Annotated in this window: 38 protein-coding genes and 1 pseudogene; 16 read left to right on the top strand and 23 right to left on the bottom strand. The window is 38.8% G+C overall.

Going from position 1 to position 41,365, the window contains the following annotated elements:
* The 6 genes and pseudogenes from U736_RS0101365 to virB11 form a co-directional block, all read left to right on the top strand.
* Nucleotides 1-214: pseudogene (locus tag U736_RS0101365) on the top strand (trwi protein); the annotation flags it as partial.
* 242 nt (nt 215-456) lie between these two features.
* On the top strand, nt 457-600 hold the full coding sequence (locus tag U736_RS10740) for a hypothetical protein (RefSeq protein WP_015857026.1): 144 nt from the start codon (nt 457-459) through the stop codon (nt 598-600).
* Nucleotides 597-1,298 carry a VirB8 family type IV secretion system protein gene (locus U736_RS0101355; protein ID WP_015857030.1) on the top strand — a complete coding sequence of 234 codons (702 nt, stop codon included), beginning with the start codon at nt 597-599 and terminating at the stop codon, nt 1,296-1,298. The genes U736_RS10740 and U736_RS0101355 overlap by 4 nt, the downstream gene beginning before the upstream one ends.
* Before the next feature lie 13 nt (nt 1,299-1,311).
* The gene (gene virB9, locus U736_RS0101350; RefSeq protein WP_026500187.1) at nt 1,312-2,118 is read left to right on the top strand and encodes a P-type conjugative transfer protein VirB9; all 807 of its coding nucleotides are present in this window, start codon (nt 1,312-1,314) and stop codon (nt 2,116-2,118) included.
* Entirely contained in the window at nt 2,118-3,275 is a 1,158-nt protein-coding gene (gene virB10 / locus U736_RS0101345) for a type IV secretion system protein VirB10 (RefSeq protein ID WP_015857032.1), read from the top strand. Before virB9 ends, virB10 begins: the two co-directional genes overlap by 1 nt.
* On the top strand, nt 3,250-4,311 hold the full coding sequence (gene virB11 / locus U736_RS0101340; protein ID WP_015857033.1) for a P-type DNA transfer ATPase VirB11: 1,062 nt from the start codon (nt 3,250-3,252) through the stop codon (nt 4,309-4,311). The genes virB10 and virB11 overlap by 26 nt, the downstream gene beginning before the upstream one ends.
* Before the next feature lie 1,267 nt (nt 4,312-5,578).
* Here the strand turns inward: virB11 and U736_RS12105 are convergent.
* The 8 genes from U736_RS12105 to rimM all read right to left on the bottom strand — a co-directional run bounded on the left by U736_RS12105 (nt 5,579) and on the right by rimM (nt 13,567).
* A complete protein-coding gene (locus U736_RS12105) occupies nt 5,579-5,806 on the bottom strand; it encodes a hypothetical protein (protein ID WP_155914954.1) in 228 nt (75 codons plus the stop codon).
* Nucleotides 5,807-7,449: 1,643 nt separating this feature from the next.
* Nucleotides 7,450-8,229 (bottom strand): succinate dehydrogenase iron-sulfur subunit, encoded by a 780-nt coding sequence (locus U736_RS0101330; protein WP_026500185.1) that lies wholly within the window; start codon nt 8,227-8,229, stop codon nt 7,450-7,452.
* A 15-nt stretch (nt 8,230-8,244) separates the two neighbouring features.
* Entirely contained in the window at nt 8,245-10,089 is a 1,845-nt protein-coding gene (gene sdhA, locus U736_RS0101325; RefSeq protein WP_026500184.1) for a succinate dehydrogenase flavoprotein subunit, read from the bottom strand.
* Nucleotides 10,090-10,095: 6 nt separating this feature from the next.
* A complete protein-coding gene (gene sdhD, locus U736_RS0101320; RefSeq protein ID WP_026500183.1) occupies nt 10,096-10,482 on the bottom strand; it encodes a succinate dehydrogenase, hydrophobic membrane anchor protein in 387 nt (128 codons plus the stop codon).
* 18 nt (nt 10,483-10,500) lie between these two features.
* Nucleotides 10,501-10,902, bottom strand: a complete 402-nt coding sequence (gene sdhC / locus U736_RS0101315; protein ID WP_026500182.1) for a succinate dehydrogenase, cytochrome b556 subunit — start codon at nt 10,900-10,902, stop codon at nt 10,501-10,503.
* Nucleotides 10,903-11,376: 474 nt separating this feature from the next.
* On the bottom strand, nt 11,377-11,817 hold the full coding sequence (gene rplS / locus U736_RS0101310) for a 50S ribosomal protein L19 (RefSeq protein ID WP_015857038.1): 441 nt from the start codon (nt 11,815-11,817) through the stop codon (nt 11,377-11,379).
* Between the two features lie 210 nt (nt 11,818-12,027).
* A complete protein-coding gene (gene trmD / locus U736_RS0101305; protein WP_026500181.1) occupies nt 12,028-12,726 on the bottom strand; it encodes a tRNA (guanosine(37)-N1)-methyltransferase TrmD in 699 nt (232 codons plus the stop codon).
* A 283-nt stretch (nt 12,727-13,009) separates the two neighbouring features.
* Complete coding sequence (rimM, locus tag U736_RS0101300) at nt 13,010-13,567, bottom strand: ribosome maturation factor RimM (RefSeq protein ID WP_015857040.1); 558 nt, start codon at nt 13,565-13,567, stop codon at nt 13,010-13,012.
* Nucleotides 13,568-13,699: 132 nt separating this feature from the next.
* Here rimM and U736_RS0101295 point away from each other — a divergent pair, with 132 nt between their 5' ends.
* Nucleotides 13,700-14,521, top strand: coding sequence for a SapC family protein (locus tag U736_RS0101295; protein WP_015857041.1), 822 nt, complete (start codon nt 13,700-13,702; stop codon nt 14,519-14,521).
* A gap of 3 nt (nt 14,522-14,524) precedes the next feature.
* A complete protein-coding gene (locus tag U736_RS0101290; protein WP_015857042.1) occupies nt 14,525-15,493 on the top strand; it encodes a tyrosine recombinase XerC in 969 nt (322 codons plus the stop codon).
* Between the two features lie 20 nt (nt 15,494-15,513).
* On the opposite strand, the gene U736_RS0101285 is transcribed toward U736_RS0101290, so the two are convergent.
* Nucleotides 15,514-15,786, bottom strand: coding sequence for a BolA family protein (locus U736_RS0101285; RefSeq protein ID WP_015857043.1), 273 nt, complete (start codon nt 15,784-15,786; stop codon nt 15,514-15,516).
* Nucleotides 15,787-15,910: 124 nt separating this feature from the next.
* Here U736_RS0101285 and U736_RS0101280 point away from each other — a divergent pair, with 124 nt between their 5' ends.
* From U736_RS0101280 to cobT, 3 genes are all read left to right on the top strand, one after another.
* Nucleotides 15,911-16,531 (top strand): J domain-containing protein, encoded by a 621-nt coding sequence (locus U736_RS0101280; RefSeq protein WP_015857044.1) that lies wholly within the window; start codon nt 15,911-15,913, stop codon nt 16,529-16,531.
* A 201-nt stretch (nt 16,532-16,732) separates the two neighbouring features.
* Complete coding sequence (gene cobS, locus U736_RS0101275; protein ID WP_026500180.1) at nt 16,733-17,713, top strand: cobaltochelatase subunit CobS; 981 nt, start codon at nt 16,733-16,735, stop codon at nt 17,711-17,713.
* Nucleotides 17,714-17,727: 14 nt separating this feature from the next.
* Nucleotides 17,728-19,623: a cobaltochelatase subunit CobT gene (cobT, locus tag U736_RS0101270; protein WP_026500179.1), complete on the top strand. Its 1,896-nt coding sequence runs from the start codon at nt 17,728-17,730 to the stop codon at nt 19,621-19,623.
* Nucleotides 19,624-19,673: 50 nt separating this feature from the next.
* Here the strand turns inward: cobT and U736_RS0101265 are convergent, their stop codons facing one another.
* From U736_RS0101265 to rpmB, 7 genes are all read right to left on the bottom strand, one after another.
* Nucleotides 19,674-20,210, bottom strand: coding sequence for a HaeIII family restriction endonuclease (locus U736_RS0101265; RefSeq protein ID WP_162147209.1), 537 nt, complete (start codon nt 20,208-20,210; stop codon nt 19,674-19,676).
* Nucleotides 20,179-20,526: a HaeIII family restriction endonuclease gene (locus tag U736_RS0101260; RefSeq protein ID WP_026500177.1), complete on the bottom strand. Its 348-nt coding sequence runs from the start codon at nt 20,524-20,526 to the stop codon at nt 20,179-20,181. Before U736_RS0101260 ends, U736_RS0101265 begins: the two co-directional genes overlap by 32 nt.
* A gap of 52 nt (nt 20,527-20,578) precedes the next feature.
* Entirely contained in the window at nt 20,579-20,956 is a 378-nt protein-coding gene (locus tag U736_RS13010) for a DNA adenine methylase (protein ID WP_026500176.1), read from the bottom strand.
* Nucleotides 20,957-20,991: 35 nt separating this feature from the next.
* Nucleotides 20,992-21,429: a DNA adenine methylase gene (locus tag U736_RS13005; RefSeq protein ID WP_049757454.1), complete on the bottom strand. Its 438-nt coding sequence runs from the start codon at nt 21,427-21,429 to the stop codon at nt 20,992-20,994.
* A gap of 41 nt (nt 21,430-21,470) precedes the next feature.
* On the bottom strand, nt 21,471-21,638 hold the full coding sequence (locus tag U736_RS13115; protein ID WP_372440006.1) for a transposase: 168 nt from the start codon (nt 21,636-21,638) through the stop codon (nt 21,471-21,473).
* Between the two features lie 349 nt (nt 21,639-21,987).
* On the bottom strand, nt 21,988-22,671 hold the full coding sequence (locus U736_RS0101240) for a VUT family protein (RefSeq protein ID WP_015857047.1): 684 nt from the start codon (nt 22,669-22,671) through the stop codon (nt 21,988-21,990).
* 118 nt (nt 22,672-22,789) lie between these two features.
* Nucleotides 22,790-23,107, bottom strand: a complete 318-nt coding sequence (gene rpmB, locus U736_RS0101235) for a 50S ribosomal protein L28 (RefSeq protein WP_015857048.1) — start codon at nt 23,105-23,107, stop codon at nt 22,790-22,792.
* A 296-nt stretch (nt 23,108-23,403) separates the two neighbouring features.
* On the opposite strand from rpmB, the gene U736_RS0101225 reads away from it, so the two are divergent.
* The 3 genes from U736_RS0101225 (at nt 23,404) to U736_RS11640 (ending at nt 27,028) form a co-directional block, all read left to right on the top strand.
* Nucleotides 23,404-24,186: an SURF1 family protein gene (locus tag U736_RS0101225; RefSeq protein WP_015857049.1), complete on the top strand. Its 783-nt coding sequence runs from the start codon at nt 23,404-23,406 to the stop codon at nt 24,184-24,186.
* A 720-nt stretch (nt 24,187-24,906) separates the two neighbouring features.
* Nucleotides 24,907-26,526 carry a bifunctional phosphoribosylaminoimidazolecarboxamide formyltransferase/IMP cyclohydrolase gene (gene purH, locus U736_RS0101220; protein WP_015857050.1) on the top strand — a complete coding sequence of 540 codons (1,620 nt, stop codon included), beginning with the start codon at nt 24,907-24,909 and terminating at the stop codon, nt 26,524-26,526.
* A gap of 349 nt (nt 26,527-26,875) precedes the next feature.
* Complete coding sequence (locus U736_RS11640; RefSeq protein WP_015857051.1) at nt 26,876-27,028, top strand: DUF1127 domain-containing protein; 153 nt, start codon at nt 26,876-26,878, stop codon at nt 27,026-27,028.
* Between the two features lie 915 nt (nt 27,029-27,943).
* On the opposite strand, the gene U736_RS0101210 is transcribed toward U736_RS11640, so the two are convergent.
* The 3 genes from U736_RS0101210 to htpX all read right to left on the bottom strand — a co-directional run bounded on the left by U736_RS0101210 (nt 27,944) and on the right by htpX (nt 32,212).
* Nucleotides 27,944-29,689 (bottom strand): heparinase II/III family protein, encoded by a 1,746-nt coding sequence (locus U736_RS0101210; protein ID WP_026500174.1) that lies wholly within the window; start codon nt 29,687-29,689, stop codon nt 27,944-27,946.
* 64 nt (nt 29,690-29,753) lie between these two features.
* Nucleotides 29,754-31,118 carry an RsmB/NOP family class I SAM-dependent RNA methyltransferase gene (locus U736_RS0101205; RefSeq protein WP_015857053.1) on the bottom strand — a complete coding sequence of 455 codons (1,365 nt, stop codon included), beginning with the start codon at nt 31,116-31,118 and terminating at the stop codon, nt 29,754-29,756.
* 47 nt (nt 31,119-31,165) lie between these two features.
* Nucleotides 31,166-32,212, bottom strand: coding sequence for a zinc metalloprotease HtpX (gene htpX / locus U736_RS0101200; RefSeq protein WP_026500173.1), 1,047 nt, complete (start codon nt 32,210-32,212; stop codon nt 31,166-31,168).
* Nucleotides 32,213-32,295: 83 nt separating this feature from the next.
* Between htpX and U736_RS0101195 the strand changes: the two genes are divergently transcribed.
* Nucleotides 32,296-32,511, top strand: a complete 216-nt coding sequence (locus U736_RS0101195) for a DUF1674 domain-containing protein (RefSeq protein ID WP_015857055.1) — start codon at nt 32,296-32,298, stop codon at nt 32,509-32,511.
* A 136-nt stretch (nt 32,512-32,647) separates the two neighbouring features.
* Here the strand turns inward: U736_RS0101195 and rpsP are convergent, their stop codons facing one another.
* The 4 genes from rpsP to U736_RS0101175 form a co-directional block, all read right to left on the bottom strand.
* Entirely contained in the window at nt 32,648-33,022 is a 375-nt protein-coding gene (rpsP, locus tag U736_RS0101190) for a 30S ribosomal protein S16 (protein WP_015857056.1), read from the bottom strand.
* Nucleotides 33,023-33,038: 16 nt separating this feature from the next.
* Nucleotides 33,039-33,368, bottom strand: a complete 330-nt coding sequence (locus tag U736_RS0101185; protein ID WP_026500172.1) for a chorismate mutase — start codon at nt 33,366-33,368, stop codon at nt 33,039-33,041.
* 24 nt (nt 33,369-33,392) lie between these two features.
* Complete coding sequence (gene ffh / locus U736_RS0101180; protein WP_015857058.1) at nt 33,393-34,961, bottom strand: signal recognition particle protein; 1,569 nt, start codon at nt 34,959-34,961, stop codon at nt 33,393-33,395.
* A 230-nt stretch (nt 34,962-35,191) separates the two neighbouring features.
* Entirely contained in the window at nt 35,192-35,848 is a 657-nt protein-coding gene (locus U736_RS0101175; protein WP_015857059.1) for a carbonic anhydrase, read from the bottom strand.
* 273 nt (nt 35,849-36,121) lie between these two features.
* Between U736_RS0101175 and U736_RS0101170 the strand changes: the two genes are divergently transcribed.
* On the top strand, nt 36,122-40,831 hold the full coding sequence (locus U736_RS0101170) for an NAD-glutamate dehydrogenase (RefSeq protein ID WP_015857060.1): 4,710 nt from the start codon (nt 36,122-36,124) through the stop codon (nt 40,829-40,831).
* The last annotated feature ends 534 nt before the right edge of the window (nt 40,832-41,365 follow it).

The raw sequence follows: 41,365 nt of genomic DNA, 5'->3' as shown, positions 1-41,365 counted from the left end.
ACTCTTAGCGACTGTATTTAATCTGATGATGAATATCTTTGCAAACTATTTGAGCGATATGAAACTCGACTACGACCAGAATATAAGCGCCATGTTTGGGGGAGCTATCGTCTTGTCCATTATATCCATTATGCTGTTACTCAAACTATCAAGCATTGCCAATTCTCTCGCAAAAGGAATTACATTTGGACATCTATGGAGACATAGAAATTAGATGAGATAAAAAGCAATGCTTCCCGTAACAGCCCCCCCTAATATCCATATGACAAAATAACGAGGATATCCACTCCTAAAGTAAAAAATATTCGCACTGAAATTGAGCTATTTTCATAAATTAAAAAATGAAATTAAGAAAAGATCAATTATCGCAAACTATACACTTTACTTTAGTATCAAAATTATAATAATGACAATAAATATCAAGATGCATATAACAGTAAAAAGAGTCATATTAAAATGAAAAATATCATTCTTGTAATTTTGATTGCAAACCTTTTATCGGCTTGTGCATTAGCACCAAAGCTAAAACAGCCCAATGATAGGAACCGTGTGCCTATTAATAAAACAATCCCTGCCGAAATTAAGCGAGGAGACAGATGAAAACAAAACAAGTAAAACCAGTGAAAGCCGAACAACTTAGCAGTTATTATGAAGAAAGCCGTGGCTTAGAACGTGATCTTATTAATGAATTTATAAGATCGCGCAGAACGGCATGGCGTGTAGCGAGTACTGTTGGTCTTTTTGGCTTATTCGGTATGATATGTGGAGTCGTTGGGTTTTCTCAACCAGCTCCAACTCCCTTAGTATTGCGCGTTGATAATACGACGGGTGCAGTTGATGTTATCTCAGTCATGCGTGAACACGAGACCAGCTATGGTGAAGTTGTAGATAGATATTGGCTAAACCAATATGTGCTTAACCGCGAAAATTACGACTACGATACCATTCAACTGAACTATGACACAACAGCACTTTTAAGTGCGGCATCTGTTCAACAAGAATATTATAAAATCTATGATGGAGAAAATGCACGGGACAAAGTGCTTTCCAATAAAGCACGTATCACAGTCAAAGTACGATCAATCCAGCTTAATGGACTCGGTCAAGCAACTGTACGTTTTACGACTCAGCAACTTGACAGCAGCGGTGCTACTACCGGACCAAAACAGCACCAGATTGCAACAATTGGTTACACCTATGTCGGTGCACCCATGAAATCATCTGATCGATTGCTTAACCCCCTTGGTTTTCAAATAACAAGTTACCGTTCTGACCCAGAAATACTGTTAAATGATTAAGGAATTGATTGTTATGAAAAAACTTGCGTTCGTTGTTCTATTGTCTTCGTTTTCTTCTCTTTATACGGTACCTGTGCAGGCGCTCAAAAGTCCATCAAATTCACAATATGATCACCGCATTCGCTATATAACATATAACGAAGCCGATGTGGTTCAAATTGAAACAGTTCTTGGTGTAGCAACACATATTATTCTTGAAGAAGGTGAACAGTATATCACTCATGCCTTTGGCGATTCAGAAGCCTATGCCTTTGCTCATAAAGGGCGGCATATTTTTATTAAACCAAAAGCAGAACTTGCCAATACCAATCTCATCGTTGTAACTGACAAACGGAGTTACAAATTCCGACTACAATTTCGAAATGACCGTGCAGGATCAACATATGAATTAGCTTTCCATTATCCCGATTCAAATGATGAAAAGTCAGAAGAAAACAACCGACGCCTTGCGATTGAACATGGTTTTCACCAAAGCGTCAAAGGCTATAATCTGAGTTATACTATGAGCGGTCACCAAGATATTGCTCCGATAAATGCTTGGGACAATGGGCGTATTACTTACTTCAAATTTCCCGCTAACATGGATATGCCATCGATTTATGTCGTAGATGCTGAAGGCAATGAAAGCTTAATACCACGCACCGTTATCGGCAGTTCTAATGATATTATCGCCGTTCATAAGGTCAATCCTAAATGGCTCATACGGCTTGGTAAACGCGCTCTAGCTGTTTTTAATGAAGCCTATGACCCCAATGGCGTACCAAACACAACAGGGACAGTATCTTCGGTGGTTTATCGTATCAATAAAGGAGGAAAATGATGTTTGACAATAAGGAAGGAGAGGGAAAAGGTACAAAACTGGACAACGTCGAGCAAAAACATATTGAAGGTACTTATGGAGGGTCGGAATTAGGTTCTGAACGTCGTCCGACAATTCCAGGTACCCGTGCATTGTTAGTGGTAGGACTTATTGTCATAGTAACGATACCGATTGCCTTGACTTGGAAAGCTTTTAAAATGCGTAATACCGTGGAAGTTGAGGAAGAAAACCCACAACAAATAGTACAGCAAATTATACCAAACTACGTCCCTCGGATTATAGAAGAGCCAAAGACTGTAGAAGAAGCAGAAAAACCAGCACAAATAGAAGATTCAAACCTAGATATTCCACCGGCCTTGAGTAAGCTTCTTCAAACAGCCATTCCTCCACACATGCTCCAAGATTCTGAAGAATTAGCACGCAAACGTATGCTCAGTTCTAGCCTTAACAACGGTGGTAGCGAAGGATCTACAGATACAAATAATAAAGCATCGAATAAAGATAGAGGTAGTGGCGTATTATTTGATAACCTTCAGCCCGTGCGTTTAGGTCAATCACATGCGGTGCAACTTCGTAACCGTGACTTTTTGATTACGCAAGGAACGCAAATAGATTGCACGCTAGAAACAAAGATCATTACATCACAACCCGGAATGACGACATGTCATTTAACACGCGATATTTATTCCACAAGTGGTCGTGTTGTTTTGCTTGACCGTGGTTCTAAAGTCGTTGGTTTTTACCAAAGTGGCATACAACAAGGACAAACGCGTGTGTTTGTGCAATGGTCACGCATCGAAACGCCTTCTGGTGTTGTTGTCAATCTTGACTCACCTGGCACAGGTCCTTTGGGTGAAGCGGGTATTGGTGGCTGGGTTGACAGACGCTTTTGGGAGAGATTTGGTAGTGCAATTATGGTAAGCATTATCGGTGATTTAGGAGAATGGGTAAAAGGAAAAGTTAGTAAAATCAGTAAAGAAAATAAAGAGAACTCACAAAATAAAGGTGCTCAGAATGCTGAATCTATAGCGATCGATGTTCTTCAAAACTCCATCAATATCACACCAACACTTTACAAAAACCAAGGCGAACGAGTAAATATTTTTGTTGCTCGTGATCTGGATTTCAGCGATGTCTACAGTCTTGTCACACGTTAACCCGATACAGAAAGATCAAGCAGTTTTTCAGCTTCTACAACCGCTTGATTGTTTCTTAGAAGATCCCTCGATCACTGAATTATCGATTTGCCGCCCCTGTGAAGTATGGACGAAAAGCTTTAAGGGTTGGCAAGTACATGACGTACCAGAGTTAACAACCACTTTTTTGCAAACGCTCATTACAGCTATTATCGTTTATAACGGTATGGCTCCCAAAAGTATTAATTATGTGCTATTGCCTGGTGGACAACGTGGTACAATTATACAAACGCCAGCTGTCGTTGATGGTGCTCTTTCTTTTGTAATTCGTAAACATTCTCTTATAGTTAAGACGTTAGAAGAACTCAAAGAAGAAGGTGCATTTGATGATTTCTCCGACGTAAGTTTTAACAAACCTTCGCAAAAAGAAGCAAATAACTTGTTATCGAAGCAGGACTTCACACGGTTGGAGCCATTTGAAGTTCAACTTTTGCAACATAAACGTGATGGGAAAATTCTTGAATTTTTACAAGAATGTGTCTTTCACAAACGCAACATTATTATTGCAGGCAAGACAGGATCTGGTAAAACAACATTTGCTCGCTCTTTAATTGAAAAGGTCCCTGTAGAGGAGCGTATCATCACAATTGAAGATGTTCATGAGCTTTTTCTACCCAATCATCCCAATCATGTACATATGATTTATGGTAACAATGTAGGCCGTGTTTCAGCTGAAGAATGCCTAGATGCGTGTATGCGTCAGTCGCCCGACCGAATTTTTCTCGCTGAATTGCGAGGTAATGAAGCATGGGAATATCTCAATTCACTCAACACTGGTCATCCCGGATCGATTACAACAACGCATGCCAACAGCGCTTTGCAGACATTTGAACGATGTGCCACCTTGATTAAAAGATCAGAAGTTGGCCGGCAACTCGAGTTAGAAATGATAAAAATCGTTCTCTATACAACAGTTGACGTAGTGTTGTTCTTTAGAGATAGAAAACTCTCTGAAGTCTTTTACGACCCGATTTTTGCTAAATCAAAAATTGCTTAAGGGGAGCTTCCTCTCTCGGTAATATGATGCAAACAAAAAATAGCCGTAACTAATTGTTACGGCTATCTTTTAACTTTTCCTATTCTCTTTGCTTCTCCAATGCATTTTCTACACTCTTCATGAATAAAAGAAGAAAAAAGTTAATAGACAAAAACTTTACGAGAAAACCAAATTATACATAAGGCTCTCTCTATTTTCTTACCTTTAATCATTTTTTCCATTTATCTTTTGATAAAGGTATGTTTGATGCAAAAAAAAATAGCTATAAAATAAATATTTCAACAAAAGAAAAGAATAAATTTTGAATCGCCTATCAATGAAAGCTTCGTAAAATGGGTACTTTCGATCATCACAAATAATTATCGTCATCAAGACCAAAACTTATCGTTTAAAATTCTAAGTACTATTTTCAAGTGATTAATAAATGTGTTTTTTAACCAAACAATCTCCAGATACGGAAAACCTCATACGAAATAAACTATCATTTCGATTTAGCATCTATAAACCACATTCTATTTAGTAATAAAAAGTATAGTGGCATATCAACGTCTTCTTCGGACGAAGAAAGATTCTTAACCTCCGACTGTTCGTAAACAACCAAATTTCTCTTAAGCAAGCTTTGCTAACCATATCACGTGTCTTATGTCCCCATCCTAAAGACGATATCCATAGATTATACAAGGTAAGCTCTACTCTGAATATTCCTGCTCTCTTCTCTGCGCCTCAAAAAACGAAAATTCCTAAAAGCGCAGATTTAAAATCCCACTTCTTAAGATGCATCACATTGATTTATAAAGAGTGTTCATTATTTTGCATGTTGGATAAAAGATCTTAGTACCGTAGGATTCTCTCATTTCATGTCTCTTGCACATTACAAGCGAATAAAGCCGTGTAGAATGAAACTGTATAAAAAAGCACTAAAAATGCCTCTTATAAACCGTCCCAAATGCCAAAAACTGTCGCAACATTGGGAGTTGGAAAAGTGTCTAATGGCACCCAGCTTGCTCTTTTATGAAGTGTAAAGATGGAGATGCTCTATAAATTTTATATTATTCATCGGGACTTTACCATTATACCATCCACGAGCACTGTCGCGAAATGAGCTTGGGAAGCTTAAAGAAAGGTTTCTTTAAAACAAGCGCGTAAATTGACAAGCCAAGTGTATTTGGTTTGAGGCGTTCTGTTTTGCATAAAGGTTGTGATCTTATTAAAGAACGAGAGAAACAAAAGCGTGAGGCAATGCGTAATCTCTATTATTTAAAAGACATTACTCTAGACGCTTTTGAAAGTCATAAAACTGAACTAAAAAATGATAGCAAAAATGGAAACTGGTTTGCACCTTTACAGCTTCACATTTCCCCCCCAAATTAGCAGGCTGTATACCGGTTTCAGAGATTACGCCAACAGAGAGATACGTAATACTCTTAACTCCCATCTGATAGGTAAAAGCTGCAACAGCAAAAGCTCTTTTAGAAAAACAACGCCATAAAGTCATTAATAAACCGGCAATGAATTGGAAAAATATTCTAGATTTTTATCAAACACTCTGCAAAGCAACAATAATGATACAACTGACTTTGTGTCTGCTTATTCTTACAGATGCTCGTACCCATCTCTTACATCAATTCGTGAAGATCAGATTGAAGGGGATATATGGACAATTCTTGGCTCAAGAATATGAACGGTCTGCGTGATACTACAGGAAATTTCGCGTGCCCTTATGATCAGACGCATTAAAAATTTTAAAACAAGCACGCTTGTTTTTCGCAATGATTTCTTTTTTCTGTAACCGATCGTAGTCCTTATTAATGTGAATTTCCTATCACAATATATAAGAGAGATTAGGTTAAAAACCTGTCCACGTAGATTTCACTCTCGTTTACGTAATTAGCTAACAGACTCCACCTACCACACCTCAAAGGACGAAGTTTCTCACCGCAACTAACCTGCAAACAATCCGCCCCCCTCGCCTAGCAGATTTCACCTTCTAACCACTTTAATTACCACATCCTAAATACGATAGTGTTTTATGGCACAACAGAATAAATACCAAAACAATGACTGATTATACCGTTAATTCTTGGAAACCTCTCTTTCATGTTAAGAAATATCTTTTATTATGCTGAAAAATAAAATAAAAAACACTTTTACTGCTTAAACAACTTTCTTAAGCATACATACAAGAAAAAATGAAATATAAATAAGACCTAAACCTAGAAATCTCTATTTTTATAGATAAAAACATATAAATTTGCTATTTTTTCAAACGTCTTATCTGCTCTTTAATGAATTTAAATCTATGACGTTACAATAGTTTTAAATTACTTCCCCCTTAACTGTATGATCTATCTCTACAATAGATAGGGATTTTACGTTCTCGATTTTTTGAGAACTATAAATTTTTTTTTAATGCGATTAACAATCCAATCTTTAAAATAAAAAATATGACCTTTAAATATATGTAAATGATGTTATCAAAAATTCCAAATCCATGAATATTAGCAATGTTTTCGATACTATAATAAACGTATCGTAAAATGACGAACTATCATAATGATCACTCCTTTGTATTTCATATGAATAATTTACATGCGTTATAATATCTGTATCAGCATTTATTTTTTGTGCTATGTTTATACAGAGTTATCTTTTTTATAAAAAATGATTAATTGAATCTGTATTAAAGTTCAAATTCTGATATGAATTTAATAAAAATAAAAACACATGGCATATTGATTTTATTGTTTTTACATAGAACGCTATTTAAAATATAGTTTACCCGAAAGACTAATGACTTTTTAAAGGCAATAATAACTGTGGTAACCGCCTCATAAAAGCCAATAAATTTTTAGAGATTAAACCTCAATAGGCGCAAAAAACACGTACAATTTTCTGTTTTTCTTTTTACTGTTCGTTAATCTGTCAATTTTCAAAGTAATATTCAACTATGAGTTTTCTGTTCAGCCATTGCAAGGATTGCTTCTACAAGGATTGCTTAATTTTTAGAGAGTACTTCGCTTTTAGAATGATTATAGCTACTGCACCCTCATAAGCAGCCGATCTTCTTTTAGAGATTTAATTGCTAAAAGGAGATACAATTTTCTACCTTGCGCTTTATTTTCATCAATCAGTAAATTTTCAAAGGCGGCGTTCAACCATAAGTTTTTTAATTTCAGCAATCGCTTTCGCTGGATTTAATCCCTTTGGACAAGTTTGCGCACAATTCATAATCGTATGGCAACGATAAAGGCGGAAAGGATCTTCTAAATTATCAAGACGTTCACCACACATCTCATCACGTGAATCCGCAATCCAGCGATAAGCTTGAAGCAAAACAGCGGGGCCCAAATAACGATCACCGTTCCACCAATAACTTGGACATGAAGTCTGACAACACGCACACAAAATACACTCATAAAGGCCATCGATTTTTTGGCGATCAGAGTGACTTTGTAACCATTCTTTTGCCGGTTCAGGAGAAACTGTCTGCAACCAAGGCTCAATGACTCGGTGTTGCGCATAAAAGCGCTTCAAGTCAGGAACCAAATCTTTAACAACCGGCATGGAAGGCAAAGGATAGACTTTAATGGGGTGTTTTACATCGTCCATCCCTTTGGTACAAGCCAATGTATTGGTTCCATCAATATTCATCGCACATGAACCACAGATGCCCTCACGGCAAGATCGACGAAGTGTCAAAGTTGGATCAATATGGTTTTTAATAAACAAAAGCCCATCAAGAATCATTGGACCACAAGCAGAACGATCTACGTAATAAGTATCCAGACGAGGATTATTCTCATCATCAGGCGACCAACGGTAAACATGAAATTCTGTCAGCTCTGTCGCACCTTCAGGTTTAGACCAAACCTTCCCCGATTTGACTTGAGAGTTTTTGGGAAGCTTAATTTGTACCATAATTCGTGTCTCCCCTTAATAAACCCGTTTTTTAGGTGCAATGCGCTTTAAATCGATCCCACCATCAGCTTCAGATGTTAACGGGTCCACATGGACAGGTCGATATGATAATGTCACCTTACCCTCTTTTGACAAATGTGAAAGCGTATGTTTACGCCAGTTTTTATCATCACGCTCTGGATAATCTTCACGAGCATGAGCGCCACGGCTTTCTAAACGGGCTTGTGCAGAATGAACAGTCATGATTGCATTCGCCATGAGATTTTCAAGCTCTAATGTTTCAACCAAATCAGAATTCCATATCAGAGAACGATCTGTGACTTTGAGGTCAGACAATTCCCCCCAGATTTTATTCATCCGTTGACATCCTTGTTGCAAAGAATCTTCTGTACGAAATACAGCCGCATCTTCTTGCATCGTACGTTGCATTTTTTCACGCAATAGAGCTGTTGGTATCGCCCCTTGCGCAAAACGTAAACGATCAAAACGCGCTATAATTTCATCAACAGCTTCTTCATTGATGGGTGGAATTTCTGCATTCCGATCAATAACTTCACCCGCGCGAATGGCAGCAGCACGACCAAACACCACAAGATCAATTAATGAATTTGACCCTAAGCGATTAGCTCCATGAACAGAAGCACATCCTGCTTCTCCTACCGCCATCAGCCCTGGTTGAATACGATCAGGCGAATCAGCCGTTGGATTGAGAACTTCCCCATAGTAATTGGTAGGAATCCCACCCATATTATAATGAACCGTTGGCAAGATGGGGATAGGCTCTTTTGTTACATCCACACCTGCAAAAATCCGTGCTGATTCCGAAATTCCCGGTAAACGTTCGTGCAAGATTGCAGGATCAATATGATTGAGAACCAAATGAATATGGTCCTTCTTAGGTCCAACGCCACGTCCTTCACGAATTTCAAGTGTGATACAACGCGAAACCAAATCACGTGAAGCCAAATCCTTAAAGGAAGGTGCATAGCGCTCCATAAAGCGTTCACCTTCAGAATTGATTAAATAGCCTCCTTCACCACGAGCTCCTTCTGTAATTAAGCAGCCAGAACCGTAAATCCCTGTAGGATGGAATTGCACAAATTCCATATCCTGAAGTGGCAATCCAGCGCGTGCGACCATTCCACCACCATCACCCGTACAGGTATGCGCCGATGTCGCGGAAAAATAAGCCCGTCCATAACCACCGGTTGCAAGAACAACCATTTTGGCAGAAAAACGATGTATTGTACCATCATCGAGATCCCATGCCACAACCCCCGTACAAACCCCATCCGTCATGATAAGATCGAGTGCAAAATATTCAATAAAAAATTGCGCATTATGCTTTAAGCTTTGTCCATAAAGCGTATGCAAAATGGCATGGCCTGTACGGTCAGCTGCTGCACAAGTACGCTGAACAGGTGGGCCTTCACCAAATTGTGTCGTATGTCCACCAAAAGGACGTTGATAAATTTTACCTTCTTGCGTCCGCGAAAAAGGAACGCCATAATGTTCTAATTCGTAAACAGCAGCAGGTGCATTACGCACCAAATACTCCATTGCATCGGTATCGCCCAACCAATCAGAACCTTTCACGGTATCATATAAATGCCACTGCCAATTGTCAGGTCCCATATTTGAAAGCGATGCAGCAATCCCCCCTTGTGCTGCAACCGTGTGTGAGCGAGTTGGAAAAACCTTCGTAATACAAGCTGTCTTTAATCCTTGTTCCGCCATACCAAGTGTTGCACGTAATCCTGCACCACCTGCCCCAACAACAACAACATCAAATTTATGATCTACAGTGCGATAAGGGGCGTTACCTGCTTTAGCGCCCAGAGATGATCCTGTACCCGCCATACTTGTTTAACCCCCTAATGCAATTTTCAAAAGAGAAAAAATAATGACACCACCTATGAAAAAACAAAATGAAATATTTAACGTCAAAAAGAATATCCGGAAACCTTCACGTGGAATATAATCTTCAATTACCACTTGCATACCAAGCTTCATATGATAAAGGACTGAAAAAGTCATTAATCCCATCAAAATAGCAACAATAGGATGTGCAAGTCTTGCACGCACAATGCTATAATCCTTGCCTACAAGCGAAAGAATAAGAACAATAAAAAATATCAAAAGCGGCAGATTAACAAACCCTGTCAAACGTTCTAGCCAAAAATGCTCTGTTCCTTCATGTGCACTGCCACGCCCCCGTACTTTTCCAAGTTCCGTTCGAAAATCTTTTTTCATATCTCTTTTCACCCCCAGCTAAACAACGGTATATCCAATAATCCAAATCGCAAAAGTAACAATAAGAGAAATAAACACTGTCGCCCAAGCAGTGACTGTTGCCTTTTCTTTTGCCAAAAGGCAAGGCTTCAGATCCCAAACAATGTGGCGAACACCACCAACCATGTGATGAACCCCTGCCAAAGTATAAAGAAACAAGATACACAATCCAAACCAAGAACTATAAATCTCGTGAACCGTTCTGAACGCCTCTTCCCCACACGCAATAGCAATTAACCAAACAGCAAGAAAGACCATTCCAACATAAAGTGCCATACCCGTAATGCGATGCGCAATGGACATAGCCATAGTAATTGTCCAACGATAAATACTTATATGAGGGGAACGAGGGCGCTCTTTTATCCTAGTTGTCTCTGTCATAAAATATCCTGACCTGGTTTTTTACTGCAACCGCAATGAACGAGAAAATCCGCATAAAACGACTAAATATATTATCTCGTTTTTACTTGTTTGGCATCTCAAGATACCAATATTACAGGTCGGTTGTCTCAAATAACGGATTAAAGGTCACGCATAAAAAAACCGATTACTCCACGGATATAATCCGCAAAACTCGCCTTAATCTAATACAATTTTATCTTCACGTCAAAGGTCTAACATCTTTTCTCAGATATAAATAGGAATTTTTTCAGATTAAACTTATCTTTTTGAGTATCCACGATACATGCAATGATATCTAAATTCACCCGTTATTAAGAATAAAAAGAGGCAAAAATTGATAGATTAAACATTTTTATGTCCCCTCCAAACCTTTTAAAAGACAAAACGAATCACAAAAGACACAAAAAAGCGGCATAAAAGCCGCTTTTGCATAAAGTTTAGCCGATATAATCTCTACTCAGCAACTTGCTTTTCAACATCTGTGCTTACAGCTGCTGCTTCTACTTTCGCAACAACCTTTTCAGCTTTTTTCCGATAATCTCTCTTTTCAGCGATACGTGCAGCTTTACCTCTCAAACCACGAAGATAATAGAGTTTTGCACGGCGCACTTTACCACGGCGCACCAGCTCAACACCTTCAACCAACGGAGAATAAACAGGAAACACCCGTTCCACCCCTTCACCATAAGAAATCTTGCGTACTGTAAAGGTCTCATTCAACCCACCGCCTGAACGCGCAATACAAACACCTTCGTAAGCCTGAACACGCGTTCGCGTACCTTCCGTCACACGCACCATGACACGGACTGTATCTCCTGGCTGAAAGGCTGGAAATTGGCGCTTTTCTTCAATTTTTGCACATTGTTCAGCTTCAAGTTGTGCGATAATATTCATTTCTTTTATCCTTCATGTTCTTTATCGAACAGTCAGAGCGCTCAACTCTTACCAAAAAAGCCTTTATTAAGAATAAGGAGCTCTTTAGGCTATGCCTTACACAGGAGCGAATACACCATTCCTTCATTTTAATTTTGGAACTACAGAAAACCTTTTATAAAAAAACTCTCTAAAAAGAGAGCCATGCAATACACCACCTTATCATATGAATCAAGTTTTCTGATGATTTTTATCATAACGCGCATAAAGATCAGGACGACGTTGACGTGTTAACAATTCGGCTTGACTTTGACGCCAATCTGCGATCGCTTTGTGATGACCTGAGAGCAACACAGGCGGAATACCCCGCCCTTCGAAAAGGGAAGGGCGTGTATATTGCGGATGTTCCAGTAAGCCATTTTCAAAACTTTCACTCTTCGCAGAAGCTGCATTCCCCATCACTCCAGGCAGAAGACGTATAATAGCATCTAAGATAACCAATGCGGCTGTTTCACCCCCTGAAAGAATATAATCACCTATAGAGACTTCTTCTAATTCTCGTGCTTCTATGACTCGCTCATCAACCCCTTCAAAACGTCCACAAACTAACGTTACACCCGTATCACAAGCCAAGCTATGCGCATAAGCTTGGTCAAAAGGGCGCCCACGTGGACTCATCAACAATCTTGGCGAATCCTGTGGACAAAAATCAAGAGCAGCCGCCAATACATCCGCCCGCATTACCATACCAGCCCCCCCACCAGCAGGTGTATCATCAACGCTATGGTGTTTGTCCAAAGCAAAATCCCTAATCTGTACCGTTTCCAGTGACCAAATTCCGCGCTCTAAAGCTTGCCCTGCTAAAGAATATCCTAAAAAACCAGGAAACATTTCAGGATAAAGGGTTAAAACGCGCGCCTGAAATTTCATTTTATTTCTCATCCTTATTTTCTTAAACAGACTCTTAATAGCAAAAATAGCACAAACAAGATTTTTAACGTTATAGCGTTAGTCTAAATCTCCTTGATCTGCGCCATATTTAATACGATCCTTCTAAATACTTGCACTAAAAAAGACTCTAAAAATTCAAGACTATCTCGAGATAAAGTGCTTACAATATCTGCTCAAAGGTGCATTTTTAATATTTCCACACTCTCCACTTTTTATTAACGAAATTCATCAGTTATTTTTACCTTCATCTTTATTTTTAGATTCAAGCTATTTCCTTTTTATCATTGTCTCCCCCATCACTTAAACCAGCTGCCATGGGATCAACAACAAGAAAACCAGAATCCATACAAATTTCTGGTACCGCCACCTTACTAAAGGGAATAAGAACTCTTTTACTCGTATTCAAACGTATTTCAAGCAAATCACCAGCCCCGAAATTAAAGAAACCACACACTTCCCCTACGACTTTTCCCCCACAGTCTTGAACACGCAAGCCTATTAAATCAACTTGATAAAACTCATCCTCATCCAGATCATCAATTAATTGATCACGCATCACATAAAGGCGAATACCTTTTAAAGACTCAGCAACATTACGATTTTCTACCCCTTTAAAACGTACAATCGCCTTATTTTTTTGTATGCGAAGAGTTACAATTTCATAAGAACGCCCCATATCATCATAAAGAGTGCTGTAGGACTTGAAACGCTGTGGCTCAGCACTTAGAATTTTAACAAAAACATCTCCTTTTATACCATGAGGCATACCAATAATGGCAAGATAGACTTTATTTTTAAGCTTTTCTTTATTATACTTCATGCGAAAATATTATCTCTCAAAAATGAACCCTTCAATCTTATAGTTTTCTATTCAATCTTGTTGCCATATGAGACAATCTTCTAAAAGACCTTTCTTGGTAACAAAAAACAAATTAATAAAGGAGAAAGTCTTATGGCAAATATTATGCTATTTTACAAAGATATCACACCAATCAACAAAGTTTCCCATAAAAATCTAAAATTTGCTCCTCCAAGTGATATGTCTTTTGCCAAGGATACTCACTGGGTTCCTTTAGCAAGTACTGAATATTTTCAAGCAGCACTAGACTATCCTATTTTATTTATGTGCGCCGAAGATGAACAAAAAAAACGGCACTACACATCCGCGGCTCTTGTCGGTCTTTCTAATGACGAAAATGACTATATCGCTTCTGATAAAAGTTGGAAAACCAATACTTATGTCCCTGCTTTTGTCCGTCGCTATCCTTTTGTTCTGGCACAAATTAGCAATGAAAAAGAACTTTCTGTTTGCTTTGATCAACAGTCAGGTATGTTTAATGAAGTTGCAGGAACAGAACTTTTTAATTCCGACGGCTCTATTTCTCCTTTTATGGAAGAACGTATTCGTTTTCTTGAAAGTTTTAAAATCGCTATGGAGAAAACCTCTGAGTTTATTGATGCTCTTGTGGAAATGGATCTTCTAAGCCAAAAATCCATCAATGTGAAAAACGATAAAGGACTCTCAGCGCAATTGGAACATTTTTGGGTTGTTGATGAAGAAAAATTAAATAAATTATCAGCAAGCCAACTTGCCAAACTGCATAAAAATGGCTTTTTAGGATTAATTTTTGCGCATTTGATGTCAACGCACAATCTCTTAAAAATACTCTCTCTCAAAGGTGAAAAGCAACTTATCAATCGTGAAGAGCAACCCCAAAACAAGAATGGTCATTCTAACGATGAAAAATCTAAAAAGAAAGAAACTCTCAACTAGATAATGCCTATCAAAAACGACAAGAGAAAAGATGAAAATATTCCTCTCATTCCAGCAGACCATGCAATTTTAAACGCAAGGAAAAATTGGTTAGAGTGTCTCGTCCAAACACGTCGTATGTCAGCACAAACAATGCAAGCCTATGAACGTGATACGCGGCAATTTTTGTCTTTTCTCTGTCAACACTTAAGCCATACACCAACCCTTACAGATCTTGCTCATTTACGCATCAGTGACTTGCGTGCTTATCTTGCTTATCGGCGTACAAACAATGTAAGTGCTCGCTCTTTAAGCCGCGGAGTGGCAGGCATACGTTCTTTTTTCAAGTACCTATCACGTGAAGGAATCGTCAATGTTCCCGCGGCTCAACTTATCCGAAGCCCCAAACACCCAAAATCACTCCCAAAACCTTTAGCGATCAAATCAGCACTTCACATAGTCAAACAAGAAAACCAGCTAGAAAATGAACCTTGGATTAGCGCTCGTAATGCGGCTGTCCTCATGCTTCTCTATGGCTGTGGAATGCGAATATCAGAAGCCTTAAGCCTCACACCAGAACAATTTTCTGATCCTGAAAAAACAAGTCTATTTATAACAGGAAAAGGCGGAAAAACACGCCTTGTTCCTCTCATCAAAGTTGTTTACGAAGCTGTACAAAATTATCTCAAATGTTGCCCATATCCTTTAGTGAATAACCAACCCATATTTCGCGGGGCACGAGGCGGTCCCCTACAACCCGCCATTATTCAGAAAACTGTACGCAACTTACGAGCAAGCCTTGGTTTACCAGAAACTGCAACGCCTCACACACTACGTCATTCTTTTGCCACCCATCTTTTATCACGGGGGGGAGATTTACGCACAATTCAAGAACTTCTTGGGCACGCTAGTCTTTCCACCACACAAATCTATACCCATGTCGATACAGACCATTTGTTAAAAATTTATCAAAAGGCCCATCCCCGTTCCTAAAAAACGTCTCATTAAAAAAATTAAAGAGTTTCAACCTCAAGTGCCAAAGCATGGACACAAGTAGCTAACTCTTCTTGTAAAACTTTATAAATCGCGCGATGTATTTCTACGCGTGTCATATTAGAAAAAGAAGAAGATAAAATTTTCACTCGAAAATGTGTTTCTCCTTTACCATCAAAAGCATGTTCATTATGAGGATGCCCCTCATGAAGATGACTTTCGTTAATCACTTCAAGCTTTTGCGGATGAAAAGCATCCTGAAGCTTTCTCTTGATTATTGTTTCTATAAACATTTTTCATTCCTCAAACAAAATGAACGTGCAAAAATACACCTTTTTCATAATAAAATAAGTGTGAAAACAAATTTTTCAAAAGTCAATTCTTGTAAAATTAATCAATTTTGCATAAACCAATAGTATGACAATAACATCTAAATTATTCGATTCAATTCGCATAAGCTCAAATAAAAAACAAAAAGCTGAGCCAGAAGCGCAGCAGTGTCAGTGGGAAGGTTGTGAAAAAACAGGGTCCCATAAAGCACCAGCAGGTCGAAATCACGAAGGACAATATTTATATTTTTGTATTGAACACGTACGCGCCTATAATAAAAATTTTAATTACTTCTCTGGTCTTAGCAATAAAGATATCGCAAAATTTCAAAAGGATGCTCTCACAGGACATCGTCCGACATGGCCTACAGATCTGAGCAATGGTACATCGAAAAAAACAGCCGCTAATTATGCAAAGATTCGCTCTGGAACAGCTGCCTATCAAAATCGCATACGCGATCCCTTCACGCTTTTTACTGAGCGGCATTCAAGCAATAATTTCTCACGAAAATTAAAGCCCTTAGAAGCAAAAGCTTTTGATACACTGGGACTACAGGCAAACGCTTCAGCAGAAGACATCAAAATGAAATATAAAGAGTTGGTAAAAAAGCACCATCCTGATTCCAATGGTGGTAATCGTGCTTCGGAAGAGCGCTTTCGTGATGTTTTACATGCTTATAATTTGCTAAAAAAGTCTGGTTTGTGCTAAAAACATGTACTTGTATGAGCCCATTTTCATTTAGACTATCATTATTTGCGCAAGATATTATCTTTTTTTTGCAAAACATTATAGAATACGTAAAAATCTTCCTTCAGATCTAAGGCTCTCATTATAGAGCATTGCATAAATGCTCTAACTCTTGTATCGTTTTCTAATGAATAAATAGCGTCCCTCCCTTCCAAAAACACAATGACAAATTTTACCGTTGAAAATTTACCCGATATTACACTTTGTGCTCGCGATCTATTTCATATTGAAACAGATATGGAAATCCCTGCTTTTAGCACAAAAAGTTCCCATGTTCCTGATATCGATCCTGATTATCTTTTTGATCAGCAAACAACTTTAGCGATTCTCGCAGGTTTTACCTTTAACCGTCGTGTGATGGTTTCTGGCTATCACGGTACAGGGAAATCAACGCATATTGAACAAGTTGCTGCACGTCTCAACTGGCCTTGTCTTCGCATTAATCTCGATAGTCATGTAAGTCGTATCGATCTTGTAGGAAAAGATGCTATCGTTTTAAAAGATGGCTTACAAATCACTGAATTTAAAGAAGGCATTTTGCCATGGGCTTATCAAAATAATATTGCTCTTGTTTTCGACGAATATGACGCGGGGCGTCCCGATGTTATGTTTGTCATCCAACGCGTTCTTGAAACTTCTGGAAAACTAAGCTTACTTGATCAAAGCCGTGTCATCTCTCCACATCCAGCCTTTCGTCTTTTTGCAACAGCAAACACCATTGGTCTTGGTGATACAACCGGTCTCTATCATGGTACCCAACAGATCAATCAAGCTCAAATGGACCGCTGGTCTATTGTTACGATACTCAATTACTTACCCCATGATAAAGAGGTTAATATCATTTGTTCAAAGGTCAAATCTTTTCAAACGGCTGAGGGAAAAAAGACAATTTCACAAATGGTTCATGTTGCTGATATGGTACGCCAATCTTTTATCAATGGAGATCTTTCAACTGTCATGAGTCCACGTACCGTCATTACTTGGGCAGAAAATACAACAATTTTTCAAGATGTCGGCTTTGCCTTCCGATTAACCTTTCTCAATAAATGTGATGAACTCGAACGTGCCACTGTTGCAGAATTTTATCAACGCGCCTTTGGACAAGAGCTTCCCGAATCACTCATTCATGGTGTTTCGCCTTAAGGAATTTGTCACTCATGGCTACCAATATTGGCGACAACAAAAATCCGGTAAAGGACTCTTCCAACAACACTCTTAATGCTGAAGCTTTTAAAAAAGCACTTTCCACCTGTATGCGTGCAATTGCAGGCACAAGCGACCTTGAAGTTTCCTTTAGTCATAACCGACCATCTTTAAGCGAAAGTTGTGCGCGTTTACCAGAATTACCTCAATACGCAACGAATAAAGACATCACCATTACTCGCGGATTAGGTGATTCCATGGCTCTACGCAAAGCATGGCATGATAACCGTATTCACATGCAATTTGCTCCACTAGAATCAGAAGCACGTGCTGTCTTTGATGCCCTCGAACAAACACGTGTTGAAGCAATTGGCACTTTAGCCATGGAGGGACTTGCAAAAAATCTTGATATCATGCTCGCCGATAAATACAAAAGAGCCCATTATCATAAAATTAGCAACCAAAGTGAAGCCCCCATCCAAGAAGCGATTGCACTTTTATTGCGTGAAAAAATAACAAAGCGCACAGCTCCAAAAGAAGCAGGTCCTGTCTTAGAATTGTGGCGTCAAGAACTCGAACAAAAAGCAGCAGCAGAACTCAATGAGCTCCCACATCATATTTACAACCAACAAGCTTTTGCACAGACTGTTCGCCAAATGCTTGTTACACTCAAAATGACAGTGCAACAAGCTAAAGCTTCTAACAGTAAAAACAATAAAAAATTAAAAAACGAATGTGCACCTCAAGACCAAGCAGAAGAAGAGAGTAAAAACAAAAAACACGCTCAAAGTGAAGAACAAACCAGCACTGAACAAGAAAGTGATGTGCAAGACGACGGAAAAACACAAGCGACACAATCAAACAACAATGATCAAGCTGACGGCGAGCAAAAAAATGGACCTTGGCAAGAAAAGCCGAGCAGACCCAAACACCTTTTTTCTGATTCGGAACAAATGGAAAGACTTGGCAATTATAAAATCTTCACCCATCAATTTGATGAAATTTTGGAAGCAACAGATTTTTGTTCTGAAAACGAGTTAGATCACTTACGCCGTTATCTTGATAAGCAAATCAATCATCTTCAAAACATCGTTGGACGTTTAGCAAACCGTCTCCAGCGCCGCTTGATGGCGCAACAAAATCGCGACTGGAACTTTGACCTTGAAGAAGGATATCTTGATACAGCACGGCTTCCACGTCTAATTATTGACCCCATGCAACCCCTTTCTTTTAAAATGGAAAGCAACACCCAATTTCGGGACACGGTTGTTTCACTCCTCATTGATAATTCGGGCTCAATGCGCGGACGCCCCATTAGCGTTGCCGCAAGTTGTGCTGATATTTTGGCACAAACTCTTGAACGTTGTGGTGTCAAAGTTGAAATTTTAGGTTTTACCACTAAAACTTGGAAAGGGGGAAAATCGCGCGAACAATGGCTTACCCAAAACAAACTCCATAATCCTGGGCGCCTTAATGATTTATGCCATATCATCTATAAAAGTGCTGATACCCCATGGCGTCGCGCACGACGCAATTTAGGTTTAATGATGCAAGAAGGATTATTAAAAGAAAATATCGACGGAGAAGCTTTAATTTGGGCTCATCAACGCCTTTTATCACGGCGTGAACAACGTCGCATCCTCATGGTCATTTCTGATGGTGCTCCAGTTGATGATTCGACACTATCGGTCAACTCCAGCAATTATTTAGAAAAACACTTACGCGCAGTGATTCAAGAAATCCAAACACATTCCCCCATTGAACTCATTGCCATTGGAATTGGTCATGATGTCACACGTTATTATCAGCGTGCTGTAACAATTATGAATGCTGAAGAACTTGCCGACGCCATAACAAAACAATTAGAAATACTTTTTAGTGATAAAATGCCTCATATTCATAAGAAATAAACCTGCCTTGAAACAGCCAACAATTACATCTTAAAAAATTATCTCTATCATTAAACCATCGGAATTTGATGACTAACAACCTGAGAAGATAATCCCACAAATTGAATATCGAACTTTAAGAAAGCTTCTACTTTACTGGATGCATTATGAATCCTAAAAGAAATGCTCCAACCATCTTCAAAAATTATAATGAGTTTGTTTTTACTTTCTGGTTTTATTGCAACTGATAAAATTTTGCTTGGAATTTTCCATTTACGACCATATCCCAGAGTGCCATTCAAATTAAAAGACTGAATAATAACCCGTTTTTGTTTAGATCTTGTATCTATCATAATCTTATAAAAATCATAAGAACCTATAATATACTGAAACAATAGCTTCACAAATTTATCTTGATAATCTAAACAAAGCCTTTGAAGTTCTTTAGAAAAAGCTTCTAGGATTGGAAGATAAACTCTGCTGTCTTTATCCTCTATATCTCTAAAGAACATCTTCTTATCTCTAAGCTCTGCTAAATAATCAAAAATAGGTCTAACTTCATTGAAATAAAGGCTGCTACACGGGGTAACCTGCCCATTCTTTACCAAAATCTATTTTACCAAAAAGGTGAGGATGTTTGATAGCGCTATGATTATGTTTTGCAGAAATACCAATGTGATTTTCAGGAACTTTTAAAATAATATCACAGACATCTCCTTTGATCCCAACAAAATCTTCCTGAAGAACAATAGTTTTCATCTTTCTAATATTTTTATCATGTAACTGTAAGAAAATAGCTGCTTCAATAGAAGCGAGATTTAAAAGCCTTTTTTCAGTATCATTAAATAAATTATAAAAAGACTCCGCTATTTGAAAGGACGAGTTAAACTCTATAGAAGCCTTTGTTGCTTTTTTAAAACCCATAGCAAAGCATATTCAAAGGCTTTTCCATTTTCTACCTGTTTCATGCAATTTCCTAAAGATCCTTACTCAAAATTACGAGTTCATTTAATTTTTTATTGTTTCCCATACCATAAATCCATTCAGGATTAAGTATTGTATGTCCTTTATAAAGTTCTCTAACTTCCACACAATCATTATAAGATAAAACCCATCTGTGATGCTTTCTCAAAAGTTCAGCAAGAAATTGATGATCAAAAGAATTATGTTTATCGCCTTTTTGACCATAAGGTTTTTGATTAATAAGATATGGAGGATCACAATAAAGAAAATCGTTAAAGTGTTTAGGAGTACTTTTTGTAAAATCTCTGTGTTCCACCGTGAAATTTTCAATCTTAAAATCTTTAAGCCGTTCAATAGAATGATAATTGTATCGAGGATGTCCTAGAGACATACCGCCAGAAAGTGTTGTTCCGAAAAAAAGAGCAATTAAGAGTAAGAAAAAACGGCAGCAATTTCTAATTGATTTTTAATATTCCCAAAAGTTTTTTGGAGATTATAAAACATTACGGGAGTCATATCTTCATATTCTCTCACTTTTTCTGCAAGAGCTGAAGCATCTTTCAAAAGCATCTGCCAAAAAATAACAAGCGGCTTAAAAGCATCATAAGCATAAACCTTTGTTCCTCTTTTTGCTAAGGTTAATTCAATTGAACCGCCTCCTACAAAAGGAGAACATAAAGTTTTCTGTTTCCTTATATAGTTATTAATAATCATAGGAACAGCGCGACTTTTCCCTCCCGGATAACGAAGAGGTGATTTTACAATAGGCAACTCCCTAGTCTCTCTCTGTTTTTTCAAGGAAGTTAAGACCAAATTATCCAATAAAGCCTTTGTATGATCTCTTTGATTTATCATTTTGTTCATATTATCAGCTCCAAGTATCACATTTTCTAACCTACAATTATCTAAAATAAATACTCGAAGCGTTTGCCAAATTCTACAGAGATCGCATTATAACAAATTGTAAATTCATTAACATATCTGCACAAACATTTGTTACTAAAATAATGATAAATACCAGTATAACCAAATTTTAAAACTGTCAAAAAGGACTTGATACCATTGGTATTTATTTTTCTATTTATATACTACCCAAATGTATATCGAAATGTTTTTTCCTTTATAAGAACCAAATTTCTTATAGCTCAAATAATCATAAGTAAGACATCACTATTCTTAACAAGACATTTTTTGGCCTTTATAAGAGCTTTATTATCTGTTTTTAATACTGATAAGATGCTCTTATCCCATACTGAATCAATCAAAACTATTTCCTTACACATCATAAGCATAGATGATGTATGGATAAATACAACTTGAGAAAAGAAGCAAAATCCCTTTTTTGAATCCACTCAAATTCTGTTCGCAGAAGACATAACGCACAACCTTCTCTTCTTTAGCAAAACAAAAGGACAAAGATCATTATTTGTTACAAACAAAAGAAGAATCATCCTTTGAATGACTTTGATAAAGAGGAAGTTTTACAATATTAAGAATTGTTCCATAGGGAATCAACATAAACAGGCTCATAACAATTTTTACCGAAAAATCACCAAAAGCAAGCGAGAGCCAAACTGGCATGCCTACCCCTCCCAAAACAGTACTCTCCACCAGTGAACTATCAGCATAGCCTGTTATCTTATCAAGAACAGCAAAAGAGCTAGAAAAAGCAAGAGCAAAAAACAGCACTGTATCCAAAGCCGAACCAACCAACGCTGCTGCTAAAGGTGCTTTCCACCATGTTTTACGTCGCAAAGGAGTAAAAACAACAATATCAAGGAGTTGCCCAAATAAAAATGCAAAACTAGAAGCAAGTGCAAGCCGTGGTGTCGCCAATATCCAAGAAACAAAGACACCCGCAAAAAAACCAGCGTAAACCACACGCCGTGCAGCAGATGGACCATAAAAACGATTGGTCAAATCATTGATCAGAAAAGCAAATGGATAGGTAAAAGCCCCATAAGTCAACAGCTCATTTAAATCAAACCAGTAGACAGGATATTGAACAAAAATATTAGAAGCAGTGACAGCAAGGCACATTGCTAAAATAGAAAAAACAATGTACCTCTTCTTTTGCTGTTCTCGTAAAGGACTGCTTGAGGGCATTTTTTTAACCTATGATACGGAACCAATAAAATTAAACGATCAACCTGAAAAAACTTAACTTCTAGAACAGAAGACCGGAATAAAAGCGTCAATAAACCAAAAAGAATGGCGCTAACAATTACGCTGCTTGTTCAGCCTTTTGCTCACCTTCTTGCTCAGCTTTTTTCTTAATAATTTGTCGTTTTAGCAAACGCGCACGTTGCGACAACTCTTTATCATCTGCTTTGACCAAAAAAGCATCAAGGCCACCACGATGCTCAACAGAACGCAATGCACTTGCTGAAATGCGCAAGCGATAACTTTGCTGTAACACTTCTGAAATCAATGTCACATTGCAAAGATTTGGTAAAAAACGACGCCGAGTCTTATTATTCGCATGGCTAACATTATTACCATACAGAACCGTCTTCCCTGTCAATTCACATGCACGAGACATAAACTTCACCCTTAAACTCTAAGAAACTTTCAAAATCCCCATACCCAAAGGACACAATGAACGCAAAACACGCACAATGCAACCTTGAACGGGCATCATTAGGAAGTCTCTTTCTAATAGGGGGTCGACAACAAAAGGTCAAGTCTTTTATAAAACCTTTTTCATATCTTACTAGCTCATTCTTCATCTTTTTCCTCAACAAGGCGTGCAAATTCCACCAAAAAGCGTACAAAATGTTTTTTAAATACATACCATGTTAGAATGAAAACCTATTATCCCGAAAGGAAGCATAAATCATGAGTAAAAAAGAGCCCCCCATAACAAAGCTTCAAGAAGATTCTTGCCGTTTTTCTTCTTTTTTGTTTGGGACTTTATGTATTTGTTTTTTTCTTCTCTTCAGTGCATTAGGTATATGGCAAGTACAACGGTTAAACTGGAAAACAAATCTCATCACCAGTGCCAATCAGCGCATTCATTTGCCCCCCATAAAAGCCCCCCCAAAAAATCAATGGTCAGATGTTACTTTTGAAAAAAATGAATATCAACCTGTTGTTATCACAGGAAAATTTTTAACAGATAAAAATATTTTAGTCACTGCTGCCGCTCAAAATACTACAGGATATTGGGTTTTGACTCCTTTACAAACTACTGATAATACACTGACCTTTATCAACCGTGGCTTTATCCCCATGGATGAACGTAACAATTTTCAAAACTCAGAGCAATCGCATACAAATGCCTCATCTCAGCAAAATTCGACCACAGACACAGAACAAACAACAATTATAGGTTTATTACGCATGAGTGAAAAAAATGGATTTTTCCCGCGTAAAAATAATCCGGACAAGAATTTATGGTATACGCGCGATCTCCCCGCTATGGCACAAAAACTTGGTCTGTCCACTGTTGCCCCTTATTTCATTGATGCCAGAAAAACATCTCCACAAGCAAACCTTCCCGTCGTTGGTCTTACGATTGTCCATTTTCGAAATAATCATCTCGTTTATGCAATCACGTGGTTTATTTTAGCTGCTGGTGTGTTAGGAGCTTTTCTTTTTCTGCTACGGCAAAAAAACTAAAAAAAGACCTCTTCCATCTCAAGTAACAAAAATTTTTAGAATCTTGGAAACTGATAAAGAGAACAGAATCTACTAACTTGCGCCTTTGTTAAATAAAGATCATAGGCATACAATGAATCTTTATACCATCCACAAAAGATTTACGCGACACTCTTCAAAAAACCATCATAAAACGAGGGATGATTCATTAAAAATGTAATGCCCAAAAATGTGAAACAATGCATTATCTCCACTCTTAAAAAAAATTCATTCTAAAAAAACATTGTCATAAACGCTTTTGAAAAACATACAGCCAAATTTAAAAATGATAGGAAAGATAGGCACTCATTTTTGCCTTTATAATTTTATATTCTTGCTTCATTAGATTGTTTCCCATCTCAGAGATTACTCCAATTGATATACGCAATACTTTCGCCTTCATCTAGTATAAAAGCTAATATAGCAGAGAACATACGGATGCATTTTTTGTTTCAAAACTGCTATGAAGATGAGATGTTGAGTTATAAGCAACAAAAAAACATTTAATGTCTCAATGAGACTTTATACACCCACCACCACACCTCAAATGAGAGTGTTTTACAGGATAATAAAAAAGGTGAGTCACCCTATATTCTAAAAAGACAGTTTATCCTTTCAGTGTATTTTGCTAAAGGCTTATGCTATAAATCTATAAGCTTGTTTTACTAGAATTTTAACTCTTTCATTTTTAAGGCTTCTGTTATGGGTGTTATTGCCAAAAATTTTCCCATACCTGATCTTCATCGGGTTCGTCGTGTTCTCTTTTCTGTGTCTGATAAAACGGGTGTGGTTGCTTTTGCACAAGCCCTTCATACTACTTACAATGTTGAATTGATTTCAACAGGGGGAACAGCCAAAACCCTCATAGCAGCCGGTTTACCGGTAAAAGATGTTGCTGAAGTTACCGGATTTCCTGAGATCATGGATGGGCGTGTAAAAACACTCCATCCTTTGATTCATGGTGCTTTGTTAGGGGTAAGAGAAGATCCTAGCCATAGGGAAGCTATGGAAAAGAACAGCATTCATGGAATTGATCTTTTGGTGGTGAATCTTTATCCGTTTGAAGAGACGATCTTATCGGGAGCCGATGGGCAAACGATTCTTGAAAATATTGATATCGGTGGACCGGCAATGATTCGCGCCGCGGCAAAAAATTATGCTTATACTGGTGTTGTAACAGCGATAAAAGATTATGATTCGATTCTAGCTGAATTAAAACAGCATAATGGATGTTTAAGCTTATCTATGCGTCATCAGCTAGCAATGCGCGCTTATGCACACACCGCCGCTTATGATACGGCAATAGCATCGTGGTTTGCACGGGATTTAAAAATTGAAATTCCATCGTGGCAGAGTTTTTCTGGTCATCTTGAGAGTGTTATGCGCTATGGGGAAAATCCACATCAACAGGCAGCATTTTATCGCAATAATGAAAAACGTTTTGGTATTGCAACAGCAAAACTTTTACAAGGCAAAGCGCTTTCTTATAACAATCTGAATGATACAGATGCAGCCTTTGAGCTTGTGGCAGAATTTGATCCGCAAAAAACCGCTGCTGTCGCTCTTATTAAACATGCCAATCCTTGTGGTGTTGCGGAAGGAAAAAATTTGAAAGAAGCTTATTTGAAAGCTCTTATGTGTGATAATGTATCGGCATTTGGTGGAATTGTTGCTTTAAATCAAACCCTTGATGAGGAATGTGCTGAAGAGATTGTTAAAATTTTCACAGAAGTGATTATTGCTCCTGATGCCACAATGGCGGCACGTGAAATTATTGCCAAGAAAAAAAATCTTCGTTTGCTCATTACAGGTGGAGTTCCTGATCCACGCTGTGGAGGACTTCTTGCGAAAACACTTGCAGGAGGCATTTTAGTGCAATCGCGTGATAACGTGGTGGTTGATGATCTTAAATTGCAAGTAGTGACAAAGCGGGCACCAACTCAAGATGAAATGCGTGATCTTCAGTTTGCTTTTCGTGTAGCAAAACACGTTAAATCAAATGCTATTGTATACGCGAAAAATAGCGCAACAGTTGGAATTGGAGCCGGACAAATGAGCCGCATCGATTCAGCAAAAATTGCTGCAAGTAAAGCAGCAGAAAGTGCGCAAAGAGCAGGCTTAACAGAAACTCTCACAAAAGGATCGGTTGTTGCATCAGATGCATTTTTTCCTTTTGCAGATGGTTTATTAGCAGCAGCTGAAGCAGGAGCAACAGCAGTTATTCAACCAGGAGGCTCCATGCGTGATGAAGAAGTTATCACGGCTGCTGATGCGCAGGGTTTAGCGATGGTTTTCACAGGAACACGACACTTCCGCCATTAATAATTTTGCTGATTCTCTCTATTATATGAGACAAATGTTTCAAGGAATTTTTCATAATCATCGTATGACTATTGATCACTATTGAAATGGAAGCAGTTATTCAATCCAAAGAATCTACTCGTGAAGACGTTTATCACCACAGAAAATGCACATAATTTAACCATTATTTAGGGATAGGATATTGTTGTTGTTAATATTTTAATGGCTTCCCTTTCACATGAGCAAAATGTTAAAGGGATATTATCTTGTATGTATATGCATACCTGTTATGATATTATAACACAACTCTTTTTAGTAATATGCTCTATTCTTAAACCAAAGAGTGAAATGAAAAGTTTGAGTAGAGGATATGAATATTCTACGTTTTTATAGTAATTGGCGCCGTTATCGTCGAACCGTTAATGCATTAAGGTGTCTTTCAACATATGAACTCAGCGATCTTGGAATTTGTCGCGGTGATATTGATTTGATTGCACGACGTTATTCGCGTAAATCTTTATAAAAGTTGTTTGAAGCATTTGAGAGAGTGCTTTGCTGTGAAAAAACGTGCATTTTGTGGCTTGTTATTATGACTTCATTTATAATAACAAAGAGCAGGAGGGTTGTCTTTCTCGGGCGTTGCTATGTATTGTTTCTCGAATTCTCAGTGCTTCTATGAAGTAAATTTGATTTATAATGATAATTTAGCGTTATTCATATTGAATTAGAACCCCGAATACCGTAAGATTCTCCCATTCAAAATCTATGTATGTTGAATCAACCAAAACCATTCGCTTGCACTTGCACGTTACAAGCGGAGAATTTTGTGTGGATAAAAACTATTAAGAAAAGGCTAAAAATACCTCTTATGAATCATCTCTAGTGCCAAGAGCTGTTACAAAAATTGGGCACTAATAAATAGTGTGATGGTGCTAAATTGCTCCTTGCGTAAAGATGAGGTGCTTCATGGATTTACCGTTATACCCATCACAGACATCGTCGCGAAATAGGCTTGGAAGTATTAAGGGATTTTTCTTTAATATAAGTCCGTGAATATGCAATAAATAGCGCTCTGTTTTTCGTGAGGAGCGTAACCCTATTAATGCAACTCTCTCAGAGATAAATATTAATCCCAACAGCACACTTAAGAACTTATAGAAGATAAGCAACAGCTTTATTTTCTCTCCACATCTTTAAAGAATGAAGATCCTTAACCAGTACTCATCTGTCAACAATGGTCTATCAAAAACTCTTTTTTCGGGAGCCAATCCCTCTTAGCATCACCTCATGAGATTCTATGAGCAAACCTTACCTAAAAACATCCAACCTATACTCTAATAAAATGCTTCATGTATAAAATTTATATGATCTTCAAATTTTGAGAATATTACCACAATAAACGATGATGTTTTGCGACACGAAGATAAAACGCAATATACTATGGGTTGGAATAATGTTCTGATTTTTTATCAAACGCTTTACGGATAAAACGCCAACGAACTTTTTCCTGAAATGCAGGACGAAAATATAAAACAATCTGTTGTGTCCGCTGTGGACCTGTTACTTCTGCAAAATCAATCGAATCTTCAAGACAAATATCTGCGTCAGGCGATACAAAATACCATACTTGTTCGCTCTTCACGTTCTCGTTCTTTACAGCTAAACACACACGTTTGCCATCATAGTTAACTTCAACTTGTGGATGAAGATGAAACCGAACAGCAACATGATCTTGTTCATTTTGCACACTCTTGTGTCTCTTTCCCCCTTTATTTGGCATAAAAAAGCGATCAAAACCTTCGATCATATCTCCATTTGTTGCCAAAATAAGACCACGCTCATGAATAAAATTAAAGGGTCGCACATAACCATTATGACTCGCAATAAAACCCGTCTTCTCTGAATCCTCTATACGGCGCACTTGAACTTCCCTGGGGCCATCAAACAAAAATGGCGCGCCATTTTTCTTTTTCTGATAAAAAGCACCCACTGAACAATCATTAAGCGTAGCTGTTGAATGTGCTGCAGTAACACGCCCTAAATGTCGATAATCTTCCCGCCCATCAGGATTAACTCCGGTATTGATAATAAAACGGTGCCCTTGTGAAGACATTTCAAAAGACAAACACCCCGAACAAGCCTGCTGTGCTACAAAGCGGGGTGGAAACTTTCCTGTATCTGCAAGCACTGTTGTTTGATTGGCTTTTAAGCGCTGAAATCCTGAATAACGGGCATAACTAAAAGGATGCCCTCCTGTTTCATCAAGCTCCAAAAGGGACGATAACCGTTCCGACACAAGGGGACCAACCCCATTAAAATGAGCCAACGTTTGATCCTCATGGATAAAGAATCGTAAAGCTGGCAACATACGCTCAACAGAATCAATCAAAATACGTGGTGCTGTTTCATTGCTACGCATAAAAAGATGCCGTAACGACAATAAATCCGATAACAAATTCAGCAAAATAACAGGACTACGAGAAATATGCCCACCATCAACTAGGATTTGACGGGAAAGCTCTTTTATAAGTGTGGTTTGTACCTTTTTTTTCACTGCCACAGAAACAGGCAAAGCAAGAGATGCGAACGTCAAAGCCGCTGCTGCTTGTAAACGTCGGTCATCATGCTCCATACTGCAAATTGTTACGCGCAAATAACGAAATTGCAAACCAAGCGCACGTAAAAAGCGTTTTTCAAACCGCTCACTTGCTTCTTCTAACAACATTTTCGAATGACAAATCCATGAAATCAAGCGCCGCGCCACAACAGGACCACTCCAAGCAAGCCCTTTTACCTTCTTGCCAGCATGGTCAAACCAATCTTCTAAAAGAGAGCGTGCATGTGCAGAAGCTAAATCACTTCCTGCTGCCTCCATATGGCGCAACCAATGAAAATCATGTAGAGCTGCTTCCCATTCTAGCGTTGGTGGAACCAATGCAAACGGCGAAACAGCACCAGAATGAACAATGTGACCAGCAAAAGCAAAACGACCATGATAAAATTCATGCGCCATCATAGGATTAGCCACATGCAAATCCATGGGATGCGCTAAAATTTTATGAGGACGAAACCCTGAAAACCGCCAACGAAACAATGGTCCAACCCATAAACGCCGCATAACATTCTGTATCGTATCGATACAGGCTGCCACTTTTACCTGAGGAGCTTTTACCGCAACCGCCAAAATTTCATCTCCATTTATGCTGATTCAAATACAATTTCGACCATTTTTGTAAATGAAGCGTTAATTAAGCAATTTTTCGTAAGCGCGCAGCGAAAAAACCATCCATTCCTAAAAATGCGGTTTTCTCAGCATCAAAATTTTTATGACAAAAATCCGCAGGCGTTGTACGTAACATCCCCCCACAAAGCAAATGTGCCAGTGCTCCCATTTCCTCTGGATAAATAGGTTCTAAAACAATGTCATTGCGTGTCGATAAAATTTTTTCAATAAGATCTTCACCTTCTTCTCTTGCCAATGAACAATTGGAAAAAACAATCCGTCCCCCCACCTTTACCAAAGAAATTGCTGCGACAAGCAAATCATGTTGCAACGCCGCTAACTTGACGATATCATCCCTCGATTTCGTCCATAAAATATCTGGATGACGACGGATTGTTCCAGTAGAAGAACAAGGAGCATCGAGAAGAACCGCATCAAAAAGCTGTGTGGGATGGAAATTTCTCACATCGCCCTGCCAAATATGAACTGAAAAATGAAGCCGTTCCATATTTTCTTTTAAACGCTTTACGCGGTTAGCAGAAAGCTCAATTGCTGTCACCTGCGCTCCTTGTAAAGCCAATTGTGCTGTTTTTCCCCCAGGGCTCGCACAAAGGTCAGCAACTCGTTTACCCCGAAGTGTTCCTAGTAAACAAGCAGGCAACGCTGCAGCAAAATCTTGAACCCACCAAGTTCCTTCACTATAGCCTGGTAAATCAGAAACAGAACACTCCAGACGATTCAATCGAACAGAACCATTGGGCAACACCAAACCGCCAAGCCTTTCAGCCCATCCAACACTATCAGATTTCACTGTCAAATCAAAAGGGGGTTCTACACTTTGAATTGCTATAATCTGATGCGCCTTTTCTGTTCCATAAGCTGACATTAAAAGCTGTCCAAACCACGCTGGCACACCTTCAATGGAAGGAATTTGTTGGCGTAAAGACACCGCCTCACGTGCAATATTGCGTAAAAGAGCATTCACCACCCCTGAAAAACGGCGCATTCGAGGGTCAAGTTTCGCCACACGCACAGCTAAATCAATAGCCGCATGATCTGGAATATCAAGATAAAGAATTTGTGCAACACTGATATGCAAAAGATGCTGGAGTGAAAGTGCTTGTGAAGGCAAAGGACGCGCTAAAAGGCGTGAGAGAGCTGCCGTAATCTGCCCTCGATGACGCAATGAAGCTGTTAAAATAGCCCGACATAACAAACGATCTCGTTGTGAAAGCTTTAAATATTGTGGATGTCCGTGTTCATTATCCGTCAAACCAGACAGAGGCGTGTGCTTATCAACTACCGCCCCCAAAAGACGCACACACACCTGTCGAACAGCTAATCCTGGAACATTTTTTTCAGACACATGCCCCGCTTTTTTGTGTTTCAAAACGCCACCTTTATATCACTGTTTCCTTAAAAACTCCCTCAGTAACTCTATGAACGAGATCTTTTTGAATTTTCATAACGAAGCCAAGAAGGACGTTTTGTAACACGCTGAAAAGAACTGTTTTCTTGCTCACCTAATGCATGAGCCTGACCACTATGAAAATCTCCATAGTTCATCCCGTTGCTTTTTTCATGTATAGTGTCTTCTTTATTCCATCCCACACTTTTGGCAAGAGCCCCTTTTATCTCTTCTGCTTGCTGATAAAGAGCAGCAATACGATTTGCAGTTGCTGGATGTGTAGAAAAAAGACTATCCGCTCCCTCACCGCTCAAAGGATTAATAATAAACAGATGCGCGGTTGCTGGATTATGCTCTGCTTCTTCATTATATACCCCACGTCCCCCATCAGCAATCTTACGCAATGCCGAAGCCAACCATAAAGGATTACCACATATTTCAGCCCCTCTCCGATCCGCAGCATATTCACGCGTACGACTAATCGCCATTTGCACCAGCATCGCTGCAAAAGGTGCCACAAGCAGTGCAATAAATCCTCCAATTGCCCCAGCGCCATGAGAATCTTCTGAAGAGTTACGCGGTCCTCCCATAAAGAAAGCAAAATTACCAAGCATTGAAATTGCCCCTGCAATCGTTGCGGTTAGAGTCATTGTTAAGGTATCACGGTGCTCAATGTGTGCGAGCTCATGCGCCATAACGCCGGCAATTTCCTCTGAACTCAACCGCTCTAACAACCCAGTACTTGCAGCAACAGCAGCATTTTGCGGATTACGTCCCGTCGCAAAAGCATTTGGCTGTGCATTCTCAATAACATAAACCTTTGGTTGAGGAAGAGAAGCCCTTTGCGCTAAATCCCTTACAATCTTATAATAAACTGGTGCCGAATGCTGATCAACTTCACGCGCCCCGTACATGCGTAAAACGATTTTATCCGAATTCCAATAAGAAAAAAAGTTTAAACCACTTGCCATCAAAAGAGCAATGACCATGCCACCGCCCCCTCCAACAAGATAACCAACTCCCATAAAGAGAGCAGTTAAAAAAGCCAAAAGCATGGCTGTACGCATTATATTCATTACTCAAAAAACTCCATGATAAAAGTCAATCAATATTATATGATGGTGTTTTCTTTCTGCTTCTTCAATGGAATAGGTGTAAAATGAATAAAAAAGATGAGAATACAAGCAAAAAAAATGCAACTGTCGTTAAACAGCAATCTCTTTCTCCCGCAGCACAACGCGCCCTTAAAGAAGCTGAAGAAAGGCGAAAAAGCGCAGCAAAAAAAGAACAACCTTTAGAAAACGGCGGACGCGGCGGAAAAGACCCTTCCCGCTATGGAGACTGGGAAATTAAAGGCCGCGCTATTGACTTTTAAAACCATTGATTTTTAAAAAACCAGCGCTGTTTAAACAAGCAGCTTTTTAAAGAAAATCCGTTTTTGATAGACAAAAACGGATAATATTTATTTTTCTAAAGCTTTTAAAGACACGTTGATTAAACAATCATGCTTCTCATGCTGAAGCAGATTCTGCTTCAGCCGTTGCCGCTGCTTCTTCTGCCGCTTGCTTTGCTGCTTCTATACGTTCTTGTGCTTTTTTACCCGGTTCACCTTTATGTGGATTATTACGGGTTGGACGCTTTTTCAAGCCAGCTGCATCTAAAAACCGTAAAACGCGATCTGTTGGTTGTGCCCCTTGCCCAAGCCAATATTGGATACGTTCTTCATTAAGTTTCACCCTCGGTCCATCTTTAGGCAACATTGGATCCCATGCACCAACACGTTCAAGAAACCGCCCATCGCGCGGACTACGAACATCTGCAACGACGATATGATAGTAAGGACGTTTTTTTGAACCTCCACGGGACAAACGAATTTTCAATGCCATATTTTATCTCCTATTGTCAGCTCTGGCTTTCGTTTAAATTAACTTTTTTTGTTTTTTGCTCTTCAGCAATAACTTCATGATGACGCACAACTTCTTTAATAATAAATTTTAAAAATCTTTCAGCAAAATCAGGATCAAGATGACTATCTATAGCCAATTGCCGCAAACGCTCTACCTGATGTTGCTCACGCAGAGGATCTACTTTAGGCAAATCATAACGCGCTTTTAAGCGCCCAACAGCTTTCGTACAACGAAAACGCTCTGCTAAGATATGAATCAAAGTTGCATCAAAATTATCAATAGATGCTCGTAAATGTGCCAATTCGTTTAATACTGTTTCCTGCATCATATTCCTTTCCCTCTTTACATCTTATTTTTTCTTAGGATGCTGAGGAAATTTTCCCCTATCAGCAATGTCATTGGAAAGACCAGGAAATGTAGGTCCACGCTTGGGAAGTCCGGGCAAGAGCTTCCCTCCATTACCATTTTCAATTTGCTTTTGAAGTGTTGAGTATTGCTTTAGATCCAATCCCGACAAATCAGGCATAGCTGAAGAATTCCCCCCCAAATTTCCCATACCACCAAAACCCATTTTGGAACCAAGTCCTCCCAACATTTTTCCCATAAAACCACTTTTTCCTTTACCACCCATAGCTTTCATCATATCAGCCATTTGGCGATACATTTTCAAAAGTTTATTAATATCAGCTGCCGTTGTACCAGATCCCTTAGCAATTCGTTGTTTGCGACTATGTTTTAAAAGCTCTGGATTCGCCCGCTCTTGCGGTGTCATAGATGAAATAATGGCCAATTGACGATCAAACAAACGATCATCAAGCCCCGCAGCCGCAATCTGCTCTTTGACCTTCCCCATTCCTGGCAACATGCCCATAATACCGCCCATTCCACCCAGTTTTTTCATTTTCTGCAACTGTTCTGCAAGATCATTCAGATCAAATTTTCCGGCTTGCATTTTTTTTGCAAAAGCAGCAGCTTTCTCATGATCCATTGTTTCAGCAGCTTTTTCAACCAAAGAAACAATATCCCCCATTCCGAGGATACGATCAGCAATACGGCTGGGATGAAACTCTTCTAAAGCATCTATTTTTTCACCAGTTCCAATTGCTTTAATTGGTTTACCTGTAACCGCACGCATAGAAAGAGCAGCACCACCACGCCCATCACTATCCATACGTGTTAAAATAATCCCTGTAATCCCTACACGCTCATCAAAAGAACGAGCAAGATGAACGGCATCTTGCCCTGTCAAACTATCAGCCACCAACATAATTTCATGAGGAAGGGAACATGCTTTAATTTCAGCCAATTCGAGCATCAAAGCTTCATCAATATGATTACGTCCTGCTGTGTCAAGAAGAAGCACGTCATAACCACCCAATTTAGCAGCCTGCACGGCACGTGATGCAATATCAACGGGCAGCTGCCCCGCAATAATAGGCAAGCTTGCAAGTTTCGCCTGTTCTCCCAATTGGCGCAACTGCTCCTGTGCAGCGGGACGACGTGTATCTAATGACGCCATAAGAACTTTTTTATGGTGCTTATCAGTGAACCGTTTCGCAAGCTTTGCTGTTGTAGTTGTTTTTCCGGAACCTTGCAAACCAATCATCATGATAACAACTGGAGCTGGTGCATTTAAATCACTCAGAACGCTTTCATTTCCAAGAATATGAACCAATTCATCATGAACAATTTTAACCACCATCTGGCCCGGTTTAATTGATTTAACGATTTCGGCCCCAACGGCTTTTTCCCGAACCCTATCGGTAAAAGAGCGTACAACATCAAGAGCAACATCAGCTTCCAATAAAGCGCGACGAATTTCACGCAGCGCCTCTACAACATCCTGATCCGATAAAGCGCCACGTCCCGTCAAATGAGACAGGATAGAACCAAGTCGCTCTTGCAAGGATTCAAACATCATTTACCTCATTGTTGCATAACAAACAAACCAAAATAGCATCCGAGAACGCATCGCGCCGTCGGATGTTGACCTCTGAGATCTCTTTATACCCTTAAACTGGGGTCTCAGTCGGTGGCTCCAAGTTAATTTTGTCACTGAAAGCTTGCTCCTTCAAACAATAAAACCCCAGCTTTGTCAAGTTTTATCATAAAATGTCTTTTTATACGAAGAAATAAAAACAGCAAATACTATACTTCAAAACTTTCAACTTCAACACGCATAAAACAACCTGTTTCCTGTTCCATACTCCATAATTTCCCGCTAGAGATATCAAACCAAACCCCGTGCAATGTCAAAAAACCTTGATCTTTGCGAAGCTTTATCCACGGAAACGTCTCTAAATTTCTCAACGAATGGCGAATAGAAAGCTGCTCTAATGCCGTCTGTTTTTCTGGCCAAGACAGCGACTTATTATTCAAAACGATTTCTGCTGCTGGTGCTAAAAGACCTATCCATTGACCAATAAAATCATTTGATGATAAAGATTTACATGTCTCCTTAAGAGCAGTACGAATGCCTCCACAATGGGCATGACCAAAAACGACAATATGTTTCACCTCGAGCAATTGTACAGCATATTCAAGAGCTGCTGATGTTGCGTGATATTGATCATCAGGAGAAAAAGGAGGAACCACATTTGCCACGTTGCGCAAGGTAAAGATTTCCCCTGGCTTAGCATCAAAAATCATTTCTGGCACTGCACGCGAATCACAACAAGCAATGACCAAAACTTCAGGTTTCTGCCCTTCAGTCGCCAATTGCTGATAATGTGCTATTTTATATAAAAAATGATTGTTTATAAAATTTTGGTAACCACTTAAAAGTCTTGCTGGTAAACGCGCCATTCTCTCTTTACTTCTGCTTCTTTTTTTACTTTACATTTTGTATATTTAAAAAAACAAACTATTAACATACAAAAATACTAAAAATGCCCTTTCTCTGACGTAAAATATTTCTTTAAAGTACAAACTATTACTAAAAAATAGCAAAAACAAACTCATTCTTTCCAAATAAAGAGCTGTTTTCTTCAGGAAGAAGGTGTTACAGTATACAAAAATATGATGGTCAGCTTTCAATAAAGAAGAGAAGACCCCTAAGAGCAAAAAGGGAGAGTGGATGTGTTGCAACCAAAAAAAACAGAGACAAAAAACACCCAAGATAAAATAGAACAAATCCTTTTTGCTCAAACCGATGAAGAAGATATTGTTTATTACGAAAATAAAGAACTTCAAAAAGCCGCAGCCGTCGCAGTAAAAGCTTTTAATCTCCATCAGACGGGAAAAAATACTATCTACTTTGAACAAAATTTGACCCGTAACAACAAGCCTATAACCGCTATCACGCTTGTCAATGATAACAAACCCTTCCTTCTCGATTCTATTTTAAATGTTTTCAATCAACACAAAAACCATATCTATTTGATTGCGCATCCTATTCTTGATTGTGCTTCTGGAAAACGCATCAGTCTGATGCAAATTCACATCGAGTCATTAAACAAACAGCAAGTACAAAAACTTGAAAATGAACTCACCTTAGTTCTTGAACAGGTTAATGCTGCTGTACAAGACTGGAAGCCTATGCTTGAAGAAGTTAAAAAGCATATTCATGCCTACCAAATAAGTCTTCCCCCGCACTACAAACAAGAAGGCGAAAAAGCTATTGAATTTCTTCACTGGCTAATGGACGATAATTTCATTTTCCTTGGTATGCGCACCTACAACTTCATCAAAGACCAAAAACCCCTAAAATCCTTTACAGCGAGTAATATTGAACTTGGTATACTCACGGATGCTTCTATTCATATTGTTGACGATGAAAGTATGAAAGAACCTCCTCAAGAAGTTTTATCCTTCATGGAAAGCGATAATCTGTTTATCGTGACAAAAGCTAACAGCCGCTCCAAAATTCACCGTTCTGTCTGGCTCGATTATATTGGTCTTAAAATCTTTGATAAAGAAAAACAACTCTGTGGAGAATTACGCATTGTAGGGCTTTTTACCTCCTCAGCTTATACACGTTCTATTTTGCAAATTCCTTTCTTAAAAGAAAAAGCCCAAACTATTATTCAACGTCTTGGACACAATCACACCGATTATTCAGGAAAAGCACTCATCAGTGCTTTAGAAACCTATCCAAGAGATGAAATGTTTCGCTCTGATGTTGATACATTGACAGAAAACACTAAACTTATTCTACAATTAGATGAGCGCCCACGTTTACGGGTTCTTGCCCACACTGATTCTTTTGGGCGCTTTGTTTCTATCCTTGTCTACGTACCGCGTGACCAATATAGCAGCAGCCTGCGTGAAAAAGTTGGCGAACATTTTGTTGAGCTCTATAAAGGCGACTTTTTTGAATCTTATCCGCTATTTTTGGAAAGCACCCTTATACGTGTCTATTACATCATCCATCGCAAAGGAAACGAAACTGTTCCCCTTCACGAGCGCTCCACACTTGAACAACATGTACGTTCGATTGCACGAAGTTGGGAAGACAGCGTTCAAGCCATCGCTCTTGCTCAGAAAACAACAGAGCAACAAACACGTCTAGCCAGCGAATTTCCCAACAGTTATCGTGATTTATTTTCAACTGAAGACGCTATTAACGATGCCGGACATATTTTAAATCTTCATGATGAGAAGCCCCTTTTCGTGAACTTTTATCACGCACAAAACAAAGAAAAACGCGCTATTTCTCTTCGGCTTTTTCACCGCCATGAAGCTCTTGCCCTTTCCAAACGTGTACCACTCCTTGAAAACATGGGGTTTCGCGTTATTGCCGAACAAACCCTTGAATTACCAGATGGCTATGGGCACTCTGTGTATCTTCATGATATGCAGCTGGAAAGCACTTTCCAGCTCTGTATCGATTTTGAAAAAAACGGTCAAAAACACGCCGAAACCTTTGAGGCCATTTGGGCACAAAATGCTGATAATGACGCTTTTAACGCGCTCACCCAAACAGCTGAACTTGATTGGTATGAAATTGTTATTTTGCGCCATTATGGGCGCTATCTCCAGCAAGCTGGTATTCCTTATTCGCAAGATCGCGTTGCCCAAACTTTAAATGCTTATCCTGACATTACCCAAGATCTTTATACTTTATTTCATTTAAAATTTCACCAAAGCCATACAGAAAAAGAACGGGAAAAAAGGCAACAGGTTATTCAAAAGCGTATTGGAGAAAAATTACGGAAAGTATCTGGTTTAGATGATGATCTCATCTTACGCCGTTATTGCAACCTTATCGATGCGAGTTTACGAACGAATGCCTTTACGCCTCTTGACGATGGAAGTCCTCGGCGTATTTTAGCCACCAAATTAAATCCGCGCCAAATTGAGGGTTTGCCTGAACCACGCCCTTACCGAGAAATTTTTGTTTATGGACCGGAAGTTGAAGGGGTGCATTTGCGTTTTGGACCTATCGCTCGTGGCGGAATTCGTTGGTCTGACCGTGCATTAGATTATCGCACCGAAGTCCTCAGCTTAGTCAAAGCCCAACAAGTTAAAAATGCGGTTATCGTTCCTGCAGGTGCAAAAGGTGGTTTCTATCCTCATCGGCTTCCCCAAACAAATGACCGTACTCTCATCGTAGAAGCAGCACGACAAGCTTATACAGACTTTATCACAGCTTTGCTCTCAATCACAGACAATCTGATTAACGGCAAAATCAGTTCTCCCCCCAATGTTATCTGTCATGATGACCCTGACCCCTATTTTGTTGTCGCAGCAGACAAAGGAACAGCAACTTTTTCTGATACCGCCAACGCCATCAGCCAAGCAAATCACTTTTGGCTCGATGATGCTTTTGCCTCTGGAGGCTCAGCAGGTTACGACCACAAAGCCATTGGTATTACAGCCAAAGGTGCATGGGAAGCTGTCAAAAGACATTTTAGAGAAACATTTGATCAAGATATTCAAACAACGCCCTTCACCTGTGTCGGTGTTGGAGACATGTCTGGCGATGTCTTTGGTAATGGGATGCTGCTTTCCAAACAAACAAAATTGATTGCTGCTTTTGATCACCGAGATATCTTTATTGATCCAGATCCAAGCATAGACGAAAGCTATGCAGAGCGTATGCGCCTTTTTAAACTTCCTCGCTCCAGCTGGCAAGATTACGATCAAAGCAAATTATCAAAGGGCGGTGGTATCTTCTCACGAAAAGAAAAAACCATTACTCTCTCACCTGAAGCAGCACAAGCCATTGGTTTTGAAAAACAAACAGGAACACCCTTTGAAATTATTTCTGCTCTTCTCAAAGCCCCTGTTGATCTTTTATGGTTCGGCGGCATTGGTACTTATATCCGCGCTGCAACAGAAAATGATGCCCAAGTAGGTGATCGTGCAAATGATGCGATACGCATTACCGGAGAGCAAGTGCGTGCAAAAATTATTGGCGAAGGGGCTAATCTTGGTGTTACACAACGTGGACGGATTGAATATGTCTTAAATGGTGGTCGATGCAATACGGATGCCATTGATAATTCTGCTGGTGTGAATTGTTCTGATATTGAGGTCAATCTCAAAATTGTTCTTGCATCAGCACTACGCGCCAAAACATTAACCCGCGAAGAACGCAATAAGCTCTTGAAAAAAATGACACCTCAAGTCGAGCAACTCGTCTTGCGCAACAATTATCTACAACCCCTTGCTCTTTCTTTGGCGGAAAATCAAAGCACTACTGATTTGCCCTATCAAATACGCTTTATGCACGATTTAGAACAAAAAAAGCTTCTAGATCGTAGAGTTGAAATACTCCCTGATGAGCAAATTTTACGACAAAGAACAACCCAAGGCAAAGGTCTTCTCCGTCCAGAACTCGCTGTTATTTTTGCGTATGCTAAATTAACCTTAAAAGAAGAAATTGCTAATAGCCCCATTGTTGATGATCACTATTTCAATACAACCTTGCTGAACTATTTTCCAACACAAATTCAAGAAAATTTTAAGAAGGAAGTCATTCACCATCAATTGCGTCGTAATATTATAGCAACGCTGATTGCCAACGATATTGTAAATCGTGGAGGCCCCACTTTTGTTAATAGACTACACGATGCAACAGAACAAAAAGCTGAAAATATTATTCGCGTTTTCATTGCCATTCGCGATGGTTTTGAAATTCCTCAATTGTCTGAGCAAATTGATAAGCTTGATAATAAAATACCCGGTCTTGTCCAAAACAAATTCTACGCAGCAATGACCCCAATGCTCTTTGAAACAACCAATTGGGGTTTACACAACATAGATCTCTCACGTCCATTAGAAGAAATTGTAAAAACAATAAAGCAAGCCCGTAGCGTTATTGAACAAGAGCTTATGCATTCTCACGACAACGATATTAAGCAAAAGATTGAAGAAAAAGCAGTACACTACAACGAAGAGGGAGCACCAAAAGCATTAGCGAAACAATTAGCTCTCTTAGAAGCTGCTTCAACAATCTGTGATATTTCTTTAATTGCAAAAAAAAGCAACAGTGATCTTATTAAAACCGCAGAGATCTATTTTTCACTTGCGCAAATCATTCGTATAAACCGCATTAACGAAGCAAGTCGTATAATTCCTGTAGTAGATTATTATGATAGTATGGCTTTAAGCCAAGCAAAAGAAAATGTTTCTGAAAGCTTACGGCAAATCGTTATGAAAATCCTCAAAAATTATGGAAAGAAAAAAGATCCTTTTGACACTTGGAAAAAAACAGAAGAAGATCATATTCACAAAATTACAAACCACATTAGTGCCCTTATTGAAAATGATCTCAATATTTCTCGTTTTACTTTTGCAGCAGGATTAATTTCTCAACTACAAAATACTGGCTTTCAAACCTAAAGCAAATACAAAACGACCCACTCAATCTCCCGTTCTATCCCACCACAGTAAACCAGCCAAGATGGAGCGGAAGTTTGCATTTTATACATAGTACCCAAAATAAGAATCTTGCTATTTATCACAATAGAATGTTTGCAACAATTTCAAAACGACAACAGGATTGATTTCCCACCCTAAAAACATCAATTTTCAGTCTTAAAAGCAGTACAAAATAGCCCCCTTTCTATCTATCCATGACTAATCAGTAAGGAAAGAACGGAGGCGCTATCCCGCATTTTTAGACAAAGCAATTAAAATAAAAAATAAATTCAAATTTTACTGTCAAACATCCTTCAACATAAAAATATAATATGTTGATTTACAATCATAATTTTATTATTTTTATGTTGAAGGAGAAGCTGATATTCTAAGTTTGTCTCATTTCAAATCTGTTTATATTCAATCAACTAAACGCATTTCCCCTTGCATATTGCAAATGGGAAAACCGTATAGATAAAAAATATTAAAGAAAGAACTAAATGCCCCTCATAAACC

It is taken from the genome of Bartonella grahamii ATCC 700132, from assembly GCF_000518085.1.
Lineage (GTDB): Bacteria > Pseudomonadota > Alphaproteobacteria > Rhizobiales > Rhizobiaceae > Bartonella > Bartonella grahamii.
Note: the sequence above shows the minus strand (reverse complement) of the source record. Positions and strands in the feature narration are given on the sequence as shown.

Excerpts from the sequence above, each read along its gene's own strand:
- U736_RS0101260 (WP_026500177.1), bottom strand. The coding sequence starts at position 20,526 with ATGGGTTTTAAAAAAGCAACAAAGGCTTCTATAGAGTTTAACTCGTCC.
- U736_RS13005 (WP_049757454.1), bottom strand. The coding sequence starts at position 21,429 with ATGAACAAAATGATAAATCAAAGAGATCATACAAAGGCTTTATTGGAT.
- U736_RS0101280 (WP_015857044.1), top strand. The coding sequence starts at position 15,911 with ATGACAATAACATCTAAATTATTCGATTCAATTCGCATAAGCTCAAAT.
- U736_RS0101240 (WP_015857047.1), bottom strand. The coding sequence starts at position 22,671 with ATGCCCTCAAGCAGTCCTTTACGAGAACAGCAAAAGAAGAGGTACATT.
- U736_RS0101225 (WP_015857049.1), top strand. The coding sequence starts at position 23,404 with ATGAGTAAAAAAGAGCCCCCCATAACAAAGCTTCAAGAAGATTCTTGC.
- virB10 (WP_015857032.1), top strand. The coding sequence starts at position 2,118 with ATGTTTGACAATAAGGAAGGAGAGGGAAAAGGTACAAAACTGGACAAC.
- U736_RS10740 (WP_015857026.1), top strand. The coding sequence starts at position 457 with ATGAAAAATATCATTCTTGTAATTTTGATTGCAAACCTTTTATCGGCT.
- U736_RS0101290 (WP_015857042.1), top strand. The coding sequence starts at position 14,525 with ATGCCTATCAAAAACGACAAGAGAAAAGATGAAAATATTCCTCTCATT.
- U736_RS0101185 (WP_026500172.1), bottom strand. The coding sequence starts at position 33,368 with ATGCAGGAAACAGTATTAAACGAATTGGCACATTTACGAGCATCTATT.
- purH (WP_015857050.1), top strand. The coding sequence starts at position 24,907 with ATGGGTGTTATTGCCAAAAATTTTCCCATACCTGATCTTCATCGGGTT.
- U736_RS12105 (WP_155914954.1), bottom strand. The coding sequence starts at position 5,806 with ATGACTTTATGGCGTTGTTTTTCTAAAAGAGCTTTTGCTGTTGCAGCT.
- U736_RS0101295 (WP_015857041.1), top strand. The coding sequence starts at position 13,700 with ATGGCAAATATTATGCTATTTTACAAAGATATCACACCAATCAACAAA.
- htpX (WP_026500173.1), bottom strand. The coding sequence starts at position 32,212 with ATGAATATAATGCGTACAGCCATGCTTTTGGCTTTTTTAACTGCTCTC.
- ffh (WP_015857058.1), bottom strand. The coding sequence starts at position 34,961 with ATGTTTGAATCCTTGCAAGAGCGACTTGGTTCTATCCTGTCTCATTTG.
- rplS (WP_015857038.1), bottom strand. The coding sequence starts at position 11,817 with ATGAATATTATCGCACAACTTGAAGCTGAACAATGTGCAAAAATTGAA.
- U736_RS0101285 (WP_015857043.1), bottom strand. The coding sequence starts at position 15,786 with ATGTTTATAGAAACAATAATCAAGAGAAAGCTTCAGGATGCTTTTCAT.
- sdhD (WP_026500183.1), bottom strand. The coding sequence starts at position 10,482 with ATGAAAAAAGATTTTCGAACGGAACTTGGAAAAGTACGGGGGCGTGGC.
- U736_RS0101195 (WP_015857055.1), top strand. The coding sequence starts at position 32,296 with ATGAATAAAAAAGATGAGAATACAAGCAAAAAAAATGCAACTGTCGTT.
- U736_RS0101330 (WP_026500185.1), bottom strand. The coding sequence starts at position 8,229 with ATGGTACAAATTAAGCTTCCCAAAAACTCTCAAGTCAAATCGGGGAAG.
- U736_RS0101175 (WP_015857059.1), bottom strand. The coding sequence starts at position 35,848 with ATGGCGCGTTTACCAGCAAGACTTTTAAGTGGTTACCAAAATTTTATA.
- trmD (WP_026500181.1), bottom strand. The coding sequence starts at position 12,726 with ATGAAATTTCAGGCGCGCGTTTTAACCCTTTATCCTGAAATGTTTCCT.
- cobS (WP_026500180.1), top strand. The coding sequence starts at position 16,733 with ATGACAAATTTTACCGTTGAAAATTTACCCGATATTACACTTTGTGCT.
- cobT (WP_026500179.1), top strand. The coding sequence starts at position 17,728 with ATGGCTACCAATATTGGCGACAACAAAAATCCGGTAAAGGACTCTTCC.
- U736_RS0101355 (WP_015857030.1), top strand. The coding sequence starts at position 597 with ATGAAAACAAAACAAGTAAAACCAGTGAAAGCCGAACAACTTAGCAGT.
- virB11 (WP_015857033.1), top strand. The coding sequence starts at position 3,250 with ATGTCTACAGTCTTGTCACACGTTAACCCGATACAGAAAGATCAAGCA.
- rimM (WP_015857040.1), bottom strand. The coding sequence starts at position 13,567 with ATGAAGTATAATAAAGAAAAGCTTAAAAATAAAGTCTATCTTGCCATT.
- U736_RS13010 (WP_026500176.1), bottom strand. The coding sequence starts at position 20,956 with ATGTCTCTAGGACATCCTCGATACAATTATCATTCTATTGAACGGCTT.
- U736_RS11640 (WP_015857051.1), top strand. The coding sequence starts at position 26,876 with ATGAATATTCTACGTTTTTATAGTAATTGGCGCCGTTATCGTCGAACC.
- virB9 (WP_026500187.1), top strand. The coding sequence starts at position 1,312 with ATGAAAAAACTTGCGTTCGTTGTTCTATTGTCTTCGTTTTCTTCTCTT.
- rpmB (WP_015857048.1), bottom strand. The coding sequence starts at position 23,107 with ATGTCTCGTGCATGTGAATTGACAGGGAAGACGGTTCTGTATGGTAAT.
- sdhC (WP_026500182.1), bottom strand. The coding sequence starts at position 10,902 with ATGACAGAGACAACTAGGATAAAAGAGCGCCCTCGTTCCCCTCATATA.
- rpsP (WP_015857056.1), bottom strand. The coding sequence starts at position 33,022 with ATGGCATTGAAAATTCGTTTGTCCCGTGGAGGTTCAAAAAAACGTCCT.
- sdhA (WP_026500184.1), bottom strand. The coding sequence starts at position 10,089 with ATGGCGGGTACAGGATCATCTCTGGGCGCTAAAGCAGGTAACGCCCCT.